Here is a 54,686-nt window from a genome sequence, read left to right as displayed (position 1 = left end):
GGCGAGGTCGGCGTCGTTCGCCTGGCGCGCCACGCGGCCAGGCGCCTTGAGCCGGTCGAAGTAGTTGCCGCTGGGTGCCGGCACGGTCGTCGCCCCGGCGAGGCGGATCAGGGGCTCGGCGCCGTCCTCGGTCGAGACGGCGAGGCGCTTGGCGGCCGTCATGAACGCGCCGGTGCCGCCGAAGCCCGAGGCGACGAACCCGGGGTGGAACGCGTATGCGTCGACCCCGCCGCCGGCGCGCGGCAGGCGTCGGGCCAGCTCGCGCGTGAACAGCACGTTGAGCAGCTTCGAGGTGCCGTAGGCACGGAAGCCGCCGGCCCACGGCCCCGCCGAGTTGTCCAGGTCGTCGAGGTCGACCTTGCCGAAGAGGTTGCCGGCGCTCGAGGTCTGGACGATGCGGACCGAGCCGGGCCGCGCGTCCTTCGCGGTCTCGAGGAGGCGCGGCGTCAGCAGGGCGGTCAACAGGAACGGCGCGAGGTGGTTGCCCTGGAACGTCGTCTCGTGGCCGTCGACGGTCGTCGACCGCTCGGGGATGGTCGCCCCGGCGTTGTTCGCGAGGACGTGGATGCGCGGCAGCTCGGCGAGCAGCTGCTCGGCGAGCTCGCGGACGCTCGAGAGGTCGGAGAAGTCGGCGAGGTAGGCCCGACCACCGACGTCGTGCGCGACGGTGCGGGTGCGGTCGGGGTTGCGGCCCACGACGGCGACGGTGGCTCCGAGCCGGGCGAGTTCGTGGGCGGCGGCGCGGCCGATGCCCGAGCTGGCCCCGGTGACGACGACGGTCTGGTCGTCGAGGCGGGCGGCGGGCGGCAGGGTGACGGTCATGCAGGGGACGCTAGGCGGGATGCCCGGTGGCCGGGCGGCGGTCGGCGATCTCTCGGCGGGCACTCAGCCGGACGGACCCCGTGCCGCGGTACCGTCTCGATGCGAGACAACCTGTCTCGTAATGACTTTCCCCGCTCAGAGAAGAGACGACATGTCCGACGCCACCGCCCCCCTGACCGGCTCCAGCACCGTCGGCACCTGGCTCGACCACCCCGAGGGCGGCCCCGCGATCCGCGCCGCCCTCGGTCAGGGAGGCGCGTTCGACGAGAGCGCGCTGACCCCGGTCCGCGGCCTGCCGCTCCAACAGCTCGTCGTGATGAGCCAGGGCCAGGTGCCGCAGGAGCTCGTCGACGGACTGGTGCTGCAGGTCAACGGAGGGGTCGTGCCCGACGAGGCGGACGACGCCGACGGCCCGTGGCGCGAGACCGTCACGCCCGGGCGCTTCGCGGGCAGGACGGTGGTCGTCACGGGTGCCGCGTCGGGCATCGGCCGCGCGACGGCGTCACGCGTGGCCCGCGAGGGCGGTCGCGTCGTCGCCGTCGACCTCTTCGCCGACAAGCTGGAGGCGCTGGTCGCCTCCCTGCCCGACGCCGACCTGGTCACCGTGGTCGGCGACATCACGAAGCAGGACGACGTCGACGCCGTGGTCGCGGCCGCCGGCGACCGCATCGACGCCCTCGCCAACATCGCGGGCGTCAACGACGACTTCTCGCCGCTGCACGAGACCAGCGACGCGATGTGGGACCGCGTGATCGGCATCAACCTGACCGGCGCGTTCAAGCTGTCGCGTGCCGTGATCCCCGTCATGCTCGCGGCCGGGCGCGGCTCGGTGGTGAACGTCGCCTCCGAGGCGGGGCTGCGCGGCAACGCGTCGGGCAACGCCTACACGGTGTCGAAGCACGGCGTGGTCGGGCTGACGAAGTCCGCGGCGTTCATGTACGCGACGCAGGGCATCCGGGTGAACGCGGTCGCCCCCGGCGGCGTCGCGACGGGCATCCCCTTCCCGGCGAACGTGTCCGAGGCGGGGTCGGCGCGGCTGCGGCCCTTCCAGGCGGCGATCCCGACGATCGCGACCGCCGAGGAGCTCGCCGCGTCGATCACCTTCCTGCTGAGCGACGACGCCGTCAACGTCAATGGCGCGATCCTCGCCAGCGACGGCGGCTGGTCGGTGCAGTAGCGGCCGGCCCGCGGCGGTCCGCGGTCGGCGGCGGCGAGATCGGACGGGCGCCGGCCGCGAGACCGGGCGGGCGCAACACGGGGCGAGGGGTGCACGAGGATGGACCGATGACCACCGCACGCCCCGCCCGCCCCGGCCGCGCCCGCAGCGAGGCCGCCCGTCTGGCGATCCTCGAGGCGACCCGCGACGAGCTGGCCGAGCGCGGCTACGACAAGCTGTCGCTCGACCGCATCGCGGCGGCGGCCGGGGTCGGCAAGGCGACGATCTACCGCTGGTACCCGGCCAAGGCGGCACTCGTGGCCGAGGGCATGCTCACGGGACACCTGCTGCCCCACCTCGAGGTGCCCGACACGGGCGACGTGCGTCGGGACGTGCTCGACTGGCTCCGCGCCTCCTTCGAGGCCTTCGCCTCGCCGGCGGCGGGCGGGCTGGTCCGGGCGTCGATCGCGGCGACCGCCGAGGACGCCGCCGTCGCCGAGCAGTACGACGACCGGGTCACCTCGGTCACGAGGGCCGCGTTGCTCGCCCGTCTCGAGACCGGGAGGCGCGCGCGGCAGCTCCGGGACGACGCGCCGCTCGACGCCCTGGTCGAGTCGCTGATCGGCACCGTGCTGCTGCACGTCGTGACCCGCCGCGACCCCGGGCCGGCCGCGCTCGAGGCGACCGTCGGGCTGCTCTTCGACGGCGTCGCGGCCCGCCCGGCCTGAGTCACGGCCGGACGGGCCCGGTCACGGCCGGACGGGCTCGGTCACGGCCGGACGGGCTCGGTCACGGCCGGACGGAGCGCGGCGGCGTCACCACCAGAACGGCGCCTGCGGGCGGTAGGGCTCCTCGAGGCGGCGCACGTCGTCGTCGGTCAGCTCGACGTCGAGGGCGGCGACCGCGTCGGCGAGGTGGTGCGGCTTCGTCGCCCCGACGATCGGGGCCGACACGACGGGGTTGCGCAGCACCCACGCCACCGCGACCTGCGCCATCGACACCCCGTGCTCACCGGCGACCTGCTCGACGGCGTCGACGATCGGGCCGTCGTCGTCGCTGTCGAAGGCCTTGGCGACCTCGTCGACCGCCGAGCGGTCGGTGGTCGCCCCGCGCGGTCGGGTGAGCCGCCCCTTGCCCTGCGGCGAGTACGGCACGAGCCCCACCCCGAGGTCGGCGCAGAGCGGGATCATCTCGCGCTCCTCTTCTCGCTTGAGCAGGTTGTACTGGTCCTGCATCGTGGCGAAGGGCGTCCAGCCGTTGACCACGGCGGCGGTCTGCATCTTCGCGAACTGCCAGGCGTACATGCTCGACGCGCCCGTGTACCGGACCTTGCCCGCCCTCACCAGGTCGTGGAGCGCCTCCATGGTCTCTTCGACCGGGGTCTCGGGGTCGAACCGGTGGATCTCGTAGAGGTCGACGTGGTCGGTGCCGAGGCGCGTCAGCGAAGCGTCGACCTGCTCGAGGATCGCCGCGCGCGACAGGCCCGAGCCGCCCGGGCCGTCGTGCATCCGGCCGCTGACCTTGGTCGCCAGCACGACGTCCTCGCGCCTCGTGTACTCGCGGATCGCCCGGCCGACGAACTCCTCGCCGGTGCCCTCTTGGTAGACGTTCGCGGTGTCCCAGAACGTCACCCCGAGCTCGACGGCCTGGCGGAAGAACGGCGCCGAGGCCTCCTCGTCGAGCGTCCACGAGTGCAGGCCGCGGGTGGGGTCGCCGTAGCTCATGCAGCCGAGCCCGATGCGGCTGACCTGCAGGCCTGTGGTGCCGAGGCGCGTGTACTTCACGAGCGCGCCTCCTCGGCCTGCGGGGACGAGGCGGACCCGGAGGCGCGCGTCGCGTCGACGGCCTCGGCGGCCGACCCGGGCGCGGCCGGGGCGGCGGCCTGCGGTGCGGCCCAGCTGGCGAGCAGGCGGAGGCGGTCCTCGGTGGGCGACCCCGGCTCGGCGCTGTAGACCAAGAAGTTGAGGCCCGGGCGGCCCATCGGCTCCATCGCCTCGTAGACCATGTCGAGGTCGCCGACCACGGGGTGGTGGAAGAGCTTCTGGCCCGAGGCGTGGTGGCGCACCTCGTGGGCGCCCCAGCGGGTGCGGAACTCGTCGCTGCGGGTCGAGAGCTCGCCGACCAGGTCGTGCAGAGCCCGATCGTGCGGGTCGCGGCCCGCCTCGGTGCGCAGGATGGCCACGTTGATGTCGGCCGCGACCGACCACGACGGGTAGAAGGCCTCGGCGAGCTCCCGGTGCAAGAAGACGAAGCGGGCGAGGTTCACCGGCCGCTCGTCGAGCGCGTAGAGGTCGGAGTACAGGGCGCGGAACAGGGCGTTCTCGGCCAGCACGTCCATCCGGCCGTTGCGGACGAACGCGGGCCCGGCCGTCACCGCGTCGAGCACGAGCTGCATGCTGCGCGAGACGCTCTCGGGCGCGCGGCGACGGCGCCGGGCGCGCACGGGCGACTCGTTCGCGGTGCGGGCGAGGTCGGCGAGGTGCTCGCGCTCGGCGTCGTCGAGCAACAGGGCGGTCGCGAGCGAGTCGAGCACGGCTTCCGACACCCCGCCGAGGCGCCCGCGTTCGAGCCGCGTGTAGTACTCGACGCTGACGCCGGCCAGCAGCGCCACCTCGCTCCGCCGCAGCCCGGGCACGCGGCGCCCGGGCCCACCCGGCAGCTCGACCTGCTCGGGCCGCACCCGCGCCCGTCGACTGGTCAGGAAGTCACGGATCTCGCTCTCGGTGTCCATGCCCACACGGTACGACGCGGGCGGGGCCCGGTGGGATGCCCTGGCGGTGACCCCTTCGGCCGCCCTGTCGACGTGGGTGGACCAGGCGTCAGCCGACCGCGTCGCGCAAGGCCCCCAGCCCGGCCTCGAACGTGTCGGCGAATCGGGCCGTCTCGGCCGCGCGGACGCCGTTCCGCCTCGCGACGTCTCGCCACCGGCCCAGGGCGTCGACCGTGGTCCGCAGTTCCGACCGGACGTCGGCTCCCGTCAACCGGCAGCTCTCACCGAGCAGCGCCAGGGCGGCCGCTCCGTCCCCGGACGCCGTCCGCACCGGCGAGGGACGTCTGTCGCACCCCCGGGTCGGGTCGTACTGGAACGTCGTCGCCGAAAGTGAACCGCGGTTGCGGTGGAACTGCGCCCGCCCGGCGAGGACCGTCGCCCCTCCGATCTCGACGTGGACCTCGAGCGCATCGTGCCTGCTCATCGCACCCGCTTCCGCAGCAGGAGGTCGGCACGAGCACGCCCCAGGTCGGTGCGCAGCGGATCGAGAGCCTCGGTCAGGGTGGCGAGCACTCCGAGCGCGCGTGCCACGCGCAGCACGACGTGGAAGCCGACGGTCGGATCACCGTGTTCGAGTTTGCGGAGCGTCTCGCGGGTGATGTCGGCTCGATCGGCCACCTGCTCGGCAGTCAACCCGAGGATCTTGCGCCACCCGGCGAAGTCGTCACCGATCTCATGTGCCGAGCGTGCGATCGTCGGAGGCAGCGGTCCGGCCATGGCGGTCTTCCTCTCGTAATGACTACCGAACTATCCCCTACGCGCTCTTACGCAAAGGAAAATGGTCATTACACGTGCGGTGTCGAACGCCCGGAGCTCGACATCCTCCTCAGCTGCCACCCGCTCGGTAAGATCCGCACGTGCCCTCGACCCTCTACGAGCAGATCGCCGACGACCTGCGTCGACGCATTCTGAGCGGCGACCTCGCGGTCGGCGACGACGTGCCGAGCGAGGGCGAGCTGGCCGAGCAGTGGCGGACCTCGCGCGGGCCGATCCGCAACGCACTGGCCGCCCTGCGCTCCGAGGGGTTGGTCGAGACCCGACGCGGTCGTCCGGCACGGGTCGTCGCCCGCAAGGCGCACCACCCGGTCGACGTGTCGATCCCGTTCACGAAGTGGGTGCGCGACGTCGGGGGCGAGCCCGGGGCCCGCACGCAAGAGATCTCGTTGCGCCGCGCCGACGACGACAAGGCCCGTTCGCTCGGCATCGAGCCCGGTGACCTCGTGGTCGACGTCGTCCGCCTGCGACTCGTGGACGGTCGCCCCACGATGCTCGAGCGGCTGACCTTCATCGAGGAGGTCGGACGCGTGCTGCTCGACGTCGACCTCGACACGGTGTCGATCACCGAGTACCTCGACTCCCGCGGCTACGGCTACGCCGACATCGACCACGAGATCGACGCGGTCGCCGCCGACGACCTCGACGCCGAGCTCTTGGGGGTCGAGCCGGGCACGCCGATCCTGCGCCTGCACCGGGTCACGCGCGGCGCCGACGGTCGCACCTTCGAGGCCTCGGACGATCGCTACCGCAGCGACATCGTCCGCTTCACCGTCTCGGCCTCGGGCCGCGCCCGGGCCGGCGACCACTTCATCCGCGCGATCGGCCCCTGACCCGCCCCTGCCGGACGACGTCCGGCGACCGGTCGCGCGCGACCGACACCGTGACGACACCCCGGGAGGCGCGGCGCGGCGCCCGCAGACCGCCTCGGCCCCCGGTCACTCCGGCCGGACCCCCACCCGCACCGAGCCGCCGGCCGCGGCCGACACGATGCCCGCGTCCAGGTCGCGGAGCGCGACGACCTCGCCGACGAGGGCCCCGAGCGGCCAGGCACCGTGGCGCCGCTCGACGAAGCGGGCCGCCGTGACGAGGTGCCGGGGCGCGTAGTTGTGCACGCCCCGGACGGTCACGAGCCGCCGCACGAGCGCCTCGGCGTCGAGCGGCACTGCCGGTGCCGGGAACACGCTGCCGACGAGCACGGCCACGCCACCGACCCCGAGCTCGGCGAGCGCCGAGGCCACGGCGTGCGGCGAGCCCGAGGCCTCGACGGCGACGAGCGGTGGGCCGCCCGCGGCGGCGAACGCGGTGGCGAGGCCGGCGTCCGACCCGGGCTCGGCCGTCGGGTCGGCCGTCGCGACCGCTCCGAAGCGGGTGGCGAGTCGTCGGCGCGCGGGGTCGGGGTCGACGACGACCACCCGGGCCCCGGCGTCGGTGGCCAGGGCGGTCGCGGTGAGGCCGATCAGGCCGGCTCCGGTCACGAGCACCACGGCACCGTCGAGCGGCACGATCGTCGACGCGGCGTCGAGCGCGGCGACGGCGGTCGCCGTGCCGCACGAGACCGGGGCGAGCAGCTCGGCGGGCAGGTCGGCGTCGACCGGCACGACCGCCGTGCCCGCCCGCACGTGGACGTGCGTGGCGAAGCCGCCGCTGAGCTCCCAGCCGGTGACGAGTCGTTCGTGGCCGTACTTCCGCACCGTCTCGCACTTCTGCGGCAGGCCCCGTCGGCAGGTCGCACAGGCGCCGCACGAGACGGTCAACGACCAGACGACGCGCTGGCCGACGGCGAGGGGCGTGCCGTCGACGGCCCGCGCGTCGGGGCCGAGGGCGACCACGCGGCCGACCTGCTCGTGGCCCAGCACGAGCGGGGCCGGTGCGCCACGGTCGCCGCGGGTGGTGTGGACGTCCGATCCGCAGACGGTAGCCAGCTCGACCTCGACGAGCAGGTCACCGGGCGCGAGGACGACCGAGGGCACCGCGACGGCCTCGTGCGGGCGCCACGGCTCGAGCCACACCATGGCCGTCGGGGCCGGGTCGAGGCGCCGGGCCGAGGCGGCCGGGGCGTCCGTCGGGGAGGCGACCCGCGCCTCCTGGTCCGCGGTGCGCGGCAGGGCGGTCGTCACGCGACCGCGGACGTCGAGGCCCCGCCGACCGACGCGGCGCCGACCGACGCGTCGGCTGCCGAGACGCCGACGACCGACGCGAAGGCCGGCAGCCCCACGAGGTCGCGGACGCCGTCGAGCACGACGTCGGCCCCGGCGGCGAGCAGCTGCTCGCGGGTGTGCGCGCCGGTGGTGACGCCGACGACGAGGCCGGCCCCCGCCGACCGGCCCGAGAGCACGTCGCTGACGGTGTCGCCGACGACGGCGACGGCGGCGACCGACGAGGCCCGCGTGCGCAGCAGGGCGGTCAGCACGAGGTCGGGGGCCGGGCGTCCGCGGCCGGCGTCGACCGGCGAGAGGGCGGCGTCGACGGTCCAGCCCAGCGAGTCGAGCAGGCGGTCGCGCGTGACGGGCGAGAAGCCCGTGGTCAGCACGACCGAGACCCCGGAGGCGCGGAGGGCGTCGATCACGCCGCCCGCGCCCTCGATCGGCTCGACCCCCGACTCGTCGACGAGTTCGCCATAGGCGACCTCGAACTGCTCGTTCGCGCGCTGCGCGAGCTGCTCGTCGCCTCCGGTCAGGTGCCGGAACACCTCGATCTTCGACCGGCCCATCGTGTCGCGGACGTACTGCAGCGCCTCGTCACGGGTGAGGGTCGGGCCGAGGTCGACGCGGTCGGCGACGCGGGCGAAGGCCTGCTCGACGACCCCGTCGTCCACGACGGTGGTGCCGGCCATGTCGAGCACGACGAGCTCGATCGGGGTCGCCGGGTCGGGCGTGGGGACGGTCGTGGTCGTGGTGGTCATGCGCTGAGGCTCTCTGTGAGGGGCGAGGTGAGGGGCGAGGTGGCGGGCGAGGTGACGGGCGAGGTGGGTCTCGGCGGGGGCGTCGCGGGCAGGGCCGAGGGGGCAGCCGACGTGGGGGTCGGGCCGTCGAGCGCGCGGTCGCGGCCGCCGTCGAGGTGCGCCCCGACGACGTGCTCGGCGAGCCCGAGGCCGGTCGTCATGCCGATGCCGGTCGAGACGACCGTGACGAGCACGCCGGGGGCGACCTCGTCGACGACGAACTCGTCGCGGCCCGAGGCGTACACGCCCTGCCACCGTTCGGTGACGACCGGCTCGGCACCGAAGAGCGCCCGGAACTCGGCGAGGAACGCGTCGGCGACGCGCTCGTCCTGGAACGGAGCGATCGCCGGACCCTTCTGATGGCTGTCGCCGACGATCACCGAGCCGTCGGGCAGCTGCGTGTACATCTGGTTGAGGTCCATGGCGGCGAGGTCGGGCCGCTCGGCGTGCAGCCGCGACCGGACCGCGTCGGCCGCGGCCGTGCCGGCGAAGGCGCTGTAGCGGATCAGTGACCAGCCGGTCAGCAGGGGCGCCGTGAGCGGCCGCGGCAGGTCGGCCCGCACCCGCAGCATGTCGAGGCCGCAGCGCTCGAGGGCGTGCCGGTCGGCGAGGTCGGGCAGCAACTGGTCGAGGTCGTGGTTGGTCGCGACGACGACCGTCCCGGCCTCGATCGGGCCGCGACTCGTCTCGACCCGCCCCGACGAGACCGACCCCACGGAGGTGCGGGTCGCGAAGTGCACCCCCTGCGTCTCGAGGTGCCGACGGATCGCGTCGGCGGCCCGGCGGGGGTCGACCTGCAGGTCGTACGGCAGCAGGGCGCCGCCCACGACCGCGCCGGGGGCGACCGGGGCCAGGGAGGCCAGCGCGGCGACGTCGAGCCGCTCGATCTCGGGACGGTCGCCGAGCACCCGGTCGGTGCGGGCGAGGGCCAGCTCGTCGAGCAGGGCGAGCTCGTCGGCGTGCCGGGCGGCGACGAGCGTGCCGCGCTGCGACAGCCAGAAGCCGGCGTCGCGGGCCAGCCGCTGCCAGAGCTCGCGGGCGGCGAGGGCGTGGCGGCGGGCCTCGCCGCTCTGCGGGGTCAGGCAGAGGTGGCCGAAGTTGCGCACCGTCGACCCGCCGATCACCGACGAGCGGTCGACCACCAGCACCGAGAGCCCCCGGTCGACGGCCGCGAGCGCGGCCCCCAGGCCGACGATGCCCGACCCGACCACGACGACGTCGTGCGGTGCGGCGGCGGGGTGCGGTGCGGCGGCGGCGTGCGGTGCCGCGGCGTGCCCGGCCGGCACGGGCCGGCCGGCATCGTGTGTCGTCGTCATCGGAAGACCCTCCGCATCCAGATCGCGAGCCCCTCGACGGCCAGCACCGTGACGAGGATCATCAGCACGATCGCCGTGACCGTCCCGTAGTTCGAGCCCTGGCTGGCGTTGAGCAGGTAGTAGCCGACTCCCCCGGCCCCGACGATGCCGAGCAGCGTCGCGGCGCGCAGGTTGGTGTCGAGCATGTAGAAGGTGTGGCCGATCAAGGCCCGGGTGCCCTGCGGCAGGGTCGCCCCGGCGTAGATCTGCACGCGGCTGGCCCCGGTGGCCGAGAGGGCGCGCTCGGGGCCCGGCGAGACCTCCTCGAACGAGTCGGCGAGCAGCTTGCCGAGCAGCCCGACGCCGCCCAGGGCGAGAGCGAGGGTGCCGGCCTGGGTGCCGAGCCCGGTCACGACGATCAGCACGATGGCGAGGATGACCTCGGGCACGCCGCGGATGCCGACCAGCAGCAGGCGCATGCCGCTGCGCACCCCGCGGCTCGGGGCGACGTTGCGGGCCGCGAGCGATCCGATCACGATCGAGGCGACGAGGGTCAGCACGGTCGCGGCGAGCGCGACGGCGATCGTCTCGCCCAGGGCGGCGACCATCGTCGACGCCTCGTAGCTGCCGAACGACGGCGGCCAGAACTGCGTGGCGACGGCGGGCACCTTCGCCCAGACGGTGACGAGGTCCGACCAGGCGATGTCGCAGACGACGACGCTCGCGACGACCACGGCGACGGCGAGCCAGCCCCACGAGACGTTGCGGCGACGGGTGCGGTCCCACGGGCGGCGGAGGGCCGCCTCGACGCGGGAGGCGCGGGTCGCGTCGGTCGACGCGGTCGCGGCCCGGACGGTGGGCCGTGCGGCGGGGCCGACCGCCTCGGGGCGCGAGGTGGCGGCGAGACCGGCACCGCGCCTCCTCGTGGCCCGACGGACGACGCGGTCGCCGAGGCCGCGACCGGTCGGAGCGACGCCGAGCATGGCGGCGCGGACGCTGCTCGAGACGACCTCCATCACGACGCAGAGCACGAAGATGACGAGCGCGTAGCCGAGCCCGAGGCCGTAGTCGAGCGACTTGAAGGCGAACGACATCTCCATGCCGAGGCCGACCACGCCGACGTAGCCGAGGATCACGCTGCCGCGCAGGTTGATGTCGTTGCGGTGCAGCACGGTCGCGACCCACGAGGGCAGCACCTGCGGCAGCACGCCCGCGGTGAACTGCTGCAGCCGGGTGCCTCCGGCGGCGCGGATCGCCGTGCGCGGGCCCTCGTCGATCTGCTCGATCGCGTCGGCGAACAGCTTCGAGATCATGCCGACCGAGTGCAGGCCGATGGCGAGGATGCCCGGCAGCGTGCCGAGCGAGAACAGCAGCACGAAGACCATGGCGAGCACGACGTCGGGCACGGCCCGGGCGAGCACGGTGACGAAGCGGGCGCCGGCACGCCAGGCCGGGCCGGGGGTCGTGTTCGAGGCGGCCAGCACGGCGACCGGCACCGACAGCACGGCGGCGAGCAGGGTGCCGCAGACGACGAGCCCGAGCGTGAGGGCGGTCAGCTGCAGCAGCTCGCCCGCGGGCGGGAACTCGATCGCGCCCACCCGGCCGAAGAACCGTTCGGCGTTGGACCAGCTCTGCAGCATGCGGGCGGGGTCGACGTCGACGCTCCGCAGGGCGATGAGGCTCACGATCAGCAGGGCCAGCAGCGTGAGGCCGGCCGCGACGCGCTCGGGCGAGACCCGACGACGAGGAGGCGCGGTGACAGGGGCCGGCACGCGCTCGCTCGTGCGCGGGCGCTCGGTGACGGCGGTCATCGGATGGCGTCCCCGGAGACCGACGACGCGCCTCCTGCCGGTGCCGCGCCGGCCGCGGAGGCCGCGGCCCCGACGGTCCCCGTCGCGCCCGGCGCACCCGCCGCGCCCGCCGCGCTCAGCTCGAGCTCGATGGCCTCGAACTGGTCGGTGCTCGTGGCGACGCGGCCGTAGATCTCCATCACCTGGGCCTTGCCGAGCCCCTCGGTCTCGGTGTCGAGCACGACCTGACCGTGGCGGAGGCCGACGATGCGGTCCGCCCACGAGAGGGCGAGGTCGACCTGGTGCAGGCTGCAGATCACGGTGAGCCCCTCGTCGGCGGCGATCTCGCGGATCAGCGCCATCACCTGGTCGCTCGACTCGGGGTCGAGCGACGCGACCGGCTCGTCGGCGAGCAGCACCTGCGGGCGCTGCATCAGGGCGCGGGCGATCGCGACTCGTTGCTGCTGACCGCCCGACAGGGTGTCGGCCCGCTGGTAGGCGCGGTCGAGCAGGCCGACGCGCTCGAGCCGGGCCAGCGCCTCGACCTTGGCCGGCCGCCCGTACGACCAGAGCCCGAGCCGGGGCCCGCGGACGCTCGCGAGCGACCCGGTCAGCACGTTCTCGAGCACCGTCAGCGACGGCACGAGCTCGAACTGCTGGAAGATGAAGCCGACCTCGCGGCGCAGCTGCCGCAGGGCCCGGCCGGTGAGGCCGGTGACCTCGCGGCCGAGCACCGTGACGCGGCCGTCGGTGGGCCGTTCGAGGCCGTCGACGTGCCGCAGCAGGGTGGACTTGCCCGAGCCCGAGAGCCCCAGCAGCACGACGACCTCGCCACGGCGGACGTCGAGCGAGGCGCCGTCGAGCGCGACGGTGTCGCCGAAGCGCTTGGTGATGCCGGCGAGCGAGACGACGGTCTCGGCGGGGGCGGTGTGCGGGTTCATGTTCGTCTCCGGTTCGTTCTGCTCGGACCCCAGGAAGTCGCCGAGACCCCGACGCGCGCGGGAGGGTCTGGGCGAGTTCCTGGGGTGTGGAGCGACTACGTCGTGCGGGTCAGGCCTGGCACTGCGAGGCGTCGGTCTTCTCGCAGATGTCGCGGATCTGGTCGTAGTACGCGTCGTCGACCGGCGTGGTCTGGAAGAACACGGCGCGGAACCCGTCGCTGTCGGCGCCCTCGATGCCGGCGGCGGCGATCTGGTCGGCGGTGACGTTCGAGAGGATGTCCTTCAGCTGGGCCTTGACGTCGTCGGGCAGCGAGTCCGACTCGACGATCGGGGCGCCGGGCACCATCTGCTGGTCGATCACGTCGACGGCGTCGCTCTTGGCGACCTCGCTGTCCTCGGCGAAGCCGGCGTCGCACTCGGTGCCCTCGCCGACCTTCTGCACGCTGACGTCGTGCTTGCCGGCGAAGACCGGCGTGATGTCGTCCTCGGGGTCGATGCCCGCCTCGAGCAGCGCGTAGCTCGGGAACAGGTAGCCCGAGGTCGACGACGGGTCGACGAAGCAGATCTTCTTGCCCTTCATGTCGGCGATCGACGTGATGTCGCTGCCCTTGGGCACGATGGCCTGCGAGTAGTAGCCGGGCTCCTGGCCCTCGGCCGTCGTGATCGACGAGATCGGAGTCAGCTCGGCGCCGTTGTTCGTGGCCGTGACGTAGGTGAAGCCCGAGAACGACGCGACGTCGATCTGGCCGGCGATGCTCGCCTCGATGAGGGCCGCGTAGTCGGTGGACTCGTGGTACTCGACGGTCTTGCCGGTCTCTTCCGCGATGTAGTCCATCAGCGGCTGGTAGTTGGTCTCGGTGTCGACCGAGTCGGGCACGACGCCGAAGACGAGGGTGCTGTCGTCGACCGCGTAGCCGTCCGACCCCGCGGCCGAGCCGGTGGCCGAGGAGGCGGGGGTCGAGCAGGCGGACAGCGTGACGGCGAGCAGGGCGGCGCCGACGAGGGCGGTCGCGGCGCGGGGGCGGCGGAGGGTCATGACGGCCTTTCGGGTGGGAGCAGGACGACACGATGGTGACACGCAGGTCGCCGACGTAGGAACCTAACTCCGCCCTCGTTCAACGAGAGTTCATCTCTTGTCTGCCTAGGCGGCCGGGCCGGGCGGGCCGGTGTCGCCGTCCCGGGCGGGCCGGGTGCGGGCCCGTGGCGCGTCCAGGCGACGCGGTCTAGCCTCAGACGACGACCCGCCCCGCCCCGCGACGAAGGCATCCACCCATGCGACACGACGACGGCACCCCCGACCCGTCCGGCGACGACCTCGCGACCTGGTCGGACGAGGCCCACCGCGAACTCGAGCTGCTCGTCGCCCGCGATCGCGAGGTCGAGGCGGCCCGACGACACGAGATCGAGCGCCGCGCACTGGCCGACCAGGCCGAGCGGGCCGCGACCCTCGACCGGGAGCGTCGTCGGCGCGAGGCCGAACTGCCGCCCGAGCTGCGCGACACCGACGACGAGCCCTACGACGGCGGCCCCCGGCGGCGACTCGTCATGGGGTCGTCGAAGGTGCTGGCGGCGGTGGCGCTGCTCGCCGCGATCGCCGTCGCGGTGACCGGGTTCCTGTAGGCCGACCCGCGCCTCCTCGGCTCGTGCGTCCGTGAACCCGGTTTCGAACGATGCACCCGGAAGAGTCTGGGTTCATGGTTCGACACCGGGTTCACGGGTGGCCGACGGCGCGGGCGACGCCCGTCAGAGCGCGAGCAGGGCGATGCCGCCGAGCACGACGACCGAGGCCGCGAGCCGCTTGACGAGCGACCCCTCGCGCAGCACGAGCGCCCCGAACACGGCGACCATCACCACGCTCGTCTCGCGGGCCGGGGCGACGAGTGCGACCGGCGCCGTCTGGATGGCCGTCAGTACGAGGATGTACGACAGCGGCGACAGCACGCCGAACGCCAGCACACGCGGCCAGTGCGCTCGGGCGACGGCCGCGACCTCGCCGCGGCGTCGGCCGAGGGTCGCGCTGTAGAAGGCGATCTCGGCGAGCGTCACGCCGACCATGAACGACACGGGCGAGAGGCCCCAGGTGCGCAGGGCGTGGGCGTCCCAGATCGTGTAGCTCGCGATGGCGAGGCCGGTGAGCAGCCCCCAGGCGATGCCGGGGTCGAGGCGACGGCGCGACCGGACCGGGGCGGCCGGCTCGACGGCGCCCGGGAGGCGCGGCGACGGTGACGCGCTCGGGCGGCGGTCGATCAGCCCGGTCGCCACCACCCCCGCGACCACCACGGCGATGCCGACGACCGCCGTCGCCGAGAGCTGCTCGCCGAGCAGCAGGACGGCGAGGCCGGCGCTGACGGCGGGGCCGCTGCCGCGCGCCGTGGCGTAGACGGTCGACAGGGTGCCGACCGCGTAGCCGCGCTGCAGCACCGTCATGTAGACGACGTGCAGCACGGCCGAGACGCCGGCACCGACCGCGAGTCCGCCGACGCTCGCGCCGAGCCCGCCGGTGAACGGCACGACGGGCAGCCAGAGCACCGTGCTGGCGACGGCACCCCACCAGAGGAAGGGTGCGCCGAGGCGGCTGACGCCGTGGGCGACGACGTTCCAGCCCGCGTGGCAGACGGCCGCGGCGAGGACGAGCAGGAGGGCGGTGGTGGACATGCGAGGACCCATCGGCCCGGCGCGGGGCGCGCCGAACGGGTCCTCCAGGCTTTTGTCCGTTCAGATGACGGCCCGGCGATGGCGCCCGACCGTGGCGCCGCTCGGACCAGGCGGGTCGTGGGACCCCGGAACCCTAGGCGCTGTCGAGATGAGCCTAGGGGCGGCGGGTGTCCGGCGGGTGAACTCGCGCCGGCGGCGAACCCCGTTCACGAAGACGAACCCCGTTCAAACGGGGTTCGTCTTCGTGAACGGGGTTCATGGTTCGAAACCGGGCGCGACAGTTGAGCCGCCTAGAGCTGGGCCGTGGGCCCTCGCCGACCGCACCGCACCGCGTTTCGTGCACCGCACCGCGACTAGTCCGGGTGCGGTGCACGAAACGCGGTGCCGTGCGCCGGGGCCGACCCCGCGACACGACGAACGCCCCCGCACTCTCGGTGCGGGGGCGTCCGGCGGAACGGGTTCGGATCAGGCGAAGGTCGCCGCGTCGATCACGAAGCGGTAGCGCACGTCAGACTTCAGGACGCGGTCGTAGGCCTCGTTGATCTGCTCGGCGTCGATCAGCTCGGTCTCGGGCACGATGCCGTGCTCGGCGCAGAAGTCGAGCATCTCCTGCGTCTCGCGGATGCCGCCGATGGCCGAGCCGGCCCAGCTGCGACGGGCGGGGATCAGCGCGAACGCGGGCACCTCGAGCGGCTCGGAGGGCGCACCGACGTTGACCAGCGTGCCGTCGACGGCGAGCAGGCCGAGGTAGGCGCCCATGTCGATCTTGGCCGAGACGGTGTTGACGATCAGGTCGAACGAGTTGGCCAGGTCCGTGAAGGTCTGCTCGTCGCTGGTGGCGTAGTGCGCCTTGGCGCCGAAGCGCAGCGAGTCGTCCTTCTTCGAGGTGGTCTGCGACAGCACCGTGACGTCGGCGCCGAGGGCCGCGGCGATCTTCACGCCCATGTGGCCGAGGCCGCCCATGCCGACGATCGCGACCTTGGTGCCCTCGGTGACGCCCCAGTGGTGCAGCGGCGAGTACAGCGTGATGCCGGCGCAGAGCAGCGGGGCGACGGCGGCGTAGTCGAGCGACTCGGGCACGCGCAGCACGAAGTCCTCGGTGACGACGACGGCCTGCGAGTAACCGCCCTGCGTGATGGTGCCGTCGATCGGGTCGACGCTCGTGTAGGTGCCGGTGTTGCCCTTGGCGCAGTACTGCTCGTCGCCGCGCGTGCAGTACTCGCACTCGCCGCACGAGTTGACCATGCAGCCGACGCCGACGCGGTCGCCGACCTTGTGCTTGGTCACCTCGGAGCCGACCTCGGCGACGGTGCCGACGATCTCGTGACCGACGACCTGCGGGTACTGGATCTCGCCCCACTCGCCGCGGACGGTGTGGATGTCGCTGTGGCAGATGCCGGCGTAGGCGATGTCGATCATGACGTCCTTGGGGCCGACGTCGCGACGCTCGACGGTCGTCTTGACGAGGGGCTCGGTGGCGGACGGTGCCGCGTAGGCGTTGACGGTGCGCATGGGTCTCCTGGGGGTGTGTTCGGTTCGGGGATCGAGGGGCGGGTCGGAACGGTGCTCGACGACGAGCGCCCCCTGACCTCGACGCTACGCTCCCGCGCCGACGGTGGGAGGCCCTGACAGGGACCCCGAGGCGACGCCGGGCACGAGGCGCGGTGCGACGGCCCGCAGGAGGCGCGGTGCGCGTCCGACCGGAACCGCGCCTCCTGCAGGTGGTCACCTCGGTCGCCGCGACCGTCGCAGCCGTCGCCGTCAGGGAGAGACACGCCTCTGGGTGGGAAAGTGCCCTGACTCGCGACACGGCTCGCGCGGTGCGCGGCGTAGCAAGGAGCGAGACGCAGCACCGGGTGGTCCGGTGCCGGACGAAGGAGTCGACATGGCAAGCGGAGTGGCAACAGTGTGGGTGCCCGTGACCGACATGGGGCGGGCGACGGCGTTCTACCGTGACGCGCTCGGCCTCACGGTGAAGAACGAGAGCGACGACTGGACCGAGATCGACGCCGGCGGCCTGATGATCGGCCTCAACGGTCGCGAGGAGGCCTCGGCGTCGAGCGAGGGGGGAGCGGTCATCACGTTCCAGCCCGACGGCACCCTCGAGGACGCGCTGGCCGACCTGCAGTCGCGCAGCGCCGACGTGACCGGCACGATCAGCGAGCACCCGTGGGGCCGCATCCTGCCCTTCAAGGACTCCGAGGGCAACGACCTGCAGTTCTACACGCCCCCGACCGACTGACGTCGAGGGCCCCGAGGAGGCGCGGTGTCGGTCCGACCGGCACCGCGCCTCCTCTACGTGGTCGCGACCGCGGGGTCGCACCGTGCCGCGGGGTACGCGCCGGGTCGGCCGTCACGCGGACTGGGGTCGGGACTTCCGGCCGCCGGTCGGGCAGGGTGGTGACCGACCTCGTGTCCTGCGCATCCGTGACGAACGGCGACCCCGCCTCGTCCTGAAAGAGTGGCCTCGTCTCACCAGCGTGCCGCGCCGGACGCGAGGAGGACGGGAGACCACCATGACCAGCACGTACACGACCCAGGGCCTCGACCCGACGACCTCACGCAGTCCGGCCGACCCGGCGCGCGGCGGGCACGAGCGCGACGACGCGCTCGACCTCGCGCGCGACCTCGACGCCGGCCTCGCCGCCGGCCTCGCCGGGCCGACGCCGGCGCCCGCACCGCCGCTGCCCCCGATCGACGAGTTCCACCGCGACGCCTGGTCGGCCACCGACGTCGAGGAGGCGCGGGCGCAGCTCGAGGTGGCGCTCGGCGGCCGGCGGTTCCGGGCACGCCCGGGCGCGGAGCCGTTCTCGTTCCGCTACGCGACCGCGGGCGACCGGCGGCTGAGCCTGCAGACCGGCACCTTCACCGGGCACCTGCAGGGCATCATCCCCTGGTCGCGGGACTACGTCGTCTCGTGGTTCCCGACCGGCTCGGTGACGATCGACTACCCGAAGGGGCACCTCGCGAGCGTCGGCGGCCGGCCCTTCCTGACGCCGACCGAGACCTCGTACTCGTTCGCGATGACACCGCACCGGCACAGCATCGTGCAGCTCGACGCGGGGTTCCTCGAAGACGTCGCCGCCACCCGCCACGGCGGTCCGCCCCAGCGTGTCGACTTCGACCACGCGGCGGTCCCGACCGACGACGCCCTCGCCGCCTGGCGCGGAGTCCTGGCCGAGGTGACGCCCGTCGTCGTCTCGCCCGAGACGGGTGCGTCCGACCGCCTGCTCGCGCAGACCGCGCTGGCCGAGGCGCTGCTCGACCTCTTCCCGTGGCGGCCGGTCGCCGTGCCCGCCGAGCTGCGGACCGAGCGCACCCGTCGGCTCCGGCTCGCGGCCGAGTACGTGCACGCGTACGTCGACCGGGCGATCAGCTCGAGCGACATCGCGGCCGCGGTCGACATGCACCCGCGCACCCTGCAGCAGCAGATGCAGGAGTACCTCGGCGCCAGCCCTACCCGCTTCGTCCGCGGCGTCCGCCTCGACCGGGTGCGGCTCGACCTGCTGCACGGCGACCCACGCACCACGCTCGTGTCCGAGGTCGCGACGCGCTGGGGCTTCGTGCACCTCGGCCGCTTCTCGGCCGCCTACGTCGCCCGCTTCGGCGAGTACCCCCGCGACACCCTCGCCCGCTGACCGCCGCCGCGGCCGCAGCCGCAGCCGCGCCCCCTGCGGCCACGGCTGCATCGCACCGCCACCTGAACGTCGCACCGGCACCGCACCGCCACGTGGACGTCGCACCGCCGAATGTGACGGTGCCACGTCCACTCGGCGGTGCGACACCGGCACCGCCGTGCGAGTTCCCCGGTGGCCGACGCCACGCCCCGAGGAGGCGCGGTGCCAGGCCGACCGGCACCGCGCCTCCCGGGGCGGTCGCGTCGCGACCTAGCGAACGCCTCCTGTCTGACGCTCGCGCTCGAGCTTGCGAGCGGCGAGGGCACGCTCGTCGCGACCCACGATCGAGAGCAGCACGATGGCCACGACGACGCAGGCGAGGATCAGCACGAACGTGACGTCCCAGCCGAAGGCGTGCACGGCGAGGCCGATGCCGGTCGAGGCGAGGGTAGCTCCGAGCACGTAGCCGAAGAGGCCGGTGAAGCCGGCCGCGGTGCCGGCGACCGAACGCGGGCTGAGGTCGAGCGCCTGCAGGCCGATCAGCATGACGGGCCCGTAGATCAGGCCGCCGATCAGGACGAGCATCGCCAGCGAGATCCACAGGGGACCCTCGACCGGCGACAGCCAGTAGACGGCGACGGCGACGCCCACGGCCGACATGAACAGGATTCCCGTCGGCGAACGCCTGCCTTTGAACACCCTGTCGCTGATGTACCCGCAGAGCAGGGTGCCAGGGATGCCCGCCAGCTCGAACAGCGAGAAGCCGGCGATGCCCTCGCCCAGGCTCGCGCCGCGCACCTCGGCCAGGTACACCGGCGCCCAGACCAGCACGCCGTATCGCAGCGTGTAGACGAAGACGTTCGCCAGGGCCAGGTTCACCATCGTGCGGTTCGTGATGACGTAGCGGCGGATGGTGGTCCAGGTCGACGCGCCCTCGTCGGCGGCGTCGGTCTCGACGGGTGCCGGGTCGTTGCGGAACTCCTCGATCGGGGGCAGGCCCTCGGACTCCGGGGTGTCGCGCAGCAGCACGAGCGCGACGACCGCGATGACGAGACAGACGACGGCCGGGAACCAGAACACGCTCTGCCAGCCGCCGAACCAGGCGAGGGCGAGACCGGCCAGACCGCCGGCGCCCGCGCCTCCGACGTTGTGGGCGACGTTCCAGATCGCGGTCTTGCCACCGCGCTCCGAGGTCGAGAACCAGTGCACGAGGGTGCGGCCGCTGGGCGGCCAGCCCATGCCCTGGAAGAATCCGTTGAAGATCATGACCACCGCGAAGAACGCCACGGAAGCGCCCACCGCCGGGACGAAGGCGATGAACAGGTTGGCGAAGGCGGACAAGGCCAACCCGATCGGCAGGAAGAACCTGGCGCTGCTCTTGTCGCTGACGATCGCGCTCAAGAACTTGCTGAAGCCGTAGGCGAGCAGGACGCCGTTGGTGATGACGCCCAACCCGACGGTGCTGAAGCCGTTCTCGTCCTTGAGGATCGTGGCGACGAGCGGGACGTTGTTCCGGATGAGGTAGTAGGCCGCGTAGCCGATGAAGATGCCGACGAAGACCTGGAGCCGCAGACGCGGGTAGCGCCGGGCCACGGTGGCCGGGTCGAGCCGAGGCGCGGGCGGCGGCGCGGCGAGGAACGCGGTGAGGCCCTTGCGAGCCGGCGCACCGGTGCGGGTTTCGCTGCTGGTCATGTGGTCCTGTTCTGCCGGTGAGGCGGTGGGGTGATCGGTCAGTGGGTGGCGAGGAGGGTGTCGTCCGAGGCACCCTTCGGCAGGAGCCAGCCGCGGTCCGGGGCGATGCTGACGCGGACGCAGTCCATGGGCCTCAGGATGTCGTCGACCGAGGGGTCCGAGACGCTGGCGACGATCGTGCCCGAGTCGGTCTCGATCTCGTACTCGACGCTGTCGCCGTGGAAGATCGTGTTGAGCACGCGGCCGACGTCGTCGTGGACGTCCCCGGCGTCGACCCGGCTCGACAGGCGCACGGACTCGGGTCGGATCATCAACAGGGCCTCGGTGTCGAGGGTGACGTCGTCGTGCGATGCGGTCTCGAACTCGACGCCCAGCGCGACGATGCGGGCACGACCGTCACTCGGGCGCGCCACGATGGTGGCGTCGAGGAAGGTCGCCCGTCCGATGAAGTCGGCGACGAAGACCGACGCGGGTCGGCGGTAGACGACGTCGGGCACGTCGACCTGCTCGATGCGGCCCTTGTTCATCACGACGATGCGGTCGGACAACGTCATGGCCTCGTCCTGGTCGTGGGTCACGAAGATGCTCGTGATGCCCAGGCGGCGCTGCAGGCGGCGGATCTCGTTTCTCATCTGCACGCGCAGCTTCGCATCGAGGTTCGACAGCGGCTCGTCGAACAGCAACACCTTCGGCCGCATGACCAGGGCGCGGGCCAGAGCGACGCGCTGCTGTTGGCCACCCGAGAGCTGGTGCGGGGCCCGGTCGGCGAACGCCATGAGGTTCATGATCGTCAGCACGGTGTCGACCTCCTCGCGGAGCCTGGCGCCGGGCACCTTCTTCAGCTTGAGACCGTACGAGACGTTCTCGCGCACGGAGAGGTGCGGGAAGAGCGCGTACGACTGGAACACCATCGACATGGGTCGCTGGTTCGGCGCCACGTGGACCATGTCCGAACCGTCGAGTTCGAGCGAGCCGTAGGTGGGCACCTCGAAACCGGCGATCATGCGCAGGGTCGAGGTCTTGCCGCAACCCGACGGGCCGAGGAGGGTGATGAACTCGCCCGGCTCGATGACGAGGTCGACCGAGTCGACGGCGAGCGGATCGTCGGGCCGGCTGCCGTAGCGCTTGCTGAGACCCGTCAGGGTGATGCGCCCGGAGGCGGTGGGGACGTCGAGCCCGACGGCTTCGGCGAGGGCGTCGGGATCGTCAACGACTGTGAGTGCGACCACGGAAGATCACCTTTCGGACGAGGAGGTTGATGACGAGGATGAGCGAGAGGACGATGATCATCAGCACCGTGCAGTATGCGAAGGCGTTGCCGAAGCGGCCGGAGTCGACCTCGGCGAGGATCTGCGAGGTCATGATCTTGATGCCGGGCGTCGTCAGGAAGACGATGGGCGACAGCGTCGTCATCGACCGGGCGAAGGCGAAGGTCAGGCCCGACACGAGTGCTGACTGGATGAGGGGCAGCGTCACCTTGCGGAAGGTCGTGCCCGAGGCGGCGCCGAGCGAGGTGGACGCCTCCTCGATCGCGGGGTGGATCTGGTTCAGCGAGGCGATGCCCGCTCGTTGGCCGGAGGGCAGGGAGCGCGTGATGTAGACCATCACGATGGCGATTCCGCCCGAGAAGGCAGCCGTGCCACCGGCGAGCGCCGGCAGCACCTGCACGCCGAAGACCGTCGTCGGGGTGATGTAGCTGAGGGCGTAGCCGATGCCGAGCACGGTGCCGGGCACGGCGAGGCCGAGCATGCCCACGAAATCGAGCAGGGCCGCCGTGCGGCGCAGCTTCCGGACGACGAGCCAGGCGATGAGCATGCCCATGACGCCCGCGACGGGCGCGGCGATCAGGGCGAGGGTCGCGGTGTCGCTCATGGCCTTCGAACCGAGGCCGGTCAGGACGAAACGGAAGTGGTCGAGCGTGAACTCGTCGTTGACGCCCGGCACCTTCATGAATCCGCCGGTCAGCACGGTCAGGTAGATCGTCACGATGAGGGCGCCGATCGCACCGACGAGCACGAGCACCGGCACCCGGATGCTCGCCGCACGGATCGGCTCGCTGTGTCCCGTGGGCTTCCCCGTCACCGTGACGACGCTGCGCCTCGAGACCCAGTAGCGCTGCACGAGGAACACCAGCAGCGCGGGCACCAGGATCGTCAGCGAGTACGCCGCACCCGCGCTGGTGTTGTAGTCGCCGGTGACCGCCAGGTAAGCGCGGCTGGCCAACACGGTGTAGTCGCCGCCCAGCACCAGCGGGTTCGCGAGGTCGGCGATGGCCTCGACGAACAGCAGGAGGAACGATCCGGCGAACCCCGGGACGAGCATGGGGATCGTGACGGAGAAGAACACCCTGAGTTTGCTCGCTCCCAGCCCCGAAGCCGCCTCGTCGAGCGACGGATCGAGCGACTGCAACATGCCCCGGAAGTTCATGTACGCCACCGGGAAGAACGACAGCGAGAGCACGAGCACGAGCCCCGGCAGCCCGTAGACGTCACCCTTGATGCCGAAGAGCCCGTTGCTGATGGCACCGTTGCGACCGAAGAGCGTGATGACGGCGGTGGCGACGGCGAACGGCGGCGCCACGATCGGCATCATGGCGAGCAGGTGCAAGGCCCGCTTGCCCCGGAACGCCACGCGCACCTGGGCGAAGGCGAAGAGGAAGCCGATCAGGGTGCCGACGGCACCGACGACCAGGCCCAGCACGAGGGTGTTGAGCACGATGCGGTGGTTGGTGGGTTCGGTGACGATGCGTCCGAGGACGGCTAACCCGTCGGGGGCGAATGCCGCCGAGAACAGGCTGAGCACCGGGTAACCGATCAGGAAGGCCATCACCACCGCGACCGCGAGGCCGAGGGTGACGACCCCGGGGTCGGCTCGCGATCGGGTCCGGGCCGGCGGCCGCCGGCCCGGTGGCGGGGGAGGTGCGGCGGCGGTCTGGGCGCCCGCGGCTGCGTCGAGTGTCGTGGTCATGGCGTCTGGGCACCTACTCCTTGGGAGCAGGAGCCACCTCGGTGTCGAAACGGGCCACGAGCTCGGTGCGCGCCGCACCGGCGTCGTCGATGTCGACCGGTTCGAGCGTCACCTCGTCGAGGTCGATCATGTCGTCGGTCAGCGTCGCGTCGGGGTTCGTCGGGACGCTGTAGCTGCCCACGGTGGCCGCGAGATCCTGCGCCTCGGCGGTCAGGGTCCAGTCGATGAACGCCTTGGCCCCCTCGGGGTTCCGGGCGTTGGCGAGCAGCGAGACGGCGCCGACCTCGTACCCGGTGCCCTCCTCGGGGAACGTGGTCGTCAGGTTCGTGAAGCCCTCGTTGATGAACTTCTGGCAGTCCTGGGCGAAGATCACACCCGTGGCGACCTCGCCGCGACCAGCCATCTGACCGGGTGCGCTGCCGCTCTTCGAGTACTGCAGGATGTTCGAGTGCAGCTTGGTGAAGTAGGCCAGCGCCGCGTCCTGGTCTCCGTCGTTCAGGTCGACCTCGGTCCAGAGCGCCTGGTAGGCCGTGCCCGAGGTGCCCGGGTGTGCCATGGCGACGTTGGCCTTGAACTTCGGGTCGAGCAGGTCCCGCCACGAGGTGGGTGCCTTCGCCCCGATCTCGTCGAGCACGTCGGTGTTCGAACAGAAGCTCAGGGCACCGACGTAGACACCGGTCCATCGGCCGTCGGGGTCCTTGTACTCGTCGGCGATCTGCTCGGCGTTCGGGGACGTGTAGGGCTCGATGAAGCCGGCCTCGTCGGCTGCGAGGTGTCCTTCGGCCCCGCCGCCGAACCAGGCGTCGAACTCGGGCGAGTCACCCGTCGCGCTCAGCCGCGCGACGGCCTCGCCACCGCTGAGGCGCACGTAGTCGGCCCGGATGCCGGTGGCCGAGGTGAACTCCGACGCCACGAGCTGGCACCAGTCCTCTTGCGGGGTGCAGATGAACGTGACGGGATCGCTCGACCCCTCCGCGCCTCCTGAACCGTTCCCTCCAGCGGCGCAGCCGGCCAGGACGGCCACGACGGCGGCGGCGGCGAGGGACGTGGGGACCGTGCGACGGTGCATGGGTGAACTCCTTCGTTCGTGTGGTCGCGTCGGGAGGCGGGCGGACCCGACGCGGATGTCTCGGGCGAGCGCGGGAAGCTCGCCCTCCGAGGCTAGGCAGCGAGTCGACCCGGGCTCGTCACAAGTCGGTGACGAACGGTGACGAGCTCGTCACCGTTGCCCGCCGGCGGGGCCCCACGGCCGTGGGGCCGCAGTCGCGTCCGCGTCGTGTGCGGCCCCGGGCGTCAGGGCAACGGGCGGAGCAGGTAGCCGGTGCCGCGGATGCTCTCGATGACGGCAGAGCTGCCTGGTGCGACGGCGTCGAGCTTGTGACGCATGCGGTAGATCGCGGCCTTGATCATGTCGCGGTCACCGAGTCGGTCGGACTCGCCCCATCCGAGCAGCAACAGTTCGGTGAAGCTGACGGGCACCCCGGGACGAGCCATGAGTGCGGCCAGCAGGCGGAACTCGTTGGTGGTCAGGGCGACCCGTTCCGAGCCGACGACGACCTCGTGGCCGACGGCGTCGAGCTCGAGGCCCCCGGCCGACGTTACGGCCTCGCGCGCCACCTCGGGGCGCCGGACGAGTCGTTGGGCGCGCAACGCGAGTTCTCGCGGGTGGAACGGCTTCGCCATGTAGTCGTCGGCGCGGGCCTCGAGACCGGCGATGCGGTCGGGGGTCTCGCCCTTGGCGGTGACGAGCATGACGGGCACGTCCCACCGGCCCTTGATGCGGGTGCAGAGGGTCATGCCCGAGACCCCGGGCAGCATGACGTCGAGCACCACCAGGTCGGGTCTCGAGCGGAGCAGCTCGGGCCAGACCGCCTCGGCCGACTTGAACGACCTCGTCTCGAAGCCCTGGGTCTCGAGGGCGAAGGTGACGATGTCGAGCATGGCGGGCTCGTCGTCGACCACGAAGGCGAGCGGCGCGTGGTCGGTCATCGGCGCAGCTCCCGTCGTGCCCGGCGGGCAGCCGGACCGCCACGGCGGCCAGGGGGTGTCAGGGGCAGGGTGAACATCATCGTCGTGCCCTTTCCCGAGATCGTGTCGACGTAGATGCGGCCGCCGTGCAGCTGGACGAACTGCTGCGAGATGAACAGTCCGATGCCCGTGCCGTTGCCGAGTGGCCGACCGCTCGAGAACCGCCGGAAGAGCTTCTCACGCTGCTCGTCGGTCATGCCCGTCCCCCCGTCGCTGACCGAGATCGAGACTTCGTCGTCGCCCGGGACGATGCGCACCTCGACCCGGTCGTCGGCCGACTCGAGCTGCACCGCGTTGTCGACCAGGTTGACGAGCACCTGTCGGATCAACTGCGGGTCGATGTACGCCCTCACCGGCGCACCGGGAGCGTCGAGGACGATGATGGTGTCGGTGACCTGGCTGAGATCGTCCACCACGCTGCGGAAGAGCGACCGGAGGTCGACGACCGTCCGATCGAGCGAGAAGAGGCCGGCTTCGAGTCGAGCCCTGGTCAGCAGCTGCTCCGAGAACGTGTGCATGCGGACCGCGTTGTCGACGATGCGATCGACGAAGACCGACTGCTGGGCCGTCAGCGGGCCGGCGTCCTGTTCGGCGAGCAGTTCTCCCGCGCCCTGGATGACGGCGAGTGGAGTCCGGATCTCGTGGCTGAGGACGGCTGCCTGGTCGGCCCGGCGCGAGGCGAGCTCGGCCAGGTCGACGAGCCGGTCACGATCGGCCGCCTGGCGACGGATGGCCAGCCAGAGGCTGAGGCTCGAGACCACCGCGGCTGCCGCACACAGGGCGAAGGAGAGAGGCACGTGCCCGACGACCAGGGCGACGGCGCTGCCTGCGGCCGACGCCCCGGCGACGGCGAGGCCGACGTGGAGCTGCGTCGGGAACGCGTTCATCCGACGAGGCTAACTTCTCCGAGCCGTGGCGGTTGATCGACACCGGCCGACGTCCGCCCCGGGGCGGTCGCGAACCCACGCCCCGAGGAGGCGAGGTGCCAGACCGGCGGGCACCGCGCCTCCCGGGGCGGTCGCGTCGCGCGTCGCACCGCCATCTGGACGTCGCACCGCCGAATGCCGCGGTGCGACGTCCACTCGGCGGTGCGACACCGACGCCGACCGTAGCCCGCCGACCGCCCACCGCCCACCGCCCACCGCCCACCGCAGCACCGCAGCACGCCCGCACGCCGGCGGCGGCGCCCCTCAGGCGTCGAAGTCGGTGGCGCGGCTGCGCTCCGCCCAGGCGTCGATGTCGCCCCGCAGGTCGTCGAGCGCGCGCGTGACGATGTCGACGGCGTCCGACCCGAGCAGCAGCAGGTAGGGCGACGAGCCCGACTCGACCGCGTCGACGAGCAGGCGCGCGCCTGCGGCCGGGTCGCCGGGCTGGGTGCCGTCCGAGGTGTCGGCCTCGATGCGGCGTCTGCCGGCCGTCTCGGCGTAGTCGGCGATCGGCGTGGCGGACTGCGTCAGGGAGCGGCCCGAGAAGTCGGTGCGGAACGAACCCGGCTCGACGACCGTCGCGGTGATGCCGAGGGGCGCGAGCTCGGTGCGCAAGGCCATCGTCATCTGCTCGATGGCGGCCTTCACCGCGCCGTAGTAGCCCGAGCCGGGGCCGGTGCGGCGGGCGCCGATCGACGACAGGTTGACGATCGTGCCGCTGCGGCGGGCGCGCATGCCCGGCAGGACGGCCTTGATCGTGCGGACGCTGCCGTGGAAGTGCGTGTCGAACAGGCGGGCGACGTCGTCGTCGTCGCCCTCCTCGACGGCCGAGCGGTACCCGTAGCCGGCGTTGTTGACGAGCACGTCGACGCCGCCGAACCGCTCGGTGGCGGCGGCGACCGCGGCGGTCACCTGGTCGCCGTCGGTCACGTCGAGGGCGACGGCCAGGGCGTGGTCGGGGTGCGCGTCGACGACGTCCTGCACGGCGGAGGCGTCGCGCGCGGTGACGACGACGTCGTGCCCGCGGGCCAGCGCCTCTTCGGCGAAGGCGCGCCCCAGCCCCGTGGAGCATCCGGTGATCAACCAGGTCGACATGTGGACTCTTCTCTCGTTCGGTCGGGGCACCGTCTCTCACGCGTGCCGCAGCCCCCAGACAACCAAGGAGGCGCGGTGCGCGTCAGGCGGCAGGGAGTCCCTGGCCGGGCCTCCCTGCCCCGGCCGCGGCGTCCTAAAGTCGAGCACGACCCGGCCGGGCAGCGACCCGCTCGCCCCGAGCCGGCGTCCGGCACCGGACGTCCCGGTCCCGACACCCACCAGCACAGGAGTGACGACATGTCAGATCAGCCCGTCCAGGTCGGCGGAGGGCGCGCCCTCTTCGGCGACTTCGCGCCCAAGCTCGCCGAGCTCACGGACGACGTCCTCTTCGCCGACGTCTGGAACCGACCCCAACTGTCGGCGCGCGACCGCAGCCTCGTCACCGTCGCGGTCCTCACCGCGGGCGGCAACACCGACCAGCTGCGGTTCCACCTCGGCCACGCCGTCGAGAACGGAGTCACCCAGGACGAGCTCGTCGAGGCGATCACCCACGTGACCCTCTACGCCGGCTGGCCCCGAGGGATGGCCGCGATGGGCGTCGCCAAGGCCCTCTTCACCGACGAGGAGTCCGACGGGTAGAAGAGCGGGGATATCCTCCGGTGACGGCGGTCGACGGCGGTCGTGCGCTCGGCACCGCCACCGCCGCCCCCACCCCCGACGACGAGGACTTCATGACCGACATCCCCTGGACCACCGGCACCTGGACCACCGAGCCGACCGCGGTCGACGTCGCCGACGACGGCCTGCGCGTCACGGCGGCCGAGGGCAGCGACGCCTGGCGCATCACGTCGTACGGCTTCGTGCACGACACCGAGCACGCCCTGGTCGCGCCCTTGCCCCAGGGCACCGCGATGGAGGTGTCGTTCGTCCTCGACTTCACGGCGCAGTTCGACCAGGCCGGAGTCTTCGTCTCGGTCGACCCCGAGACCTGGGTCAAGGCCGGGGTCGAGTTGAGCGACGGCGAGCAGAGCCTCGGAGCCGTCGTGACGCGAGGTCAGTCCGACTGGTCGCTCTCCCCCGTCGAGTGGGCGGGCCGCACCGTGACGATCCGAGCCAGCCGCTCGGGCGACGCGCTCACGATCCGGGCCCGGGTAGACGACGAGCCCTGGCGCCTCGTCCGCGTCGCCCCGCTCGCCCCCGACGCCGACGTCAGCGCCGGCCCCTTCTGCTGCGCCCCCTCGCGCGCCGACCTCACCGTGCACTTCACCTCGTGGCGCTCGACCGAGGCCGACGCGAGCCTGCACCCCGACGGCTGACCGCCGCGGGCTGACCGCCGCGGGCTTGGTCCGGTCCGAAGCCATGGAGGCGCGGTGCCGGTCACCGCGCCTCGTCCCGTCCCCGAGGCGGGCCGCAGGGCGTCCTCGTGGCCGGCATCGCGCCTCCTCGGGAGCCTCGCTCAGCGGCGCCGCCGCGCGAGGGCGAGCAGGACGAGACCGAGCACCACGAGCGCGGGAGCCACGAGCCAGAGGGTGCCGAGGACCGGCGTGACGCCGCCGACGCCGCCCGTCGCATCAGCCACCACGCCTGCCTCGAAGGTCAGCGCTGCGACGGCGAGCAGCAGCGCTCCGCCGCTCGACAGCAGGACGATCGAGGTGTCCTTCACGGCACCCGTCGCCCCCGCGGCCGGTTGCTGGCCTTCATGCGCCTATTCCTTCTCGAGACGGACGGTCGTCGTGGTCCCCATGAGGCTGGCCTTGTAGCTGAGCTCGCCGTCCTCGACGGTGAACTCTTTCGTGTCGTCCGTCGAGGCGAGCAACGCCGAGTCGGTCGCGGCGGCGTCTCGAGCCGAGGTCCAGGTGTAGGGCGACGTACCGTCGGCGGGAGGGGTGAAGGTGCCGACCCAGTACACGGATTCGGTGTCGCCGCCGTCGCTGACCCAGTCGATCGAGATCTTGTCATCGGTGATCGTCGCCGCCTGGTAGGCGTCCTCGCTGCCTGAGTTGGTCTGCTTCCACGAGCCCGTGAGATCCGGCACCTCGGCCGCTTCGGGCGTGGCCTCGGCAGACTCGGAGCTCGCCGTGGACGAACTGCTCGCCGCACCGGTTTCACCGGCCTCGGAAGGGTCGGGGCTGCTGCATCCGGCGAGCGCCAGGGCGGAGACGAGGGTGAGCGGAACGATGGTGGCGATGAGCTTGGGCATGATGACGCCATGCTCTCAGATTTATTGACGATGCCTCACCACGGTGGCCTCATCACCGCATGTCAGAGCGTGGCGAGCAGGGCGGTGCAGGCGTCGATGCAGCGGCGGCAGGCGTCGGCGCAGATGCGGCAGTGGTCGTGCATGTCGGCGTGCTGGGCGCACTCGTCGGCGCACGAGCGGCACGCGGCGAGGCAGGCCTCGACGACGGCGCGGGTGACGGCGGCGGTGGCCGGGGTGACACGCGAGAGAACGGAGGCGGTGGTCGCGCACACGTCGGAGCAGTCCAGGTCGGTGCGGATGCAGTCGGTCAGCTCGGCGACCATGTCCTCGGAGAGGCAGGCGTCTGCGCAGGCCGCACAGGTGCGGGCGCACTCGGAGGCGGCATCGATCGCGGTGGCGAGGGCGGCGCGGTCGAGGTCGCCGACGTCCTTGGGGTTGCTGTCGAGCATGGCGGTGGTGGTGGTCATGGCGGTCCTCCTGTGGGGTGTCGGGTGGGGGCGGTGGTTCGCCGCCCATGATGGCCCTGCCGGGCCGGGGTGTGGTGTCGGACGGCCGGCCGGGGCTCGTCGGGCGACCGGGTCGCGCGTACGATGCCGGGCATGAGTCGCTTGGACGACATGCCGTTCGCCAGGGTCTACCCCCTGTACGTGGCCAAGGTCGAGCGCAAGGACCGGACGAAGGCCGAGGTCGACGAGGTCGTGACGTGGCTGACCGGTTACGACCAGCACCAGATCGACCAGCACGTCGCCGACGGCACGACGTTCCGGGACTTCTTCGAAGCAGCCGACCTCAACCCCCGGGCCTCGCTCGTGACCGGAGTCATCTGCGGCGTCCGCATCGAGACCCTCGACGACGAGCTCACCGCGAACATCCGCCGCCTCGACAAGCTCGTCGACGAGATCGCGCGCGGCCGTCCGATGGCGAAGGTGCTGCGGGCGGGGTGACGGGTCCTCAGGCGTCGGGCGCCTCGGTGGGCCGGGCACGTTTCGCGCGCAGGTCGCGAAGGCTCTTCACGAGGTAGAACAGCCCCACTCCGAGCATCGGCAGACCGGCCCACGCACTGTCGAGCGTCACCACCAGCGTGATGTCGGCGACCCCGAAGACGACGGCGAGCGCCGCGCGTCACGGCACCCCACCGCACCTCCGACACGGCACGACCGGACAAGCAGATCCGGTCAGAGCGTCCCGGGGAACGCGTCGCGTCGCCCGTACAGGGTCAGCGCCAGCGCGACGACCCCGAACCCGATCATCAGCACCGGCAGCACGAGCCCGTCGGCCACGGTCAGCAGGGCCGCCCCGACGATCCCCGCGAAGAAGATCGCCACGTTAAACGCCACCGGCAAGAAGGCGTTCGCGACGTCCGCGTTGTCGCCCCCGACGGTGGTGAGGGCCGCCTGCAACTGGGCCGAGGCACCGCCGAACGTGACGCCCCAGAGCACCGCCGCGACCACCACGGCCGGCACCGACGCGTGCCCCACGAGCAAGACGACCCCGGCGGCGACGAACAGGGCGACGCTGCCGTGCAGCAGGGCCCGCGGGTGGCGGTCGAGCAGCGCCCCGGTGACGGCGATGCCGCCGATCGACGCGACGCCGTAGATCAGCAGCGTGACGTCGACGCCGAGCCCCGACCCACCGGCCCGCAGGTACGGCGAGACGTACGTGTAGATCGTGTTGTGGGCGAGCATCCACGCGGCGATGACGGCCAGGATCACGGCGATGCCCGGGATGCGAAACACCCGCCCGAGCGACAGCCGCGCCCCCGCCGGCGCCGGCGCCGCGTCGGGGACGACGCTCGCCACGAGTGCGACGACCACGATGCCGAGCACGGTCAGCCCGCCGAACGACCACCGCCAGTCGAAGGCCGTCCCCAGCCACGAGCCCAGCGGCGTGCCGAACGCGAAGCCGACGGGCGCACCCGCCGAGACGATCGCGAGCGACAGCCCGGCGCGGTCGGGCGGGCTGATGCGGCGCCCGTAGGCGGCGAGCATGCCCCAGATGACGCCCGAGAACGCGCCGGCCACGAACCGTGACACCAGCGCGAGCGCGATGACAGGCGAGAGCGCCGTCACGGTGTTCGCCACGACCAGGCCCGTGGTCGCGATCAGGAGGAGCGGCTTGCGACGCATCCCCCGGGTGAGCGTGATGGCCGGCACGGTCGCGACCACGGTGCCGAGTGCGTACGCGCTGATGAGCAGGCCCACGGCCCCCTCGCTCGTGCCGAGGCCGCCCGCGATGACGGGCAGCAGGCCGGCCGGCATCGTCTCCATCGCGACGAGGATGAACCCCGTCGTCGCCAGCACGACCAGCGAGAACATGGGCCACCGTTCGACGGGCCCTCCGGTGACGGAGGCGCGGTGGACGCGGGTGGGGACGGGCGCTGTCGACATGGTGAGGTCCTTTCGGGCGCGGGGATGCGCCTCCTGGGGGTGGGCCCAGGGGTGCGGGAGGAAGCGGGGAGGTGCGGGTCAGGTGACGGGGCCGGCCGACCGCGCGCGGTCGACGACGTCCTCGGTCGCCGCCCACGAGGCGAGGAGGCGCAGCCCCTCGTCGGACGCGGAGCCGGGGGTGGCCGTGTAGACGGTGAGCGAGTGCCCGGGGGTGTCTTGCAGTTCCATGACCTGGAAGTCCAGCTCGAGCAGACCGACGGCGGGGTGCCGGAACTCCTTCGCGCCGGTGTAGTGGCGGCGGACGTCGTGGGCGGCCCAGCGGGCGCGGAACTCGTCGCTGCGGATGGACAGTTCGCCGACGAGGGCGGCGATGCCGGGGTCGTGGGGGTTGCGGCCGGCGTCGCGTCGGAGGATGGCGACGTTGACGTTGGCGGCGCGCTCCCAGTCGGGGTAGAACTCGTGGGAGCCCGGGTCGAGGAAGATGTACCGGGAGTGGTTGGCGGGCCGCAGGGTGCCGCGGTACATGTCGGAGTACAGGGCGAAGCCGAGGGCGTTGGCGGCGACGAGGTCCATGCGCGTGTTGGTGACCATCGCGACGGCGCCGGTCATGGCGTCGAGCATGTGCTGCACCGGGGACTGTGCGATCTTCTGTTCGCTGGTGACCGGCGGCTTGCGGCGTGAGGGGACGGAGGCGCGGGCGAGGTCGTAGAGGTGGTCGGTCTCGGCCTGGTCCAGGCCGAGGGCTCGGGCGATGGCGTCGAGGACGCTGTCGGACACGCCGCCGAGGGCACCGCGTTCGAGGCGCGTGTAGTAGTCGACGCTGACGCCGGCGAGGCGGGCGACCTCGTCGCGTCGGAGCCCGGGGACGCGTCGCTGGCCACCGGCGCTGACGACGCCCGCCTGCTCGGGCGAGAGGCGTGCGCGGCGGCTGGCGAGGAAGTCGCGGACCTCGGCTCGGTTGTCCATGCGTCCGACCCTACGGTCGGTGGATCGGGGCAACCAGGCCCTGACGGGACCAGGTTCGGCGAGGCCTGGCATGCCGTGGGGTGGCCGTCGCCGTGACGCTCGCTCAGTACCTCGATAGGGTCGTGGCACCAGCACCACTCGACGACGGGGGACCGAGATGACTGACGGACACGACCACAACGGGCTGCAGGGCCAGCAGTACGGCGGGCAGCAGTACGGGGGTCAGCAGTACGGTGGCGTGCCGCAGGCGCCCGGGGCGGGGCCCGACGGAGGTGCAGTCCAGCGCCCGTCGCGTGGCTTCGAGATCGCCGGCTTCGTGCTGTCGTTCTTCGGCTTCCTGGCGATCGCCGGCCTCATCATGAGCACGATCTCGTTCCGCCGCCTCGGCCGAGCCGGTCAGCCCCGAGGCCTCTCCCTCGCGGGCATCATCATCTCGATCGTGGTGCTGGTGCTCACCGTCGCCTTCATCGTGGCGGGCGTCGCTGGGGCCTCGGCCCTCCTCGAGACCTGCCAGGACCTCGGCCCGGGCACCCACGTCGTCGACGGCGTCACCTACACCTGCAGCTGAGCTGCGACGGCGGTCGCCATGTGGGGCCGCGGCGCGGGTCGCCTTGAAGGCCTCTTCTGCCCTCGTGGCCGGAGGCTCTATTTGGCGCGCCTACTCCTTCTCAATACGGACGGTCGTCGTAATACCCATCAAGCTGGCCTTGTAGCTGAGCTCGCCGCCATCGACGGTGAACTCCTTCGTGTCGTCGGTCGAAGCGAGCATGGCCGAGTCGGTCGCGGCAGCGTCGCGGGCCGAGGACCACGTGTAAGGCGACGCGTCGTCGGTGGGAGGCATGAAGGTGCCGACATGAGCTCCTCAACATTCTGAAGATGAGCATATCTATCTACGACTAGCGGACTCGCTCCTGGTTTTACCTAGCCCGGGAAGCTGCCGGCGGTCCTCCATGCTTCGCGCGATTCATCGACGGCCAAGTCGCAATTTTTCAGTCGTCCGATGAGTGACTTGCGGCTAGAAATGTCTCCGGTCAAATTGACGTAGTTGAGTCCATCGATGTCGCTGAGCTTACGGACCTCACCAACCCTGACAAGGACTACGTGATCCGGGTCGCTTCCCATTGCCCACCCCGCCTCGAAGACAACATTCTGACGAGCCTGCCCCGTGAGCCGGGCCTCTCGTGGGTCGTCGTCGGGCTCAGAAAATATGTCCTTGACCCGACCCAGGTCGTCGGGCGTCATGAGCACAACGACGGCGTTCGCCAGCCTCATGCCGGCCCGAACAATGTCAATTGTGCTGGGGGTACCCCCACTGCACCCCCTTACTGCGTCGTCCCAAGTCACTATCCTCAGGTCAAGCGCCAGCAAAAGGGCTTCAAGCGCTGCATAGGCGCCTCCGTCCCTTCCTTTGACGATAAAAACGTTGCGTTTTGGTTCGCGAGAGGGGGTTTCACTAGGCATCGAGGCTGCCGTTCCTGGTCGCTTAAAGACGCGTTCCGTCGTCGGGGGACGCGCAGAACCTAGGTCAGCATCGAGACTCTCGTAAAGATCTGCTGACTCATGACTACCTCGTCTGAACGCTGGAGACATTCGTGATGTGTCGCTAGCCGCGTATGCGATGAGGCTCTGCAAGACCGTGTCACCGTCGGGCCTGAGCCCAAGCACGTGCGTCAAATTCGTGGATTTTCTCAACTTGGTTGAGGGCCCATTGAAGCTTGGCAGCGGAACGACGTCGTATCGCTGGTAAAGACTGTCGATCGTCTTGTGGTCCGATTCTTGATCTAGCAGCGCGGCTAACGCTTGCTTGGTCCGCCCACTGAGCTTGGTCATGGTCGCCCCCACCTTCCTCTGCGAACGTAAGCATCCCGCACTTTCCACGTCCCAGTAGACGATCCACCACCGAACGCTGCCGCACCTCGACCACTCAGCCGGAGTTGCGCTGACCTGGCCGTCTCGATAGGCGGGTCCGGAACGCATCTCGGTAGAGGATCGACTATCGGACGCCGACGTACCTAGTGCGCCCGCATCATCACTTGCACGGACGTGCACACATACTTGCTGGCCTGCGCTTCTTTCTGCGCATAGCAACTCGCATACGGCTGCACTCGACTATGCGAACACCCTCATCGACGCGCACGTAGCCAGTGCCGCTAGGCCAAGAACGAGCATGATCATCGACCAGGACGTCATGACGAACTTGCGGTCGGCGATACCGGCGTTGATTCGTGTTTGGCGGAGGAGGTTTGCGCCAAGTGTTTCGTGGCGAACAGCGTTAGCGAAAGCTGCCGCATATTCGTCCCCAGTTCCGTAGAGCGACGCAATTGCGCGGTAGAACACCACTTCGGAGCGGTCGGACGCGACGAATCGACGTATAGGTAGGAGTCCAAGGAATACGAACAGGGCCGCACCAGCGAGGAAAGCTCCAGCAGCAGCGGCTGGCACCAGGATCGCAGGACGATCGCAATTGCCTTGAGCCACGGCGTACACACCGCCGCCAGCGATGCCGATAAGAGCGAGCAGAGCGGTCATCTTCGCATCGCTATGCCTGATCCAGCTATTCACCAACTCGAGCTGTAGCCATGCGGCCGCTTCGAGCCGTTCTGACTTCTTGGTGCTCATCGAGTTGTCAGCCCGGCACGCCGGTTCCGCGCAGAGGCTCTCTTCTTAGCCATTACCTCACGGAGGTTACCCGCTCGCGCCGATCGCATAGATTCCTCGCGCGCCTCCCGCGACTCCGTCCTCGCTGTTTCGCCGGCCAGAATGGCGTCGCAGAACGCTTCCCCACAGCTCGGGCACCATGATGACGTGAGGACGCGACCGTAACGACTGTCGTCGCCCTCAGGGACGTTGTCAATGGTCTTGTTTTGCCAAAGCACCGCGGGCTTCGTTCCGGGCTCATGGGCGCAAGTCGTAGTCAGGTAGTCGTTGTCCTCAATGCTCGCCCAGACGTCGGCGGAAACTATTAGTTCTCCGAGATCGGCGGTCTGAGCGGCCTTAGCCGCATAGTTCACAGGCTTTCCGGACCAGATTGGCTCTTGCTCGCTGGGATTGCGAGGGGTGCCGATCCGCTTGGCCAACACTCGCCCGCTTGCGATCCCGACTTTGTAACCGGTCTCAGGCGCCTCGGGCCACTTCTCATGAATTTTTTCGGACAGGCCAATGCTGAACGTCTTGACCGTGATTCCCGCACAGACGGCCTGCTCGTAGCAGCCTTCGCCCCAGAAAAGACCGAAGGCACCATCGCCCTGGATTTGGATGAAATCCGCACCGAAGTGTTTGAGTACCCTCACCGCGTTGTCGGTCGATGCCTCGTAGATGCTCGCGGTAGAGGATGCGTGCTTCCCCGTTCCTAAGCGCGAGGAACCCTTCAGGTCCACGACAACGGCGACCACGTCTTCAAGCTGATGCCATTCGCGCTTCTCAATCGCGAGTTTCGCGACGTCGAACGACTCGGGGTCCTTGGCGACAACTTCGGGCGTCGTAGCCAATTCCTCGGCGACGTCGACCTGGATGTCGTCCAAAAGTTGCGACAAGTTCGCCTTTGTCACTTGAGTCCTCTCGTCGGGGAGCCGTAGTGGACTAAGTCTCACATCTGCTACCGACATTCGTTGATCGTGGTTTGTCTGAGCCGAAGATTTAGCCGTGCTGAGACTCGCAATCAGTGCCAGATCGACTGCCTGGACGAGCACGCGTTCGGACAGATCGAGGCAAACGCCGTGACGGCCTGCTGAACAGGCAGAAGAGACGCCTTTGACCGACGAAAGCCCATTCCGTGATCATATCGATACGTGCCCTTGCGCCCTCTCCGTAGGCTGGCCTCGGGCTGCACCTTCTCGTCAACACGTCCTTATGGCTCGATCTTGCGCAGCGCAGCGCCGGGGCGGGCAGCGATGGATCGTTGCCTTGCGGGCACTCATCCACCAGAAACGAGTAAAGCTGCTCGTCCCTCCCATGGTCATTGATGAATTCGACCGCAACGGGGCCCGGGTGAAGGCGTCCATGGCGGCGAGCATTGCGTCTAGGTTCAAGCAGATCCGGCAAGATGTCCTGACCTATGGCAGCGATGATGATGCTTACGCCGCTAAGGCCATCAAGGACCTCTGCCGGCACCTCCCGCTAATTGACGCGATGACGACCCGGAACTTCGAGCAATTCGTGAGCTTCTTGTCGCTGGCGAGATGATCCAGCCTTCGGACGCCGAAGCACTTCGCGTTGTCGAAGGCGGCTTGCAAAGAGCGATGCCGTTCCATGGCGGGAAGAACAGCGTCGCCGACGCCGTGATTCTCCAGCTGTATCGGACAGCCAAAGAGAGGGCGGACCTCGCAAAGCAACCCCAGCCTTGTGACTACCAACCGCACCGACTTCTCCCGTTCCACTGGCGACGGGCGAGAGCCGCACGACGACATCGCGAACTTGTTCGATGGGGCCGGTCGCCGTAATGCCCTAGGGGGCGAGGGCCTGGATACAGTCCTGCTTGAACACTTTGAAGAGGACATCGAGGAACTCTTCGAGGAGACCGACTTTCAAGAGGAACCGCGTCGGCTGGATGAGATCATGGCAGCAGAAACAGAGATCTTCGACCGCATCTGGTCCCACCGCCCCCTTCAACATGACTACCGTGCCGAACGAGAATCCGGCGCAGAAGAGCTCGAACGCCACCAGCTCGTGGCGGCCCTCAGCCGCGCGCGCGTCGAGGCCGATTACGCCAAGCCAGGGCAACTTGGTCCGTACTGGGACTTCGAGCTCAGAATGCTGCATGGGAAGATGAGCGCACTGCGGTGGGTAGTGGGTAGCGAATGGGACTTCCTTGACACTTGCATCTGCCTTGGACCGGCGATTAGTTCGGCCCCAAAAGCGTCAGATGCGAGTGGCCCCCGGAGGCCAGCGTCTGAGTAAAAGCTAGATTCACCGCGGCGACTGGCATCCGCTCTCTACGGCTCATCGTCACCGACAAGCTTCTCGCGTTCAGCCTTCAACTCCGCAAGAGTTGCCCTCAAATGCGAGGCCCTAGGTTCATCCTCATAGTTTCCAGCAACCGTGAGCCATCCGGCGTTCTTCGCGATATCCGCATCCAGGCGCGCAACCCGTGCGGCGTCATTGCTCCGCGCCTGACGCATTAACAGTCGATCTTGAGCGAACTGAACGGCTTCAGCGTTGTCCGCCCGCCGCGCAGCCCTAGCGGCCCGCCTGTTCGATCTCACACTGTCGACGACTGCCACCACGACTGCTCCGACTGTCCCCACGGCCGTTGCGAGTCCAATCCAGAAATTCCACCAATCTGCATCTGAAAAGTGGGCAAACTCGTAAATGGATGGCATGCCAAACATTTTCGAGCCCGGACTCCCATCCGACAACACCCGTGGTCGTATTAGGCGAACCCCTGGGGTTCGTAGCTACTGACCAGCCCTCTGGATCGTGCGATCTTCAGTCGGCCGGGCGACACCGTAGGACTCGGCTATGTCGCTCGTCGTGTGGGCGCCGGCGCGGTGCAGCTGAACCAGGTGCTTCTCCGGGCGAGACGGTGAGCTTGGGCTTTCGGCCGCGCAGCTTGCCTGCAGCCTTCGCGATCGCCATGCCCTCGCGGGTACGAGCACGGATGAGGTCGGCGTAGAACTTGGCGACCATGCCGAAAACGTTGAACAGGAGCCGACCAACAGGGTCGGTGGGGTCGCAGACCGCTCCCGGGAGGTTCAAGGCGACACCCTTCTTCGTCAGCTCGTCCGCGATGTCGGTCGCGTCGCGGAGCGACCGGGCAAGGCGGTCAAGTCTCGTGAAGACGACAACGTCGCCAGCGCCGCACGACGCCAGCGCCGCGCGGAGGCCGGGTCGCGCTCTCGCCGTCCCCGGACAGGCTGTGGTCGACATTCATGTGCTGGTCGTCGACGCCGAGCGCCTTAAGTCCGTCACGCTGGGCGGCGAGGTCCTGCCCCGAGGGACCAGACCCCCTGTCAACGAGCGCTAGGCGTTCGGCTCGTTCAAGTCATCCGCAGTCGCGACCAAAATTTGTCGGGACTATGGATACTCTTCCCATCATGCCGACCTTTTCTCAACGTGCGGGGTACACGCCGACCCGTAGCGTCATCCAGCACGAGGATCTTGACGACGAGACCCGCGTCGCCCTGTGGAACGTTATCGTCGCGGTCAACTCGCGGATGGACAATTTCAATTACGGCTATAAGTCGGTAAATCAGATCGCCACGTTCATCTGGTCCGCCGAGTTCAATAAGCCACGGGACGAGCAGCCCACGCAAGACAAAGTTTTCCGCTTGGTCAAAGCCCAGATGTTGCGTGGCCCCTGGTACTCAGTCCTCGACATGATCGAGGCCTACGTCGGGTATTTTGACAACTTCAAGCCTGATGGAATGCAGGACTGGACTCCAAAAGTGATTGCAGCTTTCAACGAGGAGTTTGAGCACTGCCTGGTGGACTGCCGCTTCATCGACGAGCAGCTAGTCCAAATTGGCACGGCTATCGAAGTCGACGCCATCGCTAATGCCCTTAATCAGACGACCGCCTTTGGAGGAGCCCGTCAGAGCATCAAACGGGCGGCCGATTTGCTCTCCGACCGCTCAAATCCGGACTATCTCAACTCCATCAAGGAGTCGATCAGTGCCGTTGAGTCGGTCGTCGTCAACGTCACTGGTAGGAAAACCCTCGGGGCTGGTCTGAAGGAGCTCACCGACAAGGGCGTGACTATCCACCCCGCTCTCGAACAGGCGTGGAACAAGATGTATGGCTGGACCTCAGACGCCGATGGCATCCGTCACGCCGCAATTGAGGAGTCCGAGAGCAGCCAGGCAATGGCGAAGTACATGCTCGTCACCTGCTCAGCGTTCGTCGTGTACCTCATTGAGACCGGCCAGAAGTCTGAGCTCATTTAGGGCGTAGGAGCCAATAAGCGCTGAATGGGAACAGCCTCTAGGGCTGCCGGGTGCCGGGTGCCGGCCGCCGGGTCTGACTACGACGCGTCTGCGAGCGTCACCTCGTGTTCACTTTCTTCTTCTCCGGCCCTGAAGGGAACGAGGCGTCCCACGCCTTGAAACGCTTGGGCACCTCACTCCCCCACCGCGCAGGGTAGCCATGCCGGATGATCCCAGCGCTTTGCTGCTGGCACGCGGCGTCCCGACCATGGCTCGCAGGCTGACGGGCCTGCCGCTAATGGTCCAGCGAAGTCCTCGTAGATGATCCGCTCGAACCGCATAGGAGTCGAGGGATCGTCACCGCTTTCGAGCTTGGCAACGTGCTCATCAGAGGCTTGGAGCGGTAGCGCGTGCGACTGACGCCCATGGCCGCCATGTGGGCAACCTGCGGTTGCCCCAACGTCTCACCCATTCCCGTTTCGGCCGCGTCACCGCTCTGGCCCGTCGACAAAGAAAAGAGCCCCGGAACCCCCACAAATACGGGGTTCTCGGGGCTGCATTTCTGGCGGTACCGGTGGGATTTGAACCCACCTTTACTCGCAACTACTGGCAAAGGCGGCATCTAGATGCCTGTATTTGCAACAGTTTGCACACACCCGACCACGACTACTCACGTCAACTGACATCTATTCCTGCACCAAACCGCACCACGGACTGGTTGAAAGCAAGAAAGGGGAGTTCGGCCTGCTAAGCCAAAGGTGGGTGCTGGACCTTGTGCCGCCCGTACCCTCGTCGAGGGTCAGGCAAGCTTCGACTTAGCGTGTCTCGGTATCCGGGAGGGATTGCCAGACCCCGCCTTCCAGGAGTTCACTTACGTGCGGCCCGTCCTTCCTCTTCCCGCCGTAGTACAGCCGGAAGCTCCGCAGGGCGCCCTTGTTGTCCTGGAACGTCAAGACCCAGGGAACACCTTGCGTGTTGCCTGACTTGTTCCAGGCACGGAACCCCCCGAAAAGCCTGGAAAAAGTCCAGCGGCCTTGCTCATTGGTCTTGTCCCACCATCTGACGAGGTCCGAGACGACGAAAAGTGGCACGTCTGACGGGCGGTAATACTTTCCGTCCGTGCTCTCAATGACGGGAGACTTGGGGTCTTGAACAGGTTCGTCCGGTTCAACGCCCTCGTCGCCTTCGCGCCGCTCGATGGGCGCGCTCGACTCAGGAGCGGCCAGATCAGCTCGAACCGCCTCGTTCATCCTCTCTTTGAGCTCGTCGACCGCGACAGCTGTATTCGACGAGTACTGAACTGACGTCTCGGTAAGTGAAGTCAATTTCCTCATCAACGTGGCTTGGTTGTTTGCCTCCAGACGGCCAGCGTCCTCCTGCAAGATAAAAATTAGAAGCGCAAGTCCGCCCGCCGCCAGAGTGACTGCTCCAAAAGCAAGCCCAAGTCCATTCCAGAGCCAATTTGGGTTGCTTCGTGCAACCAGGACGTAAACGACGGCACCCAGGAGAAGTGCGGCGGCCGCGTAGAGGACAATCACGGCCAAGATTCGAAGGGGTCTGCGTCCACTCTCCGACGCACCCTTTTGCTCACTAGGAACGAGCGCAGTCCTGCCGCCCCTTCCCGGAAGCTTCGTGACAATGCCCTCGTCGAGGAGCCGATTTCTTACGGTCCAGTAATCGGCCTCGGGGACCCCTAGAGCTTCCCGTAGTTCGCGATTTGTCTTGGGTGTTCCGTCCTCCGGAAGAAGTCGAACGAGGCGATCGGCGAGGTCCATTCCAGCTGCAATCACTGCTTGAACGGCCTCTCTGCAACCGCGCCCAACGCATCTCGAGTCTCAAAACCCACGTCCATGCCCATCCTCCGTATCCCCTCTGCGGATAATTCTGTTCAATTTGATGACCTTCAAGCGTTCGCCCACTTCGCCCCCCGGGGCAGACCATGACCTTCCACGCTACGGGCGGACTTGCTGCTCCGCCAAGGCTTTCAAGCCGTGGAAAGTGCGAAAACTAGGGCCGTGTGGGCCAGTGGCTGGTTCCAAAAAGGGGCGCAGCGCCAGACACTGCGAGCCCCTCCGTGACAAATGTGAGGATAAGGCACAATCACGAGCAGCTAGACACGCTGAACTTCAAGGGGGATGCATGCTCATCACGAGCGTTCAGATCGAGAATTTTCGCTGCATCGAACAGCACACCATCAATTTTGAGAACATCACCAGCTTCATTGGGCCAAACGGCGCCGGAAAGTCAACGGTCCTGCGTGCCCTGGACTGGGTTTTTAATGGCGCGAAGGATTCGCTATCCGTTGCAGATGTCTTTGGTTCGCCCAAAACGACCGACAAGACCGTCCGTGTGACGGTTAATTTTGCTTCACTGTCTGATCGCGATCGGGAAGTCCTGACTGAGCGATACGCGCCAGCCCACGCAGAGACTTTTGCAATACGCCGCGAGTGGAACCCCTTGGACGGAGATCGCCTTGCAGGCGCGTCGGCCAGCTATCCGGCATTCAGCAACACGCGGAAACTCCTCGACGGCCCCGCGGAGCCAGCGAAAGCCCACTTCCGCGAACTTCGCACGGCCCTGGCGGAGCAGGGAATTGAGCTGGCTGCCGCCGCCTCCAAGCCCGCCATTATTCGTGCCTTCAGGGAGTGGGAGGAGCTCCATCCAGAAGACCTTGTCCCCACGTTCACCAGCGACAACCACATGTTCGGTTTTGCCGGCCAAGGCGAACTTGGGAAAGTCTTTTCTTTCATTTTTGTCGATGCCGATCTTCGTGCCCACGATGAGGCTGAAGACACGTCGAAATCGATCGTAGGAAGACTCCTCTCACGGGCCTTGGATCGCACCGAGGCCGAGGCTGCTCTAGCTGACCTGGCGGATGAAGTGACTCAGAAACATGATGCGATCAACAAGCAGCACTTGGGACCGAAACTTGGTGAGTTGTCGGAGGCCCTTACTGCGGGAATTGGGCGATTCACAATCGGGCGCAACCTGGTGCTTCGACCGCAAGGATCGCTCTATGCACCACCGAAATCTAAGGTCGATGTCAAGATCTTTGACCAAATCGTGGAGACGAGCCTCGGAAACCAAGGTCATGGTTTTCAGCGGGCAGCTCTCGTGGCCTGCCTGCAAGTCCTAGCCGCGTACTCGACAGATACCTCGGAAGACAGCACCCTCTTCCTCGCGATTGAGGAGCCGGAACTCTTTCAGCACCCCACTCAAGCGCGTGCCTTTGCATCAGTGCTGCGGCGCCTCGCCCGGGAGGCCGAAAATAAGCTTCAGGTTGCCTACGCCACCCACAGCCTCTATTTCGTTGACCCCTTTGAGTTCCATGAAGTCCGCCGAGTGACTCGAACAATGACAGGACAGTTCTCGGTCGCGGCTACGAGCCGGGACGCTGTGTCAGCGATCGTCGCACCGCAGATGTCTGCGGGCTGGGAGATAAGCAGTCAATGGTCAAAGCTGATCCTCTTGGACCTCCGAGAGGCGCTGTTTTCGGCCGGGGTTGTCCTCTGCGAAGGCGCCGATGATGCAGCCATCCTGCAAGGGGCCAGCACGCACTTAGACGATTTCGACGTGCTCGGAGTGACAGCGACCGCAGTCCGAGGAAAGTCCGACCTGTTCCTCGCTCATGCAGTCCTAGAAGCGTTCCAGATTCCCACCCTGATGGTCTGGGACAACGACTCCGACCTGCACACCCGCATGGCCACGCGAAAGCAGGCGAAACTGCGGCTGGCAGGGGAAGCACGCGAACTGACTTCAGCTGAACTGGACGCGATCGAAAAGATCAAAGAAGAACAGGCGGCGCGCTTCAACCGAAAAATGGCCGCCTACCTGGACCTGGAAGGCCTAGACGCGTATCCAGTCGGGCTAGTGTCTGCCAACGCCTTCGCCGTTGCCGACACCTTAGAAACGATGCTCAACGAGGACTGGCCCGCTCTCTTCGAGGCACGAGAGACGGTGATCAAAAGTGGCGACGGTGTCGACAAGGAGAAGCACGAGGCCACGTACTGGCTGGCGGCCCAGCAATGCTCCATCGCTCCCACAGGGGCTCTCCTCGACATCCTGGTCGCGGCAAAAGCCTTAGTTGCCCCCAACGGCGCTGACGAGAATGCGACTTCCCTGCCCGCCTGAATATCACATCTACTGACAGGTTGCTCGTGGCCTGAGCTGCTCCTAATCAGACGGAAGCTGGGCCGTTCTCTGGCGACTGAGCGCATCGGTCACATTGTCGAGGTCGTCCGGAAACAAGGCCGCGTAGGTATCCAGAGTGACTTTGGCCGACTTGTGCCCGAGCATGCGCTGCACCACCTTCACATTTGCTCCTGCACTGATGGCAAGCGAAGCAGCTGTGTGCCTGAGGTCATGAGGTGTTACGCGGCGAAAGGTCGGGTCCGCGTTCTCGCAGCGCTTGACTGCGCCTGCGAACCATCCTTGGTGAGCGTGTCCGGCCCGTAGAAACGTTCCGTCGTCGGCGTTCCAGAGACGGTCCTCAGGCGCTTTCCCCGCGCAAGCTGCCGCCACTTCTGAGTCGAGGAAATCCGGGTAAGCGACCATCCGACGTTCGTGTGACTTAACCCCTCCGAGCACCTGCTTGTAGTTGACCTCGGCTACCGCCTCGCGAATGTGGATTCGACGCCGCTCGGGATCGATGCTTCGCACGCGCAACGCGGTAGCTTCGCCCCAGCGAAGTCCTGTGTAGGAGAGGAACCGGACCAGACCGGGATACCGCGATGTAGCAGCGAGGGCCTCCACCTGGAGGTGCGTCAGGAAGACTTCATCGGGCATCGGTTTCCTCTTGATGACGATTCCGCGGGCAGGGTTCTTCGCAACGCGGTTGTCTTCGATTGCGTCGTCAAAGATGCCGGCGAGCAAGTCTCGTGCCCGTGCGACGGTCGTGTGCGAGCGCCGCTCGCCAAGCTGGGTCAGCCACGCCTCAACCTGCCGCTTGCTGATTGCGCCGACCGCATAGGCGCCCCACTCCGGAAGAACGTGAATGCGCCAGGCGCTTTCCACCGAGTGGTAGCTGCTGGCCGTGATCTTCGACCGATGACGCTCCATCCATTGCTCACCGAGCTGGGCAACGGTTGCCCTTGCATCGGCCCGGTCGATGTACGCGCCCTTGAGCTTTGAGACCTCCACGGTGGCCAGGTGGGCCTCGGCGTCGCGCTTCAGCTTGAATCCGCGATCGTGCCCTCGAGTTCCATCTGGCTTCGTGTACCAGACCTCGTAGAGCCGGCCCTTCGTCTTCGTGCTGTACGGCTTTACCGTGCCCATGCCGCCTCTGTAGGTGTCGATTGCTGTGGTCAGTCGTGAGTGTACAGCCGGGTATGTGCTATAAATGGGGTCCAATTAAAGACATGAGTGTTGTCGCACGATGACGGCTAGCTTGGCTGGGAGATACTCCCCATCCACAACCTCAGGGTTGTAACGAGCACAACGGTGGCGTACAGATCTGCCGGAAGCACTCCTCATTCCGAGGAGTACATCCGTGCCCACATCTGCCCCCTTTAGCTCCAGCGTGCTGGACAACCTCATCTCTCCCGCCACACTGGCCGCACGCCTCGGCACCACCGAGCGCAGCTTGAGCGAATGGCGCATCAAGGGTCGCGGACCCAAGTTCATTCGAGTGGGCCGCGGCGTCCGTTACCGCCCCGAGGCCGTCGATGCATGGCTTCTGGCTCAGGAATACGCCAGCACCTCTGAGGAGGTGTTCGCGTGATGGCGCTTGTCGCATCCCGGGAAACTGTGGATCTCGCCCACGAGGAAGCAGCGCCCCCCGGATCTGCAGGCCTTATCGCGGGGGGCACTGTGCTTGTGCCCCCCGCCCACCTAACTGTGGAAAGTGTGGATCTCAGCACTTCCGAGGGCGTGAGCTCTGCCAAGGCCGATGAAGAAGAGCCGGCGCCCGCCGACCCATTCGCTCCCGGTGGCCCCTGGCACTACGCAGAGAGCGTCAAGGGACGCATCTTCATGATCACCACCGACTGGGTCCACCCCGACACCGGCGAAGTCTTGATCACTCCCGCCGTCGTCGAGGAGCGCATCCTCCGTAAGGGCAATCTCAGGACAGCCTGGATCAACCACGACAAGGACCCGTTCACCTCCGAGGACGGCCTCAGCAATCCGCGCGCTGTAGTCGGGGCGGCGAAACCCGCGCACGTCCACATCGTCGAGGAAAGAAAGAACGCCACGACTCTCGCCGCTGTAGCTCGCGCCTGGGGCATCGCCCCCAACTTCATCAAGATGCGTAGTGGTCACGGCGTCTTTCTGGACCTTGTGGAGTACCTGACTCACGAGCACGTCAGGCAGCAGGGGCTCGGGAAGCACCGCTACGACGATTCCGAAGTCAGCGCCAACTTCGACTTCCGAGGCGCCGTCGATGAGCACGTGGCAGGCCGGTCCAGTGGAGGTAGTGGTCGAGGTTCCAAGAAGCTCGACGGCCTCCTTCTCGGCGTCCTGCACGGTGAGCTGTCACTGCGGCAGCTGCGCAGCGAGCACCCTCTCGAATATGCCCGCAATCTCCGCAAGTTTCACGACCTGCGGCGCGACTTCATGCTTTCGAGTCCGCCCCCGAGCTTCCGTGTCAACTACTACATCCACGGTCAGTCAGGCGCCGGCAAGTCGGTTCTCGCCCGCATGTTCGCCAGAGCGCTCTACCCTGCCCTGGACCCTGAGGAGTGCTACTACGACGCAGGGGACCCCAAGGTCCTCGCTCAGAACTACGGCGGCCAGCCGGTCATGATCCTCGACGACTACCGACCGAAGGACTTGATCTTCGGTTTCGGCAGCCGCACCTCCGTCTGGCGTGCCTTCGACACGTCGCCTGGACGGGCAGACATCAACATCAAGAACGGCTCGGTCCGCATGGTTCAGGCGGTCAACATCGTGACGGGTGTCATCCCATACAGGGAGTTTCTCGCAGACCTCGCCGGTAGCTACCGCAGTCCCGACGGAACGGACCACGAGGCCGAAGACGACCGCCAGGCATTCCGCCGCTTCCCCTTCGTTGCCGAGGTCACTCCGGAGACTTTCGAGTTCTACGCCAACGAGGGCTTCTTTGAGGGCACCGACGAGTACAAGGCGTTCCGCCACCTCTTCACGATGCGATGCAACATGCGAGAACTCGCCCAGACCCTCGACGCCATCGAGACCGAGGAGGGCAAGGACCAGTTCCGCGACGCCGTAGGCCAGAAGGTCCTGGGCGGCATGCTCTCCGCGCACAGGGACGTCCGTCCAACTGGGTCTCTCGCGGCCGCCGACGCCATCGCGATTCTCGACCGAGTCGCCACCCTCACTGGCACGGAGATGGAGGACGACCGCGCTCGTCGGGAACGAAACGAGGCCGACGCCAGAGCTCAAGCTGCCGAGCTGGACAAGGCTCGTTGGGAGGTGCGCGATGCGACTCCTGCGTTCCATGGTTGAGCCTTCGCTCCGCGGGCTTCGTCACCCCTCACTCCGTGGCTGCGCCGGCGCGCAGCGCTCGGCAGCCGGCTGCCCGTCAAGCGACCAGCGCGACGGGTCTCTGGGACTCCCGTCAGGGAGTCCTCGACGCGCTCTGCGCGGAGGCGCCCCGCAGGGCACCAGGAACTTCGACGAGCGGAGCGATGCCGAAGTGTATGGGGCTACACCTTCTACTGCCGCGAAGGAGACCACCACCCTCCCGAAGGCGCACTGGGGTGGTGGTTGGAGTCGCGGCAGTAGAAGCCCCTCGGGAGAGCCGCCGGAGGCCCCGACAGGTGATGCGCCGAAGGCGGATCACCTGTTGGGAGTCGTAGAGGGGAGCGAAGCATGAGCTACACGATGACGTTCGACGTGTCCCACAAGGTCAAGATCGGCGGAGGCCACGTCAAGAACTTCCTTCGCCACATCGCCCGTGACGCCGACCAGGCGGCCGGCTTCCACTTCCAGCACGTCAACAAGAACATCGTCCCGGAGCGCACGAAGCTCAACTTCACTCGGGTCAACGACGGCGCCGGCGACTTCCGCGCGCTCAAGTCGGTCGACGGCCGGCCGCCGTCTCAGGAGCTCGAGGACTACCTCAACCAGCGCCTGGCCACAGTCGTCAAGGGCCTTCGCAAGGACGCCGTTCCGATCCGCGGCATAATCCTGCAGCTCGACCCCAAGTGGTTCGAGGAGCACAACCCGGCCTGGCGAGAGAGCGGCATCAACCAGGCGGCAGTCGACAACTTGAACGCCTCGATGGAGTGGGCCTGCCAAGAGTTCGGCCAGCAGAACCTCATCGGCTTCTCGCTCCACCTCGACGAGTACAGCCCCCAGCTCCAAGTCCTCATGACACCTGTCACCGAAGATGGCCGACTCGCCCAGAAGGACTTCTTCAAGGGCCCCTCAGACCTGAGGCGGCAGCACAAGGAGTTGCGCGCGCACATGGACGGAGCCGGTTACGACGTCGAGGTTCGGGTCACCGAGCGCTCGACGGAACACCTCAGCAGCAGCGAGTTCCAGGCCAAGGCCGACCGGCTCCAGGCCGCCGCGCAGGACATGGAGGACGAGAAGGCGACCTACGAGACCCTCGTTAGAAGCCTCGACGTCCGCCGGAGCAACCTCAATATTCAGCAGGCGGCCCTGGCGGAGAAGGAACGTGAATTGGCGGCTGAGCAAGAGAAGGCGCGCCGGACGGCGGAGGCGGCTGAAACCGCACGGCAAGCAGCAGCAGCGGCGCGGTTCGCAGCCAAGCTTGCGCGAGATGAAGCAGAGACGGAACGGGCCAGGCTGCAGGCGACAAATGACCGGCTGCAGCAGCTGCCACCCGACTTCGATAGGTGGCTCGACAAGGTGCGAGTCGGAGGAACTCCACTTCGTGAGCGGTTCATGGCCGACATGGCAAAAGCGCGGGCAGCCAGAAGCGATTTGGCCCGCCAGGTGGGCTACTCCGTCCGCGACAAGGGCGCGGAGGACGCTGAACGAGAAAGAGGCTGAGGGCGGCCGCATGACGGTCACAACTCGACGAGTTGCGGCCGTCGCCCGACTACATCGTGGTCGGTTGACGGCCGCCTGACGGCCAGCAAAATGCGTGGTCACAGGCCGGTCAAGTGCAGGCCCCGGACCTGCCGGGAGACTCCCCTAAAACGCCCCTCGGGAGGCCGAGAAGCGCCCACCCTACGACTTTTGGGCGACACGCCGACCCGCGCCAGGAATACTTTTTGGCACTTTAGGCGGCCTGGCAGCGCGCAACGGGACCGCTCGTCTACGAGCAAAGCCCGTTTGCTGGCCGTGGCCAAAAAGCCGCAAAAAGAGGGAAAAATGCTGTTGAGGCAGTGCAGCAGCGCCCGAGGCTTAGCCAAAAAAAGGCCACTCGAGACTTACAGTCCCTACTCATGAAGAGCGAAGACGCCCAAGTCCATCCCCTCGACCCGTCCGACGACGCAGTGACCGAATTCATCGACACCGTGAACGCCCTCGGCGTCGACGGGCGCTGGCTCGTAGGGGGTTTCACCGACTTCCTCAGGCTCCAGAAGCGCGGCGGAGGACCCGGCATGACCGCCGAGGAACGAAAGTTCGTCATCGAGTCCGGCGCTATGACGGAGGCAGAGCTCGTGGTGTCCGAAAGGAGCGTCGCGAGAGGGTCGCTTGAAAAGAGCGCTGGGGAGCTGTGGCTCAGGACGTATCAAGAGACGTGGTCCGCGAACACAGCTGCTCAATTTCTAGGCTGGACGCAAAAGGAAGTCCTGGCCGCGGCTGAGGAGCAGCGCATCTACGGCATTCCTGTCCGGGGCAGGCTCCGATTCCCCCGCTGGCAGTTCAGCCTCGGCTCACCCGGAAAGCTCATCCCCCACCTCGAGACCGTCTTGCCCGTCCTGACCGAGCACTGGGACTGGATCTCCATCAGTGCCTTTATGTCCGTTAGACAGCGCAGCCTTGTGGCCGAAGGTCGCAAGACACCGCGGTCCTGGCTGCGCGACGGCGGAGATCCCGCCGCCATCGCCGACATTGTCGAGAGTGACAAGTGGTGGTAGATACAGCAGATTGCTTCAAGCCACGACGCCCGGCTTTCTCTGAGACCGGATTCACGTGCGTCGCAGATACGCGCAAAAGTCGTGGCGGCCGGTGATGGCGCGATCCGAAGTCTGGCGCGCCTCCGGCGAAGGAGTTGTCCGCGTACCGCCTTCCTCGATGATGCTCGAGTCGAAGCTCGAATCATGGATAGAAGCCGAACCAGGAATTCTAGGAGCGCTGCTCATCATCGGTCGGCAGGTCACGACTCGAAACGGCGGGCGCGTGGATTTGCTGGCGATGGATATCCTTGGCGACCTGCACGTAATCGAGCTCAAGCGAGACAGAGCGAGTTCCTTGGTGGTGAGTCAAGTCCTCTCTTATGGCGCATGGGTACAACCACTTTCGGAGGACGAAGTCCGAAGGGTCTTTCGCCGCTACCGCCCCGATACCTCCATGGAGGAGGCATTTCTCGAGTGCTTCGGTGCCGAAATTCCCGACAAGATCAACGCCGCGCAGCATTACGTCATAGTCGCCGTCGAGGTCGATCAGGCAACGGAGGACAGCGTCCAGGTCCTTGCAGCCGAAGGTGTCCGAATCAAGCTGGTGCTTTTCGAACACTTTGAAGACAGAGGAGCGGATTACTTCGTTCGGCTGACATTGGCCCGCAGCCCGCAGCGCAAACGCGGCCGCCTCAAGCCCGGGGTCGTGGAAGAGCGAGAGCGACACGAAGCTCCAGGAATTCCAAACTCCCCGGCTCGTAAAGCACCCCTCGCCGGGAGCGACACCACCGAGAGTCCCCAGCGACTTTGTTCTAACGAAGCGCACCCTCATACAGGCGAGTCCTGCTCGTGGTCGCGGTCAGAGGCAACCGCCGGGGTCACAAGAGTCATAGCGGTTGTGAAGAAACCGGAGACAACAGTCGACAGCTTCGATGACCAAATAGAACAGTTCTGGCTTTGGTTCTCCCCGCAATTCAGGCGCGACCACTACGCATACGACTGGCTGTTCCGCCTCTACTCCGACTGGGCTAAGAGCGGTGGGGACCAGGCCCCGCTCATCCACATGGTCTTCGTGAGGCGACTCAAGCCGATCGCTACAGCTTCTGAGCATTGGGTAGACAATCGTGCTCGTCCAGCTGCTCTGACCCGTGCCCACGAACCACTCATGGACCGCATCCCCGACACATTGCCGAGCAAATGGAACGCTGCCCGTCATGGTCTGCGACGTATCCGCAGGGCAATGTAGGCGCGAACTTCGGGTCGAGGGTGCTTCCCTCGGGCGCTTTCGCTACTCCAAGCCCGGGCAGCTCCCACACAGGTTGCCACTGGCCCTGCCACGAGGAACCTCTCGTAAAGGTAAGAGTCGTGGGCGGACCGTAGAGCGGTGGCTTGCTACTCCCTCTCGAGGCGCACGGTCGTCGTGGTGCCCTGCCGAGGACGTCAACCGTCTCTGCGACCGGAGGGCGCAGTGCAACCCGAAGGGGAGCAGGGGAGCAGGGGAGCATTCCGGCGCGAAATAAGGGAGCCCCGCGACTGCGTGCCGAAAATCTCGGAGGAGCCGGTGGCGTAGCCACTTGAACGGAGACCCGGAGGTGGCTACGAGGGAGCGCAGCGACCGAGCCGCCGAAGGCTTCACGGCAAAAAGACGTGCCCGAAGGGCATTGAGCGCCGCGAAGCGGCTCCCCGGGAGCGCAGCGACTCCCCCGGACCGCGCAGCGGGCCGTGCCCCTAGGCCGGCACCGGACTCGAGAACGGTCTGCGCCACGAAGAAGCCCCCGCCCGGCTGGGGGGAGCCGGAATGCGGGGGCTGCTGCTGCCTAGCGGGTTAGGGACCGCCCGGCAGCTCTCGGCCAGCTCGGGGGGAAGCTGACCGGAGCGGGGCTTCGCGCGGCCCCTGACGGCTCTCTCGGGCTCAGTAGGGAGCGACCGAGGTCACGATGCGATCCTCGGGCAGCGTGGCGCGCACCTGGTCGATCGCGTCGGCCGGCGTCGGGGCGTTGACCTCGACGGCCACGGCCTCGGCGCTCGTGTCGCCCTTGGGGCGGTGCCTGACGAACCAGCTCATGCCTTGACGCTACCGGCGGTCACGACGGCCACTCGTCCAGCTCGGGATGCAGCCGGCCCGTGAGGGCTGACAGCTCGGCCTCGTGCTGGATCATCCACGCGACGGCGCTGTTCAGGCTGTCCTCTCGGCGTAGCCAGGGCCGGCCGCCGGCATCGTCTCGGCCTTGGGCGTAGCAGTGGTACGCGATGCCGCCCAGCTCGGGGCGCGAGAGGACGTAGCCAAGGGGCGCAGAGCGCACCCGGCGGACTTGCCAGACACCGAACTGTCCCGGTGCCGGCGGCACCGCGAACGGGTGCGTCGGGATCGGCCGGCGCAGGATGCTGGCTGCTGTCTCACCTGATCCCCGAACGCCCATGCCGGCAGACCGTACGAGCAACCACCGACACGACTGGCCGCCTCCTCGGAGAGGAGACGGCCAACGTGGACGGGTCGAGCTAGTGCCCGAAGTGCTCCCAGAGGGTCGTGATCGCGTAAGCGAGCATCGGGACAACGGTTGCCAGAAGCAGTCGGACCTGGCGCAGGAATGCGCTCAGGTCCTTCAGGGTTGCAGCCGGGGTCGCCGTGTGCTGGCGCGACCCCTTCGGCTGGGCGGCGGAGGAGCTGAGGTTCAAAACGGGGCCCTGCTTTCGAGTTGGTGTTGCTGTGGTGAGGTCGGGCGAGCTGTCTTTGCGGGACGACCCGACCGCTCGTCGGCGACGACCTGTACGTGACTGACCCCGAAAGGATCGCTGAAGGCGCGGAGCAGGGCTGGTCGGACGCCGTTCTCATCAAGCCGAATCAGATCGGTTCTGTCAGCCAGACCCTCGACGCGATCGCGACGGCCCGGTCCCACGGCATGGCCTGCATGGTGTCGCACCGCTCCGGGGAGACCACCGACACCTTCATCGCCGACCTCGTCGTCGGCACCGGGGTCGGGCAGATCAAATCCGGTGCCCCCGCACGCGGGGAACGGGTCTGCAAGTACAACCGCCTCACCGATATCGAAGCCGATCAGCCTGGACTTCCCTACGGCCTCAGCACGAAGGACGATGCATGACCACCCCCTCACCTGACTCACCGTTCCCGCCGCTGCCTTCGAGGAGAGGCGACGAGTTCGAAGGACTGGGCCAGAACCCGGACCTCGATGTCGATGACTCCACGGGTACCGAACGGCCCGTGCACCTGCGGTGGCGGTTCATCGGACTCGTCGCCCTCGGAGGCACGATCGGCACGGGCCTGCGCGAAGGCCTGGCGTTGAGCTTCCCCGCGGCCCCGGGCAGCATCCCCGTGACGATCCTGCTGATCAATGTCGTCGGTGCGTTCGCGCTCGGGCTGCTCCTTGAGTCGTTGGTGCGACGAGGGCCGGACGCGGGTCGCCGACGCGACCTGCGTCTACTCATCGGTACTGGCGTTCTCGGCGGGTTCACCACCTACAGCGCCCTCGCGGTCGACACGGCAACCCTGCTCGGTGACGCGCTGCCGATCGCGATCGCCTACGGTGTGGGATCGGTCGTGCTCGGCGCCGTGGCGTCCTGGGCCGGCATCACCGTCGGTGCCGCCCTCCACCGACGTTCTGAGGCGGCGTCGTGATCGCCCCGTGGCTCTTCGTCGCGATCGCGGTCGCCGGTGGTGTGGGTGCAGCCCTGCGCCTGGTCGTCGATGGCGCCGTCCGCAGCACGCGGTCGGCCCCCATTCCGCTGGCAACCCTGGTCATCAACGTCAGCGGGTCGTTCGTGCTCGGCTTGCTCACCGGTCATGCCGACCACGCGGGGCTGCCCAGAGAATGGCTGCTCGTCGCGGGCGGCGGGCTCATGGGCGGCTACACCACGTTCAGCACCGCCAGCATCGAGACCGTGCGCCTCGTAGCCGAGAAGAGATGGGTCGCTGGGATCGCCAACGGCGCGGGCATGCTGCTGCTCGCCGTCGCTGCCGGGCTTGTCGGCCTCACCATCGGCACGTCATGATCGGCTATCGAGCGCGCGGCCATATCGCGAGCGTCATGCTGACGAGTGAGCAGGAGAAAGCATCATGAGCAACACCGTCATCCACGACTTGGTTTCCGAGATGCTGAGTCGGCTTCCGTCCGGTGGAGGCATCGTGGCTGTGGATGGCGATGCTGGCGAGCAACTCTCGGACATGGGCAGTCAGTTAGCTCGGGAGATCAGCGCGAGAGGCCTCACGTCGTCGGTCCGATCATTCACGGGCGCAGACTTCGAGTCTTCACCCGCCGGCACGGACGTGGTGTTGGTCGTCGGCGAAGGCGCGTTGCAGCCTGGCGTCCGGACGCGGTGGAACTGGACTCTGTGGGTCGAAGCCTCCGGGGTGCGTGATCCGGCGAGCAACGACCGCAGTGCGGTGGCGTTCGAGAGCTACCGGTCGCGTGACGAGCCCAAGGGTGCCGCCTCGGCCATCGTCGACGTCAGTGACCCCGAGGCCTATCGCCGTGACTGGAACGACGCCTGTTCGATCTGAGCCACTCCCCCACGCGCCCTCGTCGTCCGCGGTCAGGGCAGGGGACGGGGAGGCGCGAGGAGCGTTCCGCGGATGACGCTGCCGTGGAAGGTGCGCACGGCGACCGTGATCCAGGCCCCGACGAGCCCGATGTAGAACACGACCGCCAGTACCTGCAGCGCGACGAGTCCCGTGTGCAGGGCCAGACCGTTCAGGCCTGTCACGCAGGTGCCGACGGGGAAGGTGAACGACCACCAGGTGAGTGAGAACGGGAGCCCCTGGCGGATGGTGCGGCGGGTGATGGCCGATGCCAGTGCCGCCCACATCAGGGCGAAGCCCAGAGTGGGCACACCGTAGACGAGCCCGAAGACGAACAGGGCGTGCGAGGTTCCCTGGTCGACGGCGAGGTGGGC

At 68.6% G+C, this 54,686-nt stretch carries 57 protein-coding genes and 3 pseudogenes (1 of these 60 running past the window's edge); 22 read left to right on the top strand and 38 right to left on the bottom strand.

From position 1 onward, the window contains the following. On the bottom strand, nt 1-822 hold the 5' portion of the coding sequence (locus ITJ55_RS07355; RefSeq protein ID WP_194594841.1) for an SDR family NAD(P)-dependent oxidoreductase. The gene continues 54 nt to the left of window position 1, outside the view; only the first 822 of its 876 coding nucleotides appear in the window; it begins with the start codon at nt 820-822; its stop codon lies off the left edge, out of view. A 151-nt stretch (nt 823-973) separates the two neighbouring features. Between ITJ55_RS07355 and ITJ55_RS07350 the strand changes: the two genes are divergently transcribed. Then, nucleotides 974-1,999 carry an SDR family NAD(P)-dependent oxidoreductase gene (locus ITJ55_RS07350; RefSeq protein WP_194594840.1) on the top strand — a complete coding sequence of 342 codons (1,026 nt, stop codon included), beginning with the start codon at nt 974-976 and terminating at the stop codon, nt 1,997-1,999. 107 nt (nt 2,000-2,106) lie between these two features. Then, nucleotides 2,107-2,706, top strand: coding sequence for a TetR/AcrR family transcriptional regulator (locus tag ITJ55_RS07345; RefSeq protein ID WP_194594839.1), 600 nt, complete (start codon nt 2,107-2,109; stop codon nt 2,704-2,706). An 87-nt stretch (nt 2,707-2,793) separates the two neighbouring features. Here ITJ55_RS07345 and ITJ55_RS07340 read toward each other — a convergent pair whose 3' ends face one another. The 4 genes from ITJ55_RS07340 to ITJ55_RS07325 all read right to left on the bottom strand — a co-directional run bounded on the left by ITJ55_RS07340 (nt 2,794) and on the right by ITJ55_RS07325 (nt 5,465). Next, on the bottom strand, nt 2,794-3,762 hold the full coding sequence (locus tag ITJ55_RS07340; protein WP_194594838.1) for an aldo/keto reductase: 969 nt from the start codon (nt 3,760-3,762) through the stop codon (nt 2,794-2,796). Beyond that, nucleotides 3,759-4,709 carry a helix-turn-helix transcriptional regulator gene (locus ITJ55_RS07335; protein ID WP_194594837.1) on the bottom strand — a complete coding sequence of 317 codons (951 nt, stop codon included), beginning with the start codon at nt 4,707-4,709 and terminating at the stop codon, nt 3,759-3,761. Before ITJ55_RS07335 ends, ITJ55_RS07340 begins: the two co-directional genes overlap by 4 nt. Nucleotides 4,710-4,797: 88 nt before the next feature. Next, a complete protein-coding gene (locus ITJ55_RS07330) occupies nt 4,798-5,172 on the bottom strand; it encodes a hypothetical protein (protein WP_194594836.1) in 375 nt (124 codons plus the stop codon). Then, nucleotides 5,169-5,465, bottom strand: a complete 297-nt coding sequence (locus ITJ55_RS07325) for a helix-turn-helix domain-containing protein (protein WP_194594835.1) — start codon at nt 5,463-5,465, stop codon at nt 5,169-5,171. The genes ITJ55_RS07330 and ITJ55_RS07325 overlap by 4 nt, the downstream gene beginning before the upstream one ends. Nucleotides 5,466-5,605: 140 nt before the next feature. Between ITJ55_RS07325 and ITJ55_RS07320 the strand changes: the two genes are divergently transcribed. Next, complete coding sequence (locus ITJ55_RS07320; protein ID WP_056259995.1) at nt 5,606-6,355, top strand: GntR family transcriptional regulator; 750 nt, start codon at nt 5,606-5,608, stop codon at nt 6,353-6,355. Nucleotides 6,356-6,460: 105 nt separating this feature from the next. Here the strand turns inward: ITJ55_RS07320 and ITJ55_RS07315 are convergent, their stop codons facing one another. From ITJ55_RS07315 to ITJ55_RS07290, 6 genes are all read right to left on the bottom strand, one after another. Beyond that, nucleotides 6,461-7,642, bottom strand: coding sequence for a zinc-binding dehydrogenase (locus ITJ55_RS07315; RefSeq protein ID WP_370544070.1), 1,182 nt, complete (start codon nt 7,640-7,642; stop codon nt 6,461-6,463). Further along, complete coding sequence (locus tag ITJ55_RS07310; RefSeq protein ID WP_194594834.1) at nt 7,639-8,427, bottom strand: HAD family hydrolase; 789 nt, start codon at nt 8,425-8,427, stop codon at nt 7,639-7,641. Before ITJ55_RS07310 ends, ITJ55_RS07315 begins: the two co-directional genes overlap by 4 nt. Then, nucleotides 8,424-9,782, bottom strand: a complete 1,359-nt coding sequence (locus ITJ55_RS07305; protein ID WP_194594833.1) for a TIGR03364 family FAD-dependent oxidoreductase — start codon at nt 9,780-9,782, stop codon at nt 8,424-8,426. Before ITJ55_RS07305 ends, ITJ55_RS07310 begins: the two co-directional genes overlap by 4 nt. Beyond that, entirely contained in the window at nt 9,779-11,572 is a 1,794-nt protein-coding gene (locus ITJ55_RS07300) for an ABC transporter permease (protein ID WP_194594832.1), read from the bottom strand. The genes ITJ55_RS07305 and ITJ55_RS07300 overlap by 4 nt, the downstream gene beginning before the upstream one ends. After that, nucleotides 11,569-12,492 carry a phosphonate ABC transporter ATP-binding protein gene (phnC, locus tag ITJ55_RS07295; protein ID WP_194594831.1) on the bottom strand — a complete coding sequence of 308 codons (924 nt, stop codon included), beginning with the start codon at nt 12,490-12,492 and terminating at the stop codon, nt 11,569-11,571. Before phnC ends, ITJ55_RS07300 begins: the two co-directional genes overlap by 4 nt. 109 nt (nt 12,493-12,601) lie before the next feature. Further along, nucleotides 12,602-13,528 carry a phosphate/phosphite/phosphonate ABC transporter substrate-binding protein gene (locus ITJ55_RS07290; protein ID WP_194594830.1) on the bottom strand — a complete coding sequence of 309 codons (927 nt, stop codon included), beginning with the start codon at nt 13,526-13,528 and terminating at the stop codon, nt 12,602-12,604. Between the two features lie 236 nt (nt 13,529-13,764). Between ITJ55_RS07290 and ITJ55_RS07285 the strand changes: the two genes are divergently transcribed. Next, nucleotides 13,765-14,112 (top strand): hypothetical protein, encoded by a 348-nt coding sequence (locus ITJ55_RS07285; protein ID WP_194594829.1) that lies wholly within the window; start codon nt 13,765-13,767, stop codon nt 14,110-14,112. 123 nt (nt 14,113-14,235) lie between these two features. Here ITJ55_RS07285 and ITJ55_RS07280 read toward each other — a convergent pair whose 3' ends face one another. Further along, entirely contained in the window at nt 14,236-15,147 is a 912-nt protein-coding gene (locus ITJ55_RS07280) for an EamA family transporter (RefSeq protein WP_194594828.1), read from the bottom strand. 465 nt (nt 15,148-15,612) lie between these two features. Continuing rightward, a complete protein-coding gene (locus tag ITJ55_RS07275) occupies nt 15,613-16,659 on the bottom strand; it encodes an NAD(P)-dependent alcohol dehydrogenase (protein ID WP_194594827.1) in 1,047 nt (348 codons plus the stop codon). A gap of 373 nt (nt 16,660-17,032) precedes the next feature. On the opposite strand from ITJ55_RS07275, the gene ITJ55_RS07270 reads away from it, so the two are divergent. Then, nucleotides 17,033-17,389, top strand: coding sequence for a VOC family protein (locus ITJ55_RS07270; protein ID WP_194594826.1), 357 nt, complete (start codon nt 17,033-17,035; stop codon nt 17,387-17,389). 274 nt (nt 17,390-17,663) lie between these two features. Next, a complete protein-coding gene (locus ITJ55_RS07265; RefSeq protein ID WP_194594825.1) occupies nt 17,664-18,785 on the top strand; it encodes a helix-turn-helix domain-containing protein in 1,122 nt (373 codons plus the stop codon). A gap of 249 nt (nt 18,786-19,034) precedes the next feature. On the opposite strand, the gene ITJ55_RS07260 is transcribed toward ITJ55_RS07265, so the two are convergent. From ITJ55_RS07260 to ITJ55_RS07230, 7 genes are all read right to left on the bottom strand, one after another. Continuing rightward, on the bottom strand, nt 19,035-20,456 hold the full coding sequence (locus ITJ55_RS07260; RefSeq protein ID WP_194594824.1) for an MFS transporter: 1,422 nt from the start codon (nt 20,454-20,456) through the stop codon (nt 19,035-19,037). 38 nt (nt 20,457-20,494) lie between these two features. Continuing rightward, a complete protein-coding gene (locus ITJ55_RS07255; RefSeq protein WP_194594823.1) occupies nt 20,495-21,685 on the bottom strand; it encodes an ABC transporter ATP-binding protein in 1,191 nt (396 codons plus the stop codon). Then, a complete protein-coding gene (locus ITJ55_RS07250; RefSeq protein ID WP_194594822.1) occupies nt 21,663-23,423 on the bottom strand; it encodes an iron ABC transporter permease in 1,761 nt (586 codons plus the stop codon). The genes ITJ55_RS07255 and ITJ55_RS07250 overlap by 23 nt, the downstream gene beginning before the upstream one ends. A gap of 13 nt (nt 23,424-23,436) precedes the next feature. Then, on the bottom strand, nt 23,437-24,492 hold the full coding sequence (locus ITJ55_RS07245; protein WP_194594821.1) for an ABC transporter substrate-binding protein: 1,056 nt from the start codon (nt 24,490-24,492) through the stop codon (nt 23,437-23,439). 224 nt (nt 24,493-24,716) lie between these two features. Beyond that, nucleotides 24,717-25,412, bottom strand: a complete 696-nt coding sequence (locus tag ITJ55_RS07240) for a response regulator transcription factor (protein ID WP_194594820.1) — start codon at nt 25,410-25,412, stop codon at nt 24,717-24,719. Beyond that, nucleotides 25,409-26,338, bottom strand: coding sequence for a sensor histidine kinase KdpD (locus ITJ55_RS07235; protein ID WP_194594819.1), 930 nt, complete (start codon nt 26,336-26,338; stop codon nt 25,409-25,411). Before ITJ55_RS07235 ends, ITJ55_RS07240 begins: the two co-directional genes overlap by 4 nt. A 303-nt stretch (nt 26,339-26,641) precedes the next feature. Further along, nucleotides 26,642-27,472 (bottom strand): oxidoreductase, encoded by an 831-nt coding sequence (locus tag ITJ55_RS07230; RefSeq protein WP_194594818.1) that lies wholly within the window; start codon nt 27,470-27,472, stop codon nt 26,642-26,644. 237 nt (nt 27,473-27,709) lie between these two features. Here ITJ55_RS07230 and ITJ55_RS07225 point away from each other — a divergent pair, with 237 nt between their 5' ends. Further along, the gene (locus tag ITJ55_RS07225) at nt 27,710-28,051 is read left to right on the top strand and encodes a carboxymuconolactone decarboxylase family protein (RefSeq protein ID WP_194594817.1); all 342 of its coding nucleotides are present in this window, start codon (nt 27,710-27,712) and stop codon (nt 28,049-28,051) included. A gap of 92 nt (nt 28,052-28,143) precedes the next feature. Further along, nucleotides 28,144-28,728, top strand: coding sequence for a DUF1349 domain-containing protein (locus tag ITJ55_RS07220; RefSeq protein WP_194595561.1), 585 nt, complete (start codon nt 28,144-28,146; stop codon nt 28,726-28,728). 140 nt (nt 28,729-28,868) lie between these two features. Here the strand turns inward: ITJ55_RS07220 and ITJ55_RS07215 are convergent, their stop codons facing one another. The 3 genes from ITJ55_RS07215 to ITJ55_RS07205 form a co-directional block, all read right to left on the bottom strand. After that, entirely contained in the window at nt 28,869-29,075 is a 207-nt protein-coding gene (locus ITJ55_RS07215; protein WP_194594816.1) for a hypothetical protein, read from the bottom strand. A gap of 42 nt (nt 29,076-29,117) precedes the next feature. Further along, on the bottom strand, nt 29,118-29,612 hold the full coding sequence (locus tag ITJ55_RS07210; protein ID WP_194594815.1) for a hypothetical protein: 495 nt from the start codon (nt 29,610-29,612) through the stop codon (nt 29,118-29,120). Between the two features lie 62 nt (nt 29,613-29,674). After that, the gene (locus tag ITJ55_RS07205; protein ID WP_194594814.1) at nt 29,675-30,079 is read right to left on the bottom strand and encodes a four-helix bundle copper-binding protein; all 405 of its coding nucleotides are present in this window, start codon (nt 30,077-30,079) and stop codon (nt 29,675-29,677) included. Between the two features lie 132 nt (nt 30,080-30,211). Between ITJ55_RS07205 and ITJ55_RS07200 the strand changes: the two genes are divergently transcribed. After that, nucleotides 30,212-30,556 (top strand): DUF2200 domain-containing protein, encoded by a 345-nt coding sequence (locus ITJ55_RS07200; protein ID WP_194594813.1) that lies wholly within the window; start codon nt 30,212-30,214, stop codon nt 30,554-30,556. A 7-nt stretch (nt 30,557-30,563) separates the two neighbouring features. Here ITJ55_RS07200 and ITJ55_RS16255 read toward each other — a convergent pair whose 3' ends face one another. The 3 genes from ITJ55_RS16255 to ITJ55_RS07190 form a co-directional block, all read right to left on the bottom strand. Then, the gene (locus ITJ55_RS16255; protein WP_255521252.1) at nt 30,564-30,689 is read right to left on the bottom strand and encodes a hypothetical protein; all 126 of its coding nucleotides are present in this window, start codon (nt 30,687-30,689) and stop codon (nt 30,564-30,566) included. Between the two features lie 98 nt (nt 30,690-30,787). Further along, nucleotides 30,788-31,999, bottom strand: a complete 1,212-nt coding sequence (locus ITJ55_RS07195; RefSeq protein ID WP_194594812.1) for an MFS transporter — start codon at nt 31,997-31,999, stop codon at nt 30,788-30,790. A gap of 78 nt (nt 32,000-32,077) precedes the next feature. Beyond that, nucleotides 32,078-32,965 (bottom strand): helix-turn-helix transcriptional regulator, encoded by an 888-nt coding sequence (locus ITJ55_RS07190; RefSeq protein ID WP_194594811.1) that lies wholly within the window; start codon nt 32,963-32,965, stop codon nt 32,078-32,080. Nucleotides 32,966-33,122: 157 nt separating this feature from the next. On the opposite strand from ITJ55_RS07190, the gene ITJ55_RS07185 reads away from it, so the two are divergent. Continuing rightward, the gene (locus tag ITJ55_RS07185) at nt 33,123-33,533 is read left to right on the top strand and encodes a hypothetical protein (protein WP_194594810.1); all 411 of its coding nucleotides are present in this window, start codon (nt 33,123-33,125) and stop codon (nt 33,531-33,533) included. A 90-nt stretch (nt 33,534-33,623) separates the two neighbouring features. Here ITJ55_RS07185 and ITJ55_RS07180 read toward each other — a convergent pair whose 3' ends face one another. The 4 genes from ITJ55_RS07180 to ITJ55_RS07165 form a co-directional block, all read right to left on the bottom strand. Next, nucleotides 33,624-33,806 carry a hypothetical protein gene (locus ITJ55_RS07180; protein WP_194594809.1) on the bottom strand — a complete coding sequence of 61 codons (183 nt, stop codon included), beginning with the start codon at nt 33,804-33,806 and terminating at the stop codon, nt 33,624-33,626. Nucleotides 33,807-33,886: 80 nt separating this feature from the next. Next, on the bottom strand, nt 33,887-34,795 hold the full coding sequence (locus tag ITJ55_RS07175; RefSeq protein WP_194594808.1) for a TIR domain-containing protein: 909 nt from the start codon (nt 34,793-34,795) through the stop codon (nt 33,887-33,889). 279 nt (nt 34,796-35,074) lie between these two features. Continuing rightward, nucleotides 35,075-35,584, bottom strand: coding sequence for a Pycsar system effector family protein (locus ITJ55_RS07170; protein WP_194594807.1), 510 nt, complete (start codon nt 35,582-35,584; stop codon nt 35,075-35,077). Next, complete coding sequence (locus ITJ55_RS07165) at nt 35,581-36,513, bottom strand: hypothetical protein (protein WP_194594806.1); 933 nt, start codon at nt 36,511-36,513, stop codon at nt 35,581-35,583. The genes ITJ55_RS07170 and ITJ55_RS07165 overlap by 4 nt, the downstream gene beginning before the upstream one ends. A 403-nt stretch (nt 36,514-36,916) precedes the next feature. Between ITJ55_RS07165 and ITJ55_RS07160 the strand changes: the two genes are divergently transcribed. Then, the gene (locus ITJ55_RS07160) at nt 36,917-37,147 is read left to right on the top strand and encodes a hypothetical protein (protein ID WP_194594805.1); all 231 of its coding nucleotides are present in this window, start codon (nt 36,917-36,919) and stop codon (nt 37,145-37,147) included. Nucleotides 37,148-37,408: 261 nt separating this feature from the next. On the opposite strand, the gene ITJ55_RS07155 is transcribed toward ITJ55_RS07160, so the two are convergent. From ITJ55_RS07155 to ITJ55_RS07145, 3 genes and pseudogenes are all read right to left on the bottom strand, one after another. Continuing rightward, the gene (locus ITJ55_RS07155; RefSeq protein WP_194594804.1) at nt 37,409-37,723 is read right to left on the bottom strand and encodes a hypothetical protein; all 315 of its coding nucleotides are present in this window, start codon (nt 37,721-37,723) and stop codon (nt 37,409-37,411) included. Nucleotides 37,724-37,896: 173 nt separating this feature from the next. Next, the gene (locus ITJ55_RS07150; RefSeq protein ID WP_194594803.1) at nt 37,897-38,283 is read right to left on the bottom strand and encodes a hypothetical protein; all 387 of its coding nucleotides are present in this window, start codon (nt 38,281-38,283) and stop codon (nt 37,897-37,899) included. Between the two features lie 75 nt (nt 38,284-38,358). Then, nucleotides 38,359-38,891, bottom strand: a pseudogene (locus ITJ55_RS07145) (recombinase family protein); the annotation flags it as partial. Nucleotides 38,892-38,997: 106 nt separating this feature from the next. On the opposite strand from ITJ55_RS07145, the gene ITJ55_RS07140 reads away from it, so the two are divergent. Further along, nucleotides 38,998-39,846, top strand: a complete 849-nt coding sequence (locus ITJ55_RS07140; protein WP_194594802.1) for an AbiJ-NTD4 domain-containing protein — start codon at nt 38,998-39,000, stop codon at nt 39,844-39,846. A gap of 794 nt (nt 39,847-40,640) precedes the next feature. Here ITJ55_RS07140 and ITJ55_RS07135 read toward each other — a convergent pair. Beyond that, complete coding sequence (locus ITJ55_RS07135; protein WP_194594801.1) at nt 40,641-41,363, bottom strand: hypothetical protein; 723 nt, start codon at nt 41,361-41,363, stop codon at nt 40,641-40,643. Between the two features lie 601 nt (nt 41,364-41,964). On the opposite strand from ITJ55_RS07135, the gene ITJ55_RS07130 reads away from it, so the two are divergent. After that, a complete protein-coding gene (locus ITJ55_RS07130) occupies nt 41,965-43,956 on the top strand; it encodes an AAA family ATPase (RefSeq protein ID WP_194594800.1) in 1,992 nt (663 codons plus the stop codon). A 42-nt stretch (nt 43,957-43,998) separates the two neighbouring features. On the opposite strand, the gene ITJ55_RS07125 is transcribed toward ITJ55_RS07130, so the two are convergent. Then, nucleotides 43,999-45,099, bottom strand: a complete 1,101-nt coding sequence (locus ITJ55_RS07125; protein ID WP_194594799.1) for a site-specific integrase — start codon at nt 45,097-45,099, stop codon at nt 43,999-44,001. 214 nt (nt 45,100-45,313) lie between these two features. Here ITJ55_RS07125 and ITJ55_RS07120 point away from each other — a divergent pair, with 214 nt between their 5' ends. The 5 genes from ITJ55_RS07120 to ITJ55_RS07100 all read left to right on the top strand — a co-directional run bounded on the left by ITJ55_RS07120 (nt 45,314) and on the right by ITJ55_RS07100 (nt 51,024). Continuing rightward, complete coding sequence (locus ITJ55_RS07120) at nt 45,314-45,544, top strand: helix-turn-helix transcriptional regulator (protein WP_370544068.1); 231 nt, start codon at nt 45,314-45,316, stop codon at nt 45,542-45,544. Next, nucleotides 45,544-47,247 carry a hypothetical protein gene (locus ITJ55_RS07115; protein WP_228498151.1) on the top strand — a complete coding sequence of 568 codons (1,704 nt, stop codon included), beginning with the start codon at nt 45,544-45,546 and terminating at the stop codon, nt 47,245-47,247. The genes ITJ55_RS07120 and ITJ55_RS07115 overlap by 1 nt, the downstream gene beginning before the upstream one ends. A gap of 366 nt (nt 47,248-47,613) precedes the next feature. Continuing rightward, nucleotides 47,614-48,762 carry a plasmid recombination protein gene (locus ITJ55_RS07110; protein WP_194594797.1) on the top strand — a complete coding sequence of 383 codons (1,149 nt, stop codon included), beginning with the start codon at nt 47,614-47,616 and terminating at the stop codon, nt 48,760-48,762. 398 nt (nt 48,763-49,160) lie between these two features. Then, complete coding sequence (locus tag ITJ55_RS07105; protein ID WP_194594796.1) at nt 49,161-49,799, top strand: hypothetical protein; 639 nt, start codon at nt 49,161-49,163, stop codon at nt 49,797-49,799. Nucleotides 49,800-49,854: 55 nt separating this feature from the next. Beyond that, nucleotides 49,855-51,024 (top strand): hypothetical protein, encoded by a 1,170-nt coding sequence (locus ITJ55_RS07100; protein ID WP_194594795.1) that lies wholly within the window; start codon nt 49,855-49,857, stop codon nt 51,022-51,024. A 666-nt stretch (nt 51,025-51,690) separates the two neighbouring features. Here ITJ55_RS07100 and ITJ55_RS07095 read toward each other — a convergent pair. Both ITJ55_RS07095 and ITJ55_RS07090 read right to left on the bottom strand, forming a co-directional pair. Further along, nucleotides 51,691-51,843, bottom strand: a complete 153-nt coding sequence (locus ITJ55_RS07095; protein WP_192124153.1) for a hypothetical protein — start codon at nt 51,841-51,843, stop codon at nt 51,691-51,693. 19 nt (nt 51,844-51,862) lie between these two features. Further along, the gene (locus ITJ55_RS07090; RefSeq protein WP_194594794.1) at nt 51,863-52,198 is read right to left on the bottom strand and encodes a hypothetical protein; all 336 of its coding nucleotides are present in this window, start codon (nt 52,196-52,198) and stop codon (nt 51,863-51,865) included. 330 nt (nt 52,199-52,528) lie between these two features. On the opposite strand from ITJ55_RS07090, the pseudogene ITJ55_RS07085 reads away from it, so the two are divergent. The 4 genes and pseudogenes from ITJ55_RS07085 to ITJ55_RS07070 all read left to right on the top strand — a co-directional run. Further along, a pseudogene (locus ITJ55_RS07085) lies at nt 52,529-52,879 on the top strand (phosphopyruvate hydratase); the annotation flags it as partial. 119 nt (nt 52,880-52,998) lie between these two features. After that, nucleotides 52,999-53,412: a CrcB family protein gene (locus ITJ55_RS07080; RefSeq protein WP_370544067.1), complete on the top strand. Its 414-nt coding sequence runs from the start codon at nt 52,999-53,001 to the stop codon at nt 53,410-53,412. Beyond that, nucleotides 53,412-53,786 (top strand): CrcB family protein, encoded by a 375-nt coding sequence (locus tag ITJ55_RS07075; RefSeq protein ID WP_194595558.1) that lies wholly within the window; start codon nt 53,412-53,414, stop codon nt 53,784-53,786. The genes ITJ55_RS07080 and ITJ55_RS07075 overlap by 1 nt, the downstream gene beginning before the upstream one ends. Before the next feature lie 64 nt (nt 53,787-53,850). Further along, entirely contained in the window at nt 53,851-54,294 is a 444-nt protein-coding gene (locus ITJ55_RS07070) for a hypothetical protein (protein WP_194594792.1), read from the top strand. A gap of 32 nt (nt 54,295-54,326) precedes the next feature. Here ITJ55_RS07070 and ITJ55_RS07065 read toward each other — a convergent pair. Continuing rightward, a pseudogene (locus ITJ55_RS07065) lies at nt 54,327-54,686 on the bottom strand (C4-dicarboxylate ABC transporter); the annotation flags it as partial.

This window comes from Frigoribacterium sp. VKM Ac-1396 (assembly GCF_015350895.1).
GTDB lineage: Bacteria > Actinomycetota > Actinomycetes > Actinomycetales > Microbacteriaceae > Frigoribacterium.
This window is presented reverse-complemented; position numbering and strand designations above follow the sequence as displayed.

Excerpts from the sequence above, each read along its gene's own strand:
- ITJ55_RS07350 (WP_194594840.1), top strand. The coding sequence starts at position 974 with ATGTCCGACGCCACCGCCCCCCTGACCGGCTCCAGCACCGTCGGCACC.
- ITJ55_RS07345 (WP_194594839.1), top strand. The coding sequence starts at position 2,107 with ATGACCACCGCACGCCCCGCCCGCCCCGGCCGCGCCCGCAGCGAGGCC.
- ITJ55_RS07335 (WP_194594837.1), bottom strand. The coding sequence starts at position 4,709 with ATGGACACCGAGAGCGAGATCCGTGACTTCCTGACCAGTCGACGGGCG.
- ITJ55_RS07330 (WP_194594836.1), bottom strand. The coding sequence starts at position 5,172 with ATGAGCAGGCACGATGCGCTCGAGGTCCACGTCGAGATCGGAGGGGCG.
- ITJ55_RS07325 (WP_194594835.1), bottom strand. The coding sequence starts at position 5,465 with ATGGCCGGACCGCTGCCTCCGACGATCGCACGCTCGGCACATGAGATC.
- ITJ55_RS07310 (WP_194594834.1), bottom strand. The coding sequence starts at position 8,427 with ATGACCACCACGACCACGACCGTCCCCACGCCCGACCCGGCGACCCCG.
- ITJ55_RS07305 (WP_194594833.1), bottom strand. The coding sequence starts at position 9,782 with ATGACGACGACACACGATGCCGGCCGGCCCGTGCCGGCCGGGCACGCC.
- ITJ55_RS07300 (WP_194594832.1), bottom strand. The coding sequence starts at position 11,572 with ATGACCGCCGTCACCGAGCGCCCGCGCACGAGCGAGCGCGTGCCGGCC.
- phnC (WP_194594831.1), bottom strand. The coding sequence starts at position 12,492 with ATGAACCCGCACACCGCCCCCGCCGAGACCGTCGTCTCGCTCGCCGGC.
- ITJ55_RS07290 (WP_194594830.1), bottom strand. The coding sequence starts at position 13,528 with ATGACCCTCCGCCGCCCCCGCGCCGCGACCGCCCTCGTCGGCGCCGCC.
- ITJ55_RS07285 (WP_194594829.1), top strand. The coding sequence starts at position 13,765 with ATGCGACACGACGACGGCACCCCCGACCCGTCCGGCGACGACCTCGCG.
- ITJ55_RS07280 (WP_194594828.1), bottom strand. The coding sequence starts at position 15,147 with ATGTCCACCACCGCCCTCCTGCTCGTCCTCGCCGCGGCCGTCTGCCAC.
- ITJ55_RS07275 (WP_194594827.1), bottom strand. The coding sequence starts at position 16,659 with ATGCGCACCGTCAACGCCTACGCGGCACCGTCCGCCACCGAGCCCCTC.
- ITJ55_RS07270 (WP_194594826.1), top strand. The coding sequence starts at position 17,033 with ATGGCAAGCGGAGTGGCAACAGTGTGGGTGCCCGTGACCGACATGGGG.
- ITJ55_RS07265 (WP_194594825.1), top strand. The coding sequence starts at position 17,664 with ATGACCAGCACGTACACGACCCAGGGCCTCGACCCGACGACCTCACGC.
- ITJ55_RS07260 (WP_194594824.1), bottom strand. The coding sequence starts at position 20,456 with ATGACCAGCAGCGAAACCCGCACCGGTGCGCCGGCTCGCAAGGGCCTC.
- ITJ55_RS07250 (WP_194594822.1), bottom strand. The coding sequence starts at position 23,423 with ATGACCACGACACTCGACGCAGCCGCGGGCGCCCAGACCGCCGCCGCA.
- ITJ55_RS07245 (WP_194594821.1), bottom strand. The coding sequence starts at position 24,492 with ATGCACCGTCGCACGGTCCCCACGTCCCTCGCCGCCGCCGCCGTCGTG.
- ITJ55_RS07240 (WP_194594820.1), bottom strand. The coding sequence starts at position 25,412 with ATGACCGACCACGCGCCGCTCGCCTTCGTGGTCGACGACGAGCCCGCC.
- ITJ55_RS07235 (WP_194594819.1), bottom strand. The coding sequence starts at position 26,338 with ATGAACGCGTTCCCGACGCAGCTCCACGTCGGCCTCGCCGTCGCCGGG.
- ITJ55_RS07230 (WP_194594818.1), bottom strand. The coding sequence starts at position 27,472 with ATGTCGACCTGGTTGATCACCGGATGCTCCACGGGGCTGGGGCGCGCC.
- ITJ55_RS07225 (WP_194594817.1), top strand. The coding sequence starts at position 27,710 with ATGTCAGATCAGCCCGTCCAGGTCGGCGGAGGGCGCGCCCTCTTCGGC.
- ITJ55_RS07220 (WP_194595561.1), top strand. The coding sequence starts at position 28,144 with ATGACCGACATCCCCTGGACCACCGGCACCTGGACCACCGAGCCGACC.
- ITJ55_RS07210 (WP_194594815.1), bottom strand. The coding sequence starts at position 29,612 with ATGCCCAAGCTCATCGCCACCATCGTTCCGCTCACCCTCGTCTCCGCC.
- ITJ55_RS07205 (WP_194594814.1), bottom strand. The coding sequence starts at position 30,079 with ATGACCACCACCACCGCCATGCTCGACAGCAACCCCAAGGACGTCGGC.
- ITJ55_RS07200 (WP_194594813.1), top strand. The coding sequence starts at position 30,212 with ATGAGTCGCTTGGACGACATGCCGTTCGCCAGGGTCTACCCCCTGTAC.
- ITJ55_RS07195 (WP_194594812.1), bottom strand. The coding sequence starts at position 31,999 with ATGTCGACAGCGCCCGTCCCCACCCGCGTCCACCGCGCCTCCGTCACC.
- ITJ55_RS07190 (WP_194594811.1), bottom strand. The coding sequence starts at position 32,965 with ATGGACAACCGAGCCGAGGTCCGCGACTTCCTCGCCAGCCGCCGCGCA.
- ITJ55_RS07185 (WP_194594810.1), top strand. The coding sequence starts at position 33,123 with ATGACTGACGGACACGACCACAACGGGCTGCAGGGCCAGCAGTACGGC.
- ITJ55_RS07180 (WP_194594809.1), bottom strand. The coding sequence starts at position 33,806 with ATGCCTCCCACCGACGACGCGTCGCCTTACACGTGGTCCTCGGCCCGC.
- ITJ55_RS07175 (WP_194594808.1), bottom strand. The coding sequence starts at position 34,795 with ATGACCAAGCTCAGTGGGCGGACCAAGCAAGCGTTAGCCGCGCTGCTA.
- ITJ55_RS07170 (WP_194594807.1), bottom strand. The coding sequence starts at position 35,584 with ATGAGCACCAAGAAGTCAGAACGGCTCGAAGCGGCCGCATGGCTACAG.
- ITJ55_RS07160 (WP_194594805.1), top strand. The coding sequence starts at position 36,917 with ATGGTCATTGATGAATTCGACCGCAACGGGGCCCGGGTGAAGGCGTCC.
- ITJ55_RS07155 (WP_194594804.1), bottom strand. The coding sequence starts at position 37,723 with ATGCAGCATTCTGAGCTCGAAGTCCCAGTACGGACCAAGTTGCCCTGG.
- ITJ55_RS07150 (WP_194594803.1), bottom strand. The coding sequence starts at position 38,283 with ATGCCATCCATTTACGAGTTTGCCCACTTTTCAGATGCAGATTGGTGG.
- ITJ55_RS07140 (WP_194594802.1), top strand. The coding sequence starts at position 38,998 with ATGCCGACCTTTTCTCAACGTGCGGGGTACACGCCGACCCGTAGCGTC.
- ITJ55_RS07130 (WP_194594800.1), top strand. The coding sequence starts at position 41,965 with ATGCTCATCACGAGCGTTCAGATCGAGAATTTTCGCTGCATCGAACAG.
- ITJ55_RS07125 (WP_194594799.1), bottom strand. The coding sequence starts at position 45,099 with ATGGGCACGGTAAAGCCGTACAGCACGAAGACGAAGGGCCGGCTCTAC.
- ITJ55_RS07115 (WP_228498151.1), top strand. The coding sequence starts at position 45,544 with ATGGCGCTTGTCGCATCCCGGGAAACTGTGGATCTCGCCCACGAGGAA.
- ITJ55_RS07110 (WP_194594797.1), top strand. The coding sequence starts at position 47,614 with ATGAGCTACACGATGACGTTCGACGTGTCCCACAAGGTCAAGATCGGC.
- ITJ55_RS07105 (WP_194594796.1), top strand. The coding sequence starts at position 49,161 with ATGAAGAGCGAAGACGCCCAAGTCCATCCCCTCGACCCGTCCGACGAC.
- ITJ55_RS07095 (WP_192124153.1), bottom strand. The coding sequence starts at position 51,843 with ATGAGCTGGTTCGTCAGGCACCGCCCCAAGGGCGACACGAGCGCCGAG.
- ITJ55_RS07090 (WP_194594794.1), bottom strand. The coding sequence starts at position 52,198 with ATGGGCGTTCGGGGATCAGGTGAGACAGCAGCCAGCATCCTGCGCCGG.
- ITJ55_RS07070 (WP_194594792.1), top strand. The coding sequence starts at position 53,851 with ATGAGCAACACCGTCATCCACGACTTGGTTTCCGAGATGCTGAGTCGG.